This is a genomic window from Actinomadura harenae, from assembly GCF_003696215.1.
GTDB classification, from domain to species: Bacteria; Actinomycetota; Actinomycetes; order Streptosporangiales; family Streptosporangiaceae; genus Spirillospora; species Spirillospora harenae.
The window spans coordinates 1-54,345 of record NZ_RFFG01000024.1; the positions used below are offsets into that span (position 1 = coordinate 1).

The window sequence follows — 54,345 nt, forward strand, 5'->3', positions numbered from 1 at the left end:
ACCGCCGCGCCCGCCGGTCCGGCGGCCGAGCCGCGCCGCACCCTGGCGGGCACGCCGCTGCCGCCCGCCTCGGTGGACGGCCTGTCCGGGCTGGCGGAGATCCTGCTCCAGCACGACGGCCGGCTCGACATCGCCGAGCTGGCCGACGAGCTGGCGCTGGAGATCGACGACCTGCTCCCCCTCGTGGACGCCCTGGACCTGCTCGGGTTCGGCGAGGTGGACGGCGGCGGCATCGCGCTCACGGCGGCGGGACGGCGGTACTCCGGCGCGGACGTCCAGGAGTCCAAGACGCTGTTCGCCGAGGCGGCACTGCGCGTCCCGCTCGTCGCGGCGATCACGACGAGCCTGGCGAAGGCCGCCGACCGCACCCTGCGGGCCGGGTTCTTCCGCGACCTGCTCGCCCACCACTACACGAGCGAGCAGGTCACCGAGCAGATGGAGATCGCCATCGACTGGGGCCGGTACGCCGAGCTGTACGCCTACGACGCCGACCACACCGAGTTCCGGCTCGGCCCGGACGTCCCGGCGGCCGGCTGAGCGGCCGCCGGGACGCCACCGCGGGTCGGCCGCCGGTCAGCCGCCGGTCGCGAGCTGGACGATCCGGACGACGACCAGCAGGCTCGCCGCCACCAGGTAGAGGCGGAGCGTGGCCAGGCCGATCTTGCGTCCGGCGGACACGGCGGGCGCGGGCAGCTCGTCCAGCGGCGGCATCCGCCACGCCATCCGGTCGCCGCCGGAGGCCGTCCCGGCGGACGTCGGCGTGGCCGCGCGCCGCCGGACGGCCCGGACCGTCCAGAACGCGAGGGCCGCCAGCCCCGCCGCGCCGCAGCCCGCCAGGATCGCGCCGATCTGCGCGCCGGTGATGCCGGGGAACAGCACGCCGGCGGTCAGGACGACCGACAGCGCGACGAGCACCGCGACGACGAGCGAGGTGAACGCGTTCTTCAGGCGCCCGTTCACCCACGGGCCGAGGACCGCGCGGTCGTTGCAGAGCAGCAGCAGGAACACCGACGCGGACGGCAGCAGCACCCCGGCGAGCGTCTGCACGCCCTCGGTGAGCAGCCCCAGCGGCGAGCCGGGCGTGATGACGACCACGGCGGACACCGCGATCACCCCGGCGAACACCGCGTAGAAGCCCTTGGCCTCGGACGGGCGCCGGTGCAGCGAGTGGCGCATCCCGAACACGTCCCCGATCGCGTACGCGGTAGCCAGCGACACCGCGCACGCGCCGATGACGGACGCGTCGAGCAGGGTGATCGCGAACAGCGCCCCGGCGGTGCGGCCCGCCTCCGCTTCGAGGCCGCGCGCGACGCCGCCCGCGTCGGTGAACGCGCCGCCGCCGTGCAGCGCGGCGGCGGAGAAGCCGATCATCGCGGCGCCGCCGATGACCACGACGACGATGCCGATCCACAGGTCGGCGCGCTCGTACCGGATGAACCGGGGCGTGATGCGCTTGTCGATGACGTAGGACTGCTGGAAGAACAGCTGCCAGGGCGCGACGGTGGTCCCGACGATCGCGATGATCAGCAGCATGACGTCCGCGAGGTGCCCTCCGGGCAGGCCCGGCACGACGAAGTCGCGCGCCATCCGCCCCGTCGCCGGGTGGACGATGAGGTAGACCGGCACCAGCAGCAGGCTGCCGAGGCAGAGCGCGACGGCGATCCGCTCGAACCGCCGGAAGTCGCCCGTGGACGCCGCGAGGATCACCACGGCCGCCGCGACCAGCACGCCGCCCGCCTTCGGCAGCCCGAGGTAGGACGTGGCGAGCGCGACGCCGATGAACTCGGTGACGAGCGTCAGCGCGTTCAGCAGGAACAGGTCGATGACGCTGAACGCGCCCCAGAACCGTCCGAACCGTTCGAGGATCAGGCGGGCGTGCCCGACGCCGGTGACCGCGCCGAGCCGCAGCACCATCTCCTGGTTCACGTACAGGACGGGGACGAGCAGCAGCAGCGTCCAGAGCAGGCGGGTGCCGTAGTCCTGGCCCGCCTGCGTGTAGGTGCCGAACGCGCCCGCGTCGTTGTCGCCCACCATCACGATCAGGCCGGGGCCGATGATCGCGAGGAGGGTCCGGATCCGGGCGGACAGGCCGGGGCGCGCGGCGAGGTCGCCGCGCCGGATCGAGCCGAACGCGCCGCGGATGTCGCCCACGTGCGCGTCGTCGAGCACGGCGTCGCGCCGTGCGGGGGTGAGGTCGGTGGTCATGTCGCAGACCCCTTTCCGGCCCGGGTCGGGCCGTTTCGGGGCATGCGGAAGCCCGCTCGCGAAGGGCGACCGCGCCGCGGACGCGCGGCACGGGTCGGCGCGCGACCGTGCCGGTCGCGGCGAAGGTGGGGGAACGAGCGGTCTACCGCGTGCCGAGGGAGGTGAACACGCTGGTGAGGGGCCGACTTCGGCCCGGACTACCGCCGGACATCGTCCTCACCTCCGCCCGGTCCGGGACACCGTGGCTCCGCACGGCGCCGCATCCTCGACGGGCCGCCGGTGGACCTGGGCGGCGCGTCCTCGACGAGGCCGTCCCGGAGAGGGGACGGCGCGTCCTCGACGGGGCACGTTCCAAGCGCCCCTGACGCATTTCACACCTATTTTCGCAACTATGCAACTAGCCAAGTATCCGGCCGCGCCGATGGTCAGGGAAGATAGCCGCTTGCGCAGGCGTGCAAGCAGCGAGTTATGGCGGGACCGCCACTTCGCCGGAACGGAACGTCAGCCCCAAGCGGAAGCCGAACCGGGCGAGTCGACTCGGGTGAGTCAGCCCTGGGCGAGGCCGAGGCGCGCGACGGCCTGGCGCCGCCGGTGCAGCGAGACCGTCACCGGGGCGGGCGCGTCGTCGCCGTCGCCGGGGTCCGGCGGGTCGATCACGCCGGTGAGGTGCCCGGCGAGCAGCCCGGCCTCGGCGAGCACCGGGCCGACGTGCGGGCTCGCCGCGCGGTAGAAGATGCGCGTGCCGTCCCGGCGCGAGGCGACCAGGCCCGCACCGCGCAACTTGGCGAGGTGCTGCGACACGGCCGCGACGTGCACGCCGATCAGCTCGGCCAGCTCGCCGACGCCGTGCTCGCGCTGCGACACCGCGTAGAGGATCTGGAAGCGCGTCGGGTCCGCGATCGCCTTCAGCACGTCGACGATCGCCTCGACCCGCACCACCGGCGAGTCACCCTTACCCTGCGCGTCCATGTCCCCAGCCTAAGCCAAGCGGCCGTTCGGCGACCTTGACTCCCGACCTTGACGCCCGGCCCTCTTGACAAGATCCACTACCGGAGTTGACTGTGCGCGAGGGATCATTCACAGGAGAGGAGGCCCGGGGCCCATGACGACCCTGGACGCCGACGACACCGGCCTCACCGCCGTGCTCGCCGAGACCGCGCGGCTCCTCCGGGAGGACGCGCTGCTGTGCGAGGCGATCGCCGACCTGACCGGAGAGGAGGCCGGCCCCTTTCCCCGCTGGACGGGCACGGTGACGCGCCGGGCGCACACCGACCCGTGACGCGCGCCGGAAGGCCGGCGGGGCCGGGCGGGCGGCGGGGCCGGGCGGGGCGGTGGAACCGGGTTCAGTGGAACCGGGTTCAGTGGGGCCGGGTTCAGTGGGGCCGGGTGACGTGGGCGCCGAGCTCGGCGAGTCCCGCGGCGAAGACCTGGTCGCGGAAGAACGGCGTGAGCCAGCCCGTCTCCGTCTCGTCCGCCTCGTAGTCGGCCCACCACTCGACGAACGTCGCGCCGGACGAGGTGACCGGCGCGACCCGGATCGTCGCCCGGTAGTCGCGGACCGGGAACGGGCTCTCCAGGAACTCGTAGGTCTGGGTGCGCGCCGCGTCGTCCAGGGCGGTCAGCCGCTCGACGAAGACGGCGTCGCCCGAGGTCAGGCGGCGCACGGACCCGACGGTGTGGTCGTCGCCCTCCTGGAGGACGCAGGAGTCCAGCGCGGGATGCCACTCGGCGATCCCGCCGAACGCGCGGACCCAGGTCCACACGTCGTCCACCGGGGCGTCGATGACCACGCTCGCGTAGGGCTTCGGCATGGCGCCATCATGGCCCACGCCCCGCCTCCGCCCAAGGACCGCGCCCGCGTTCCGACCCGCGTCCCGAACCGCGCCTCCCGTCGTTGCCCGAGTGGATCACTCTCGGTAGCGTCGGGCGCGTCTAGGGAGGTGGCGAGCCTGGTGGCTGGCGGAAACGGTCGGACGGCCTACGTGGTCGGGACGTTCGACACCAAGGGCGCGGAGCTCAGATACGCGGCGGAACTCGTGGCGGCGACGGGGACCCCGGTCCTCACGGTGGACGTGTCCACCGGCGGGCACGGCGGCACGAACGCGGGTGCGGACACTAGTCCGGGCGCAAGTCCGGGCGCGGACGTGACGGCGGCGGAGGTCGCGGCGTCCCATCCGGACGGCGCGGACGCGGTGTTCACCGGCGACCGCGGCACGTCCGTCTCGGCGATGGCCGTGGCGTTCGAGCGGTTCCTCGCCGGACGCGGCGACGTGGCCGGGGTGCTCGGGCTCGGCGGCAGCGGCGGGACGGCGATCATCGCGCCCGCGCTGCGCGCGCTGCCCGTGGGCGTCCCGAAACTGCTGGTCAGCACGGTCGCGGCCGGGGACGTCGGGCCGTACGTCGGGGTCAGCGACCTGGCGATGATGCACTCGGTGACCGACGTCGCCGGGCTGAACCGGATCTCCCGGAAGGTCATCGGGAACGCCGCGCACGCGCTCGCCGGGATGGTCGCGCACCCGGTCCCGGACGCCGAGGACCGTCCCGCCGTCGCGCTGACCATGTTCGGCGTGACCACGCCGTGCGTGACCGCGGTCGCCGAGCGGCTCGCGGCCGACCACGACCCGCTGGTCTTCCACGCCGTCGGCACGGGCGGCCGGGCCATGGAGGCGCTGACCGGGGACGGCCTGATCAACGCCGTCCTGGACATCACCACGACCGAGATCTGCGACCTGATCGCGGGCGGCGTGTTCAGCGCGGGACCGGACCGGCTCGACGTGTTCGCGCGGGTGGACGTCCCGTACGTCGGGTCGTGCGGCGCGCTCGACATGGTGAACTTCGGCGCGCGCGACACCGTCCCCGAGCGGTACGCCGACCGGCTGTTCTACGAGCACAACGCGCAGGTCACGCTGATGCGCACCACCCCGGGCGAGTGCCGCGAGATCGCGGAGTTCATCGCCGCGAAGCTGAACGCCATGAAGGGCCCGGTGCGGTTCCTGCTGCCCGAGGGCGGCGTGTCCGCACTGGACGCGCCGGGCCTGCCGTTCTGGGACCCGGAGGCCGACCGCGTCCTGTTCGAGACCCTGGAGGCGCGGGTCGAGCAGACCGCGGACCGGCGGCTCGTCCGGTCGCCGCACAACATCAACGATCCCGAGTTCGCCGCCGCGCTCGTCGCGGCCTTCCAGGAGGTGTCCCGATGAGTTTCCCCCGCGCCGAGCTGGTCGAGCGCTTCACCGACATGGCCCGGCGCGGCGAGCCGATCGTCGGCGGCGGCGCCGGGACGGGCCTGTCGGCCAAGTGCGAGGAGGCCGGCGGCATCGACCTCATCGTCATCTACAACTCCGGCCGGTACCGGATGGCCGGGCGCGGCTCGCTCGCCGGGCTGCTCGCCTACGGGAACGCCAACGAGATCGTCCTGGAGATGGCCGCCGAGGTGCTGCCGGTCGTGGAGCGCACGCCGGTGCTCGCCGGGGTGAACGGCACCGACCCGTTCCTGCTGCGCGGCCCGTTCCTGGCGAGGCTGCGCGAGCTGGGGTTCTCCGGCATCCAGAACTTCCCGACGGTCGGCCTCATCGACGGCGTGTTCCGCGCCAACCTCGAGGAGACCGGCATGGGCTACGGCCTGGAGGTCGAGCTGGTCGAGGCCGCGCGCGCCGCCGACCTGCTGACCACGCCGTACGTGTTCTCCGCCGACGACGCGCGCGCGATGACCCGCGCCGGGGCGGACATCGTCGTGTGCCACATGGGCCTGACGACGGGCGGCGCGATCGGCGCGGAGACCGCCAAGACGCTGGACGACTGCGTCGAGCTCATCGACGCGTGGTCCGAGGCGGCGCTGAACGAGCGCGACGACGTCCTCGTCCTGTGCCACGGCGGCCCGATCTCCGAACCCGAGGACGCAGCGTACGTCCTCGAGCACGCCAAGAACTGCCATGGGTTCTACGGGGCGAGCAGCATGGAGCGGCTGCCGACCGAACGCGCCCTGACCGCGCAGACACGCGCGTTCAAGGCGCTGCGGGGCTGATGCGGGCTGACCGGCCCGCTGTCACGGCCGGGCGTCCAGTGGGCGTCCGGCCTTGACCGGGGAGGGTTCAGGGTTCGTCTTCAGCGATTCCTGACAATGGACATCCACCGGTGGCGGGGTTAGTTTTCCACCAGTGATCACGCAAGCCCACTGTCCTCCTTGACCTGGGAGCCGCGTGGACAACGACCCGGCCGCTCTCCTCCCCGCCCCCGTCCCCCCGCCTTCCGCCCCCGTCCCCCCGCCTTCCGTTCCCTTCCCCCCGCCTTCCGATTCGGTCCCCCCGCCTTCCGGTTCGGTCCCCCCGCCTTCGGGACCCGCCGTCCTGCCGTCCGATCCCGTCCGGGCGCTGGCCGGGCGGGCGGCGCTGGCGGACCCGCACCCGGTCTTCGACGGGCTCCGCGCGCACGACCCGGTCGCCTGGCACGAGGGCCTCGGCACCTGGCTGCTGACGCGGCACGCCGACTGCGCCAGGGTGCTGCGCGACGGCGCGCACTTCGGCGCCGACCCGCGCCGCGCGGGCGTCGACATGCCCCCGCAGGCCGTCAGCGTCCAGACGCTCGACCCGCCCGGGCACACCGCCGCGCGCCGCCCGCTCGTGGACGCGCTGCGCGAGCTGGACCGCGCCGAGGTCGCGCCGATGGTCGCCGGGCGCGCCCGCGCGCTCCTCGACGAGCTCGGCGGCCGGGACTCCTTCGACGTCGTGACCGAGTTCTGCGAGCCGCTCGCGGTGTCCACGATCTGCCGGTACCTGCGCGTCCCCGAACCGGACCCGGTGTGGTTCGCGCAGGTCGCCGAGACCGTCGCGGCCGGGATGGACGCCGGGGTGTTCCCGGACCGGCGCGAGCCGGCGATGGCGGCGCGGGCGGAACTGTCCGCGCTGACCGGCGCCTGGCTCGCCGACCCGCCGCCGGACGGGATCGTCCGGGCCGTCGCCGACGCGGTCCGGACGGGCGCCCTGGACGGCGCGGTCGCCGCGAACACCCTGCGGGTGCTGCTGCACGCCGGGTACACCTCGGCGAGCAAACTGCTGGCGCTCGCGACGGTGACGCTGCTGGAACGGCCCGGCGCGCTCGCCGCGTTCGCCGCCGACCCGTCCCCGCACGCCGTGGACGAGCTGGTGCGGTTCTGCTCGCCCGTCCAGGCGCTGGGCCGGGTGTGCGTCGCGCCCACCGAGCTCGGCGGCAGGCGGATCGAGCCGGGGCAGGACGTGACGCTCTTCCTCGGCGCGGCCAACCGCGACCCGGAGCGGTTCGACGACCCCCACGACCTGCGCTTCGACCGGCGTCCCAATCCGCATCTGGGGTTCGGCCGGGGCGCGCACTCCTGCCTCGGCGCGCCGTTCGCCGCCGTCCAGACGCGGGTGGCGCTCACCGTCCTCGCGGAGCGTTCCGCGTCCCCGCGCGCCCTCGGCGCGCCCGAGTACCGGGTCGCCCTGACCCTGCGCAGCCCCGCCCGGATGCGTGTCGCGCTGGGCTGAGCAGGGTCGGACGTCCCATCACCCATGAGGGAGTGAGAGAAGGGAGGACCCCATGAAGTACTGGCACTGATGAGCACCACATGAGGTTCGAGGGTTCGCGGCCGTCGTGCGACCGGCGGCCGCGAACGCCCTTCTTCCCACCGTCCAGCCTACGCAATCAGCACATCTCGTAGGGAGAATCGTGTCGAACGGTGCCGCCCCGACCGCCTTCAACGATCCGTACGCCTTCACCCCCGGCTACTACGATCTGTTCCGTGCGAGCGAGGACGCGCTGCCGTCGGTGTCGTTCTTCGCCGGCCTGACTCCCCCGGACGCGGACGCGCTGGAGATCGGGTCCGGCACCGGCCGTCTCGCCCTCGCGGTCGCCGGGCGGGCGCGCACCCTGACCTGCCTGGAACGGTCTCCCACGATGCGGGCCGTCCTCATCTCCAAGCTCGCGCAGCGCCCCGAAATGCGGAGCAAGGTGACGGTGCTCCAGGGCACCGCGCCGGGCTTCGACCTCGGCCGCGCCTTCGACTACGTGTACCTGGGCGGCGTGCTGGAGCACGTCCCGCCCGCCGAGCGGCCGGTGCTGTTCGCCGCGATCGCCGCGCACCTGAGGCCGGGCGGCCTGTGCGCGATGGACATGGTCCTGCGCATGCCCGCTCCGGACCTCGAGGAACGCGTCATGGACGAGCAGGTGCTCGGCGAGTGCCGGTACGTCCTGTCCGCCGAGGCGGAGCGGCTCGGCCCCGACCTGTCGCGGCTGCGGCAGACCTACCGGACGTACCTGCGCGGCGAGCTGATCGCGACCGAGCCGACCGAGCGGCTGCACAACATGCACCGGCCCGGGCCCGTCCTGAAGGACCTGGCCGACGCCGGGCTGCATCCGGCGGAGGGCGACGGGCTCGCGCAGGCGACGCCGCTCCCGGACGACCCGGGCGCCGTGGTGGTGCGGAAGGCCGCGCCATGACCGCCACCACCGTGCCCGGCGGAACGCGGGCGGCGCCGGTCCCGACGGCCGTCCCGCTCGACCGGGCGTACGACGCGGACCGGCTCGCGGCCGAGGTGGAGGCGCTGCGCGCGCTCACCTGGCGGGCGCAGCGCTCCTACGGCCAGGAGGGCCAGCGCGGGACGGCGGAGATCGACTGGCGGATCCTGCCGCTGCGCTCCCCCGGCGGCGACCCCGCGCGCACCGACCCGGGCGGCGCGGGACTCGTCCCGCACGCCGACACCCCGTACCTGGAGCGGACGCCGTACATCGCCGAGCTGCTCGCGGGCGTCCCGGCGCCGCTGCGGGCCGTCCGGCTGATGGCGCTCGGGCCCGGCGTCCGCTGCCACGAGCACCGGGACGGCAAGTGCGGCTACCCGTGGGGCGCGATGCGGCTGCACGTCCCGGTCGTCACCAACCCGGACGCCGTGGTGGTGATCGGCGGCGAGGAGCGGCACTGGGACGCCGGACGGCTCTGGTTCGGCGACTTCGACCGTCCCCACCACGTCCGCAACGGCGGGGACGCGCCGCGCGTCCACCTGGTGATCGACGTCGGGCTCACGCCGGAGCTGCTCGCGCTGTTCCCCGCCGCGTTCCGCGACCGGCTGCCCTGGCGGGACGTCCTGTACACGCGCTCCCCCAAGCCGCTCGGACCCGCCGACCTGACCGCGCTGACCTGCGCGTTCGACATGCCCGCCGCGTTCCCGGACTGGTCGGAGGACGACGACGGGACGCCGCGCCCCGACGTGCCCGGCTCGGTGCGCGCCGTGGACGGGCGGCTCTGCCTGTGCGGCGGGGACGGCGCGCCGCTGTTCGCGCTCGTCCACGTCGGGTCGGGCGAGTTCCGGTTCGAGGGCTGGACGGAGGAGCGCACCCTCCGCCTCGACCTCGACTCCGGCACGCCGTGCGCGCGGTACCGCGTGCGGTGCGGGACGTCGGTGACCGAGGCCGTCCGGCCCGCCCGCCCGCTCCAGGACCACCCCACCGAGAAAGGCGCCAGATGACCGCTGAGACCCCGCACAAGGAGTTCGACCTCCCCCGGGACTTCGCGCAGTGGCTCGACCCGTACTCGCTGCTCGCCGAGATGCGCGCCGAGTCCCCGGTCCACCGCGTGCGGATGCGCGGCAAGGTCGACGCCTGGGCGATCACGGGCTACGACGAGGCCCTGGCCGCGCTCAACGACGCCCGGTTCTCGGCCGACCTGGAGGCCGCGCCGCGCATCACCGCCGGGCTGCCGCCGGAGCGCCGCCGCAACGTCCTGATGGAGAGCCTGCTCGCCAGCGACCCGCCGGACCACAGCCGGATGCGCGGCATCGTCGCGAAGGCGTTCACCGCGCGCCGGGTCGCCGAGCTGGCCCCGCGCGTCCAGGAGACCGTGGACGACCTGCTCGACGCGTTCGCCGCCGACGGCCGCGGCGACCTGGTCGAGGGGCTCGCGCTGCCGCTGCCGATCGCGGTGATCTGCGAGCTGCTGGGCGTGCCGTTCGCGCGCGAGCGGTTCCGGAACTGGTCGGTGGGCCTGGCGATGCCGCCCGCCGACGGCGCGACCCTGGAACGGGCCGACGCCGCGCGCGCCGAGATGTCGGAGTTCTTCCTGGAGCAGATCGCGCTGAAGCGCGCCGCCCCCGGCGGCGACCTGCTCAGCGCCCTGGTCACCGCGCACGCCAACGAGGACGTCTCGGACGACGAGCTGGTCGGCCTGACGATCATGCTGTTCCTGTCCGGGCACGAGACCACGCTGTGCTTCCTCGCCAACGCCGTCGTCGCGCTCCTCACCCACCCCGAGCAGCTCGCGGCGCTCCGCGCCGACCCGGACCTGATCCCGCGCGCGGTGGACGAGCTGCTCCGCTACGACGGCCCGGTCGCGCGCGGCGTCGCCCGGTTCACGCTGGAGGACGTCCCGATCGGCGGCACGGTCATCCCGCGCGGCGAGATGGTGATCGTCGCGATCGGCGCGGCGAACCGCGACCCGGCCCGCTACCCCGACCCGGACGTCCTGGACGTGTTCCGGGAGAACAACCCGCAGCTCGGGTTCGGGCACGGGATCCACCACTGCCTCGGCGCGGCCCTGGCCCGGCTGGAGATCGTCACGGCGCTGGCGACGCTGCTGCGCCGGTTCCCGGACCTTGCGCTGGAGGTCCCGGTGAGCGATCTTCCCCGGCGTCCGGGGATGCTGCGCGGGCTGAAGCACGTCCCGGTCACCTTCACACCGGACCGGGCGCACTAGTCACCTCCGAATACACTCGGCCGGGTGAGCCATAGGAACACCAATGGGCCGCTCGATCTGGCGCAGCTGCGGACGTTCCTCGCCGTCTACCGCGCCGGGTCGCTGACGGCCGCCGCGCGCCTGGTCGGGCTGTCCCAGCCGACCGTGACGACGCAGCTGCGCGCCCTGGAGGAGCGCACCGGGCGGCAGCTGTTCGAGCGGCTGCCGCGCGGGGTGACGCCCACCCCGGCGGCCGACGACCTGGCCGCGCGGCTCGCCGGGCCGATGGACGCGCTGGAGGCCGTCGCCGGGGGCGGCGCCGCGGACGAGCCCGCGCCCGAGCCGCCGGTGCTGCTCGCCGGGCCCGCCGAGTTCCTGTCGGCGGCGGTCGTCCCGAGGCTCGGCCCGCTGACCGACCGGGGCGTCCGGCTGCGGATCGTCACGGGCGTCGCGGAGGACCTGCTCGCCGGGCTGCGCGCCGGACGGTTCGACCTGGTGGTGTCGACGATCCGCCCCCGCGGCCGGGCGCTGCTCGCCGAGCCGTTCGCGGACGAGACGTTCGTGCTGGTCGCCGCGCCGTCCTGGGCCGAGCGGATCGACCGGGAGCGGCTCGCGTCGGAGGGGCCGTCCGCGCTCTCCGGCGTCCCGCTGCTCTCCTACGCCGAGGACCTGCCGATCCTGCGCCGGTACTGGCGGCACGTCTTCGAGACCCGGCTCACCGCGGACCCCGCCGTGGTCGTCCCGGACCTGCGGGCGATCAAGGCCGCGGCCGTCGCGGGCCTCGGCGTGACCGTCCTGCCGCGCTACCTCTGCCACGCCGAGCTGACCGAGGGCACGCTGCTGCCGCTGCTCGACCCGGACGACCCGCCGATCAACACCGCGTTCCTCGTCCGGCGCGCCGGGGCGTTCCCGTCCCCGCACGTCGCGCTGGTCGCCGAGCACCTGCGGGAGATCGCCCACCTGGCCTGCTGACCCATCGGAATCCCAATGGACGGCATAGAACCGTCTATTGGTCGGGCCGAGAACACCCCGGCTACGCTCCGGTCCGGTGACCGAACCCCCGGTTCGGGCCCATCCTGATCCGAGACCATCCCTGGGAGCGCAGCCATGGCCAAGATCCTGTTCGTGATGACCGGCGCCGACCACTGGACCCTCGCGGACGGCACGAAGCACCCGACCGGCTTCTGGGCCGAGGAGGCCGCCGTCCCCTACGAGGCGTTCACCGAAGCGGGGCACACCGTCACCGTGGCCACGCCCGGCGGGGTCGTGCCGACCGTGGACGCGGGCAGCCTCAGCCCCGAGGCCAACGGCGGCCAGGCCGGCGCCGACCGGATCGCCACCGTCCTGAGGCGCGCGGAGTTCCAGAACCCCGTCACGTTGGAGGACGTCGACCTCTCCGGCTTCGACGCCGTCTTCTACCCCGGCGGACACGGCCCGATGGAGGACCTCGCGGTCGACGCCGACTCCGGACGCCTCCTCATCCGCGCCCTCGACGACGGCCTGCCGCTCGGCATCGTCTGCCACGCGCCCGCCGCGATGCTCGCCGCGACCAGGGCGGACGGCTCCAACGCGTTCGCCGGCCGCCGCGTCACCGCGTTCACCAACGCCGAGGAGACCCAGGCCGGGTTCGCCCCGCGCGCCAAGTGGCTCCTCCAGGACCGGCTCGTCGAGGCCGGGGTGGACTTCCGGGAGGGCGAGCCCTGGGCCCCGCACATCGAGACCGACCGCACCCTGGTCACCGGCCAGAACCCCGCCTCGGCGGCGCCTCTCGCCGCCGAGATGCTGAAGCAGCTGTAACTCTTGGAGATGCCCGCCATGCCTTTCACCAGCCGCGAATGGCGGCTCGTCGCCCGTCCGTCGGGCGAGCCGACCCCGTCCGACGTCGCCCTCACCACGGTGACCGTCCCCGATCCCGAAGCGGGGCAGGTCGTCGTCCGGAACGACTTCGTGTCCGTCGACCCGTACATGCGGGGGCGGATGAACGACGTCCCGTCCTACATCCCGCCGTTCGGGCTGGACGAGGCCATGACGGGCGCGGCGGTCGGCACCGTCGTCGCGTCCGGCGCGGCGGACGTCCCCGTCGGCACGTCCGTCACGCACTTCCTCGGCTGGCGCGAGTACGCCCTGCTGCCCGCGAAGGCCGTCCGCGCCGTGGACACCGCCCTCGCCCCGGCCCAGGCCTACCTCGGCGTCCTCGGCTCGACCGGCCTCACGGCCTACGCGGGCCTCACCGAGATCGCGCCGGTCAAGGCGGGCGACACGGTCTTCGTGTCGGGCGCGGCGGGCGCGGTCGGGTCGGTCGCCGGGCAGATCGCCCGGCGCCTCGGCGCGACCCGCGTGATCGGCTCGGCGGGCGGCCCCGAGAAGGTCCGCCACATCACCGGCACCTACAACTTCGACGCCGGAATCGACTACCGCGAGGGCAACCTCCCGGCCCAGCTCGCCGAGGCGGCCCCGGACGGCGTGGACGTCTACTTCGACAACGTCGGCGGCGACCACCTCGAGGCCGCCATCGGCGCGATGAACCCCTTCGGCCGCATCGCGCTGTGCGGCGCGATCTCCGCCTACAACGCCACCGACCTCCCACCGGCCCCGCGCAACCTGCCCCTGGCGATCGGCAAACGCCTCACCCTGCGCGGCCTCATCGTCAGCGACCACCTCAAACTGGCCCCCGAATACACCGCGCGGGCGGCGGGCTGGCTGAAGAACGGCTCGCTCGTCGCCGAGGAGACCGTGGTCGACGGCATCGACAACGCCTTCGAGGCCTTCCAGGCGATGATGCGCGGCGCCAACACCGGCAAGATGCTCGTCCGCCTCGTCCACGGCTGAGCGGCGACCGACGCGGCCGGGCTCTCGTCGAGGCCCAGCCGCTTCGCGGTTCCTACTGCCAGATCTCGGTGATGGGGGTGGCGGTGGCGGCGTTGCCGGCGTGGGTGGTGCCGTTCATGTCCTCCAGGGTGCGGAGGACGTTGTAGTGGGTGTACTTGGTCGCGTAGGCGCCGGGCTTGACGTGGGCGCCGTAGAAGATCGTGGCGATCTGGTTGCCGGATGAGCCGTTGTCCTCGTCGAAGGTGACGAGCAGGACGCTGTTGTGGGTCGTGGCCCACTGCGCGTAGGCGTCCAGGTGGGTCTTCAGCCAGGTGTCGCCTGTGGAGACCGAGCAGTCGTGCATGTCGTCGCACAGGTTCGGAATGACGAACGAGACGTTCGGCAGGGTCGTGTAGTCCGTCGGGAACTGGGCGAACGTGGAGCCGGTCGAGGCCGGGACGTTGGTGAACGAGAACCAGGGGTTGTGCTTGCGCGCGTACTTGCCCGCGCTGTTGGAGCAGGTCGTCGAGCCCTGCGACGGGAGGCCCTCGTTGTAGCTGGCCCAGGTCCGTCCCGCGGCCTGGAGCTCGGAGGCGAGGTTGGCGGTGGAGTAGGGGGAGCCGGGCGGGGGGCAGGTGTCGTCGGTGACGCCCTGCGTGGAGCCGGAGAACAGGTCGAAGTAGTTCGGCTGGCTCGGGTGGGTCAGGGCGTAGGACTGCGTGAGGTTGGCGCCGCCGTTGGCGAGGGACGTGAGGTACGGCGCGCTGGACGTGCCCACGACCTGCGAGTACGCGTGGTTCTCGAAGACCACGACCACGGTGTGGTCGGGCGTCGGAACCGTCCCTGCGTTCACGGGCGCGGCGTTCACGGGCGCGGCGGACAGGCCCGCCGCGCCTGTGAGGGCGAGCGCGCACGCCGCGAGGACGGCGCGGAGACGGCGCGGGACGGCGGCGGTGGGAGCACCTGACATGACGACCTCCGGGGGGAGAGATCCTGCCGGGACCGGGAGGCCCCGGCAGTCGTCATCTTCCCAACACACCCCAAAGCATGAGTCTCTGGCACACTCCGGACTCCGGAACGTCGTGTGAACGCGCGGCGTCAGTCGCCCTGAGGGGGCTGGCCGCCCGGGAAGCCCTGGCCGCCGCCGCCCTGGCCGCGGCGGCCGCCGAAACCGCCGCCCTCGTTGACGCTGGTCGCGGTCATGGAGCCGTCGCCGCCGGACGTCCCGCGGATGACGAGCATGGCGCCGGTCTTGAGGTCCTTGACCGTGCCGGTCTTGGTGACCTGGATCCGGGTCGAGCCGTTGGTCTTGACGGTGATCGTCTTCCCGTCGGCCGTCTTCAGGTAGAGGGTGTCGCCGTCGACCTTGGTGACGGTTCCGGCCGTCATCCCGCCCGCGCCGTTCTGGCCTCCGCCGGAGAAGCCTCCCCCTCCCCCGCCGCCACCGCCGTTGCGGAAGCCGCCGTAGCCGCCGCCGAAGCCGCGTCCGCCCTGGCCCGACGCGCGGGAGTCGGACGACCCGGACTTGCCGTCCGCCATCGCCTTGTGCGTGAAGATCCCGCCGACGAACCCGGCGACGACCAGGACGGCCGCGGCGAGGTAGAGCGTCGGGCCGCTCAGGCCCCGGCCGCTTGAGCCGCGGTCGGCAAGCTCCTTGCCCAGGTCGTCCTTGAACGGGGACGTCTCCAGCACCTCGGGCTGCGGCCGCGTCCCCGGCGCCGGGACCTGGGGCGGGACCTGGGGCGGGAGCGGCGTGGGGTCGGGAGTGTTGTCGGACATCGGACGCCTTTCGTTGGAGTCAGTCATGGCGCAGGGCCTCGATGGGACGGAGCCCCGCGGCGCGGTGGGCGGGGAGGCTGCCGAACAGCAGGCCGACGGCGACCGAGACGCCGAGCGCGAGGACGATCGAGGACGGCACCAGCACCGGTTTCACGCCGACGATGGTGAACCGGCTGCAGATCACGCCCGCGACGACGCCGAGCAGCCCGCCGAGCAGGCTGAGCACGGTCGCCTCGGCGACGAACTGGCCGAGGATCGCGCCGCGCGGCGCGCCGAGCGCCTTGCGGATGCCGATCTCGCGCGTCCGCTCGGTGACGGTGACGAGCATGATGTTGGTGATCCCGATGCCGCCGACGAGCAGGCTGATCGCCGCGACGGCGCCGAGCAGCACGGTGAACGTCCGGTTGGAGTCGGCCACCGCGGACTGGATGCCCGCCTGGCTGGTCACCTGGAAGTCGGCGGCGGCCGTCCCGGTGATGTCGTGCCGCTGGTCCAGCAGGTCGGTCACCTCGGCCTGCGCGCGGTCCACCAGGGACGCGTCGCGCGCCTCGACGAGGATCTGGGACAGCCCGCCGTAGGGCGCGAGCGTCCCGCGGACGGCCGTGATCGGCGCGATCACCACGCTGTCGGCGTCCTGGAACCCGGACGATCCGGACCCGCTCGCCTTCAGCACGCCGACCACCGTGAACTCCACGCCGGAGACGGTGAACCGCTGGCCGACGGGGTTCACCCCGGCGAACAGGTCGCGGGCGACGCTGCTGCCGATGACCGCGACGCGGGCGCCCTGGGCGACGTCGTCGTCGGTGAACGACGCGCCGCTCTGGACGCGCCGGTCGGCGGCCTCCAGGTAGGTCGGGGTCGTCCCGACGAACTGGCCGACGGACGTGCTGGACCCGCCGAACGTGACGGTCGACTGCTGCGCGTTGACGACCGGCGAGGCGCTCTTCACCGAAGGCGCGTTCACCTTGTCGACCAGCGCTTTCGCGTCGTCGGTGGTCAGGTCGCGGGCCTGGATGCGGGGGCCGGAGCCCTGGCCGCCGGAGCCAGCGCCTCCACCGCCTCGGAACCCGCCGCCGCCGAAGCCGCCGCCTCCGCCTCCGCCGAAGCGTCCGCCGCGTCCGGTCGTGGACTTGGTGACGGTGAGGGTGTTCGCGCCGAGCCGCTGGATGCTGTCACGGATCGCCTTGGACGAGCCGTTCCCGACCGCGACCAGGGTGATCACGGCGGCGACGCCGATGAGGATGCCGAGCGTGGTGAGCCCGGTGCGCATCTTGTTCGCGCCGAGCCCGCGCAGGGCGAACCGCAGGACCTCGAGGATCATCGGACGCCCTCCCGCAGTCCGCCGTGGGCGGGCGGCGGCGCGTCCACGGGCGCCCTCCGCAGGTCGCCCGCGACCCTGCCGTCCACGAGCCGGACGACCCGCTTGGCGTGCGCGGCGACCTCCTCCTCGTGCGTGATCACGACGAGCGTCCGGCCGGCCCGGCTGAGCCGGTCGAAGATGGCGAGGACGTCAGCGGTGGACGCGCTGTCCAGGGCGCCGGTCGGCTCGTCCGCGAGGAGCAGGGTCGGCGCGGTGACCAGGGCGCGGGCCACCGCGACCCGCTGCTGCTGCCCGCCGGACAGCTCGTTCGGCTCGTGCCGGACGCGGTCGGCGAGGCCGACCTCGGTGAGCGCGGCGAGGGCGCGGCGGCGGCGCTCGTCCCGGCGCACCCCGCCGTAGGCGAGCGGCAGTTCGACGTTCGCCAGGGCGGACATGCGCGGGATGAGGTTGAACGACTGGAACACGAACCCGATCCGGCGGTTCCGCAGGATCGCCAGGCGTCGCTCGTCGAGGCCGCCGACGTCCAGGCCGTCGAGCCGGTACCGTCCGCCGGACGGGACGTCCAGGCAGCCGATGATGTTCATGAGCGTGGACTTGCCGGACCCGGACGCGCCCATCACCGCGACGTAGTCGCCGCGTTCGACGGTCAGGGTGACGCCGCGCAGGGCGTGCACGGCGGTGGTGGCATCCCCCGTGCCGTACACCTTCGTGACGTCGCGAAGGTCCAGGACGGGCGCCGCCGGGCCGCCCGGCCCGGTGGTCAGCGCGCTGGTGGCGGTCACCGGCGTCCTCCTCCGCCGCTGCCGCCGCCGAAGCCTCCGCCGCCGCCGGGGAAGCCGCCGGGCGCTCCCCCGCCCGGGAAGCCGCCCTGCCTGCCGCCCGTGCCGGACGCGGGGGCCGCCGACACGACGACGACCTGGTCGCCCTCGCGGAGCCCGGACGTGATCACGGTGCCCTGGTTGCCGCGCAGGCCGGTCTTGACCGTCCGGGGGACCTGCCTGCCGTTCTCCATGACGGTGACCGTGCTGACCCCGTTGACCGTCCGGACGGCCGCGCTCGGGACGTACAGCGCGTTGTCGGCGCTGCCGGTGGTGACCTCGACCGTGGAGGTCTGCCCGATGCGCACCCCGGACGGGACGTCGTCGAGGGCGGCCGTCACGGCGAACGTCACGACGTTGTTGCTGGTCGTGGGGGTGGTCGCGATCTGGGCGATCGTCCCGGACGCGGTCTTGCCGGTCAGCGCGTCGAAGCCGACCGTCACGTCCTGGCCGACCTTCAGCTTGGCCGAGTCGGCCTCGGTGAAGTCGGCGACGACCTCCAGCGACCTGGTGTCGATCAGGGTCACGAAACCCGAAGAGGACCCGGACGACCCGCCGGAGCCGCCGCTGCCCGACGACCCGCTCCCCCCGGAACCCCCGGACCCGCCGGAGGAGCCGCCCGAGCCGCCCGAGCCTCCGCCGGACGTCCCTCCCGACGTCCCGCCGGACGAGGACGAGCCGCCGCTCACGGTGTCACCGACGCTGCCGTTGACCTCGGTCACCGTCCCGCTGAAGGGGGCCTTGAGGACGGTGGCGGACAGGCGGTCCTCGGCGGCGCGGTAGCTCTGCTTGGCCTGGACCCAGGCCGAGTACGCCTTGGCGTACTGCGCGCTCGCGGTGTCCGTGGACGCCTTGCTGAGCGTGGTGGCCGCGGCGTTCAGGGTGAGCCGCGCGGCCTGGAGGGTCTCCAGCGCGTCGGTCTGGTCGAGCCGGGCGAGCTCGTCGCCCTTGGCGACCTTGTGCCCGGCCCGCGCGTACAGGTGCCGGACGGTGCCGGACGTGCCGAAGTCCAGCGACTTCTGCTGGGTGCTGGCCACCGAGCCGGACGCGGACACGGTCGCCTCGACGGTGCCGCGGGCGACCGTGGTCAGGCGTTCCCGCGTCTGCGAGGCTCCCGCGCCGTTGTCGGCGAGAGAGAAGTAGGCGATCCCGGCCCCGCCCGCCAGCAGCACCACGAGCGTGCCGTTGACCAGGAGGGTCCGGCGCTTGAGCGACAGATCCATGGGCGGCAAGGCTGGCGGTGCGATCTTGCCGGTCGATGATCCGAACATGAGAATTCAATGAGGACGAGCGCGCTGACCAGCGAGGTCGCCTTCCGGGAAGAAATAGACAGCCCAAACTGTTCATTTGGAGGTGTACAGTCTGGGCTGTCTATTTGGGGAAGGGGGCCCATGGGCGCGCGCGCATCCGCCGCCGGGCGCGACGGCTTCGACCGCAGGCTGATCGCCCCGATGGTCCTGGGTTCGGTGCTGAACCCCGTCAACTCCTCGATGCTGGCCGTCGCGCTGATCCCGATCGGCCGCGCCTTCGACGCCTCGCCCGCCCAGACGGCGTGGCTGGTCACCGGCCTGTACCTGGCGACCGCGATCGGGCAGCCGGTGATCGGGCGGCTCGTCGACGCGTTCGGCGCGCGTCCGCTCTACCTCGCCGGGACGGCCCTGGTCGGCGTCGCCGGGGTCGTCGGCGCGCTCGCGCCCGGCCTCGGCGTCCTCGTCCTGTCACGGGTGCTGCTCGGCTTCGGCACGTCGGCGGCGTTCCCGGCGTCCATGGCTCTGCTGCGCGCCGAATCCGACCGGACGGGACTGACCAGCCCGGCCGGAGTCCTCGCGGCCCTGTCGGCGTCCGCGCAGGTCATCTCGGTCGTCGGGCCGACGCTCGGCGGACTGCTGATCGGCCTCGGCGGCTGGCAGCTGATCTTCACCATCAACGTCCCGCTGTCGGTCGCGTGCCTGGTGCTCGGCATGCTGTGGCTGCCGCGCCCGCCGCGCACCGCGGGCGGCGTCGGCCCGGCGCTCCGAAAGATCGACCTTCCGGGCATCGCGCTGTTCGCGGTGACGCTCACCGCGTTCATGTTCTTCCTCATGCGCCCGCGCGTCGGCAGCTGGTACCTGCTCGCCGTCGCGGCCGTGGTCGGGACGGTGTTCGCGGTGCGCGAGCTGCGTTCCGGCGATCCGTTCATCGACCTGCGCGTGCTGCGCGGGAACGGTCCGCTGCTGGCGACCTACCTCCGGCAGTTCCTCGCGTTCACGACGTCCTACGCCTTCCTGTACGGGTACACACAGTGGCTCGAGGAGGGACGCGGGCTGTCGTCGACGTCCGCCGGACTGCTCCTGCTCCCGCTGTCGCTCGCCGCGATCGGGGTCACCGCCCTCACCGGACGGAACCCCGAGGTGCACCGCAAGCTGCTGGTCGGGTCGGTCGTGCAGGTGGCCGGGGTGTCGGCGCTGCTGTTCGTCCACGTGTCCAGCCCGGTCTGGGTGCTGATCGCGATCGGCGCCGTCATCGGCGTCCCGCAGGGGCTGACGGGCCTCGCCAACCAGAACGCCCTCTACGCGCAGGCCGACCCGGAGCGCATGGGATCGTCCGCCGGGCTGCTGCGCACGTTCATGTACCTCGGCGCGCTGGCCGCGTCGGCGGCGAACGCCGCGGTCTTCCCGCACGGCGCGACGACCACGGGCCTGCACCGCATGGCCTGGCTGCTGGTCGCGACCGCCGTGCTGTTCCTGGTCACCACGCTCGCCGACCGCTCCCTCCCGCACATCGGCCGCGCCGAGGGGAACGCCTCACCCGCGAACAAGGCGTCCGCGGGCAAGACGTCCGGGGGTCGGGCGTCCGAGGAGGATCCGCCCGGCGGGGGCGACGTCACGGCCGGGGAACCGACCCGGCACTGAGCCGGTGCAGGCCCGCGCGGACGCGCTCGGGCGACATGGCGCGGGCGTCCGTCAGGTAGTCGATCACGTCGGCGCGGAGCGCGGTGAACACGGCGTGCGCGAGGTAGTCGGCGTCGTCGCCGGGGTGGACCGCGGCGAGGCGGCGGGCCAGCTCGGCGACCCAGAACCGGCTGGCGTCGTTGGCGTAGTAGGCGTCCGGGCCGAGATGCTCCAGGGCGCGGATGAGGCCCCGGTTGGCCCAGACGAAGTCGAGCAGCGCGTCAAGGTACCGGTGCAGGGACGCGCCCGGCTCGCCGCCGGGGCCGAGCGGCGGCGGGCCGGACTCGACGGCCTCGCGCAGCGCCCGGACGCGCGGCTCCAGGACGGCCTGGACCAGGCCCGTCCGGTCGCCGAAGCGGCGGAACACGGTGCCCTTGCCGACCCCGGCGGCCGCGGCGACGTCGTTGAGCGACACCGAGCCGGCGTCCCGGTGGTCGAACAGCCCGGCCGCGGCCGCGAGGATCGCCTCCCGGTTGCGCGCGGCGTCCGCCCGTTCGGGTCTGCCCACCACTCCCCCTTGCCTATCCGGACCGTGGGTCCGTATCGTACCGGGCCAGTATCCGGACCGCCGGTCCGGTTCATCGTTCCCGGGAGACGTGTCATGGAACAGCAGACGGATCCGCGAGCCGCGGCGGCTCAGGCGATCAGGGACCTCCGGGCCGCGCCGGTCCCGCCGTATGAGGAGGGGAAGCCGGCCGGGCGGGTCGTCGCCGTGCCCGGACGCCGCAGCGGCGAGCCCCGGCCGTTCGGCATCAACGTGACGATGCTCGACGGGCGCCTGTACCTGTGCTCGGCGATCCGCGGGCGCGACTGGGTGCGCAACCTCGACGCCGCCGGAGCGTGCAGCGTCGAGCGCGACGCCCCGGACGGCACGGACGCCCGCTACACCGCCACCCTGGTCGAGGGGCTCGAGGCGGCGCGCGTGCTGGCCGCCTACCTGCCCCAGACCGGGTACGCCGACCCGGAACTGCCGTTCGCGCTGGACGCCACGGTCGAGGAGATCGTTCCGCACACGGCGTCCACGACGGTGTTCCGGCTGGACCCCGTCCCCGCCTGACACCGGCGTCCCGGGCCGCACCCCCAAATCGTGATCTTCCTGCAGCACAATCGCCGGTGAGGCGAGCGAAGGGGCGGCGGGGACGATGATCGAGGCCATCGGGCCGGTGCGGGCGCTGGTCGGCGAGGCACCCGTGTGGGACGGCGGGCGCCTGCTCTGGGTGGACGTCCCGGGCGGGCACGTCCACCGCACCGACCTCGCGAGCGGGGACACCGAGACGACCGCCCTCGGGCCGCCCGTGTCGTTCGTCTGGCCGACGCCCGGCGGAACGCTCGCCGCGCGCGGCCTCGACCTCCTGCTCGACGGCCGGACGGTCGCGACCGTCCCGGCGGGCCCCGGCGAGGACCGCTGCAACGACGGCGTCGTGGACGGCGAGGGCCGCGTCTGGATCGGGACGATGGGCTCCCCCGGCGCGGCCCGCCTCTACCGCCTCGATCCCTCCGGCGGCGGTCCCACGCCGGTCCTGGACGGCCTGACCGTCTCCAACGGCATCCGGTTCAGCCCGGACGGCACGCGCCTCTACCTCGTCGACACCCCGACCGGACGCGTCGACGTCCTCGACGTCGACCCGTCCGGCGGACTCTCCGGACGCCGCGTCTTCGCCGAGATCCCCGGCCCCGGAAAACCGGACGGGATCGCCGTGGACGACGACGGCCGGGTCTGGGTCGCGGTCTGGAACGGCGGCGCCGTCCTCGCCCACACCCCGGACGGCGTCCTCTCCGAACGCGTCGACCTCCCCGTCGCGTACCCGACGAGCTGCGCGTTCGTCGGGAAGCGGCTGCTGGTGACCACCGCGTCGCGCCCGCTCGGCGACCAGGCCGGACCGCTCGACGGCGCGCTGCTGGAGGTCGTCCGGTGACCGACACCGGTGCCCTCCACCCCGTTCAGGACGGGAGCGGCGGCTCTACCATGGGCGGTGGATCCGGCGTGGGCGGTATGGGCGGGGGTTCGGGCATGGGCGGACGGGTGATAGCGGTCCTGCGGGGATCGGACGGCCGGTTCCTGCTCCCCGCCTCGCGCGTGCTGATGGACGCCGGCCTCCGCCTGGAGGTCCAGCTGCCCACGCCCGGCGCGCTCGACGTGATCGAGGCCCTGGACGGCGCGGGCGCGGGCACCGTCATCACCCGCTCCGACGCCGCCGACGCGATCGCCGCCGGGGCGTCCTTCCTGGTCACGCCCGGTGTCATGACCGACGCCATCCGGTACGGCACCGACCACGGCGTCCCGGTCTACGCGGGCGCGCTCACACCGACCGAGGTCTGGGACGCGCATCGCGCCGGGGCGACCTTCGTCAAGGTCTTCCCGGCGGCCAGCGTCGGCCCCGGCTACATCTCGGCGCTGCGCCAGCCGTTCCCGGAGCCGAAGTACGTCGCGGTGGGCGGGATCAAGCTCGCGCAGGCCCCCGAGTACCTGGCCGCCGGAGCCGTCGCCGTCGGCGCGGACGCGCCGCTGGTCGGGGACGTCCTCACCAGCGGCGACCTCGACGGCCTGCGCGACCGCGCGCTCGCCTGGGCCGTCCTCTGACCCTGGGGAGCGCTTCCCGGTTTCGGCAACGAGGATTGCCGTCCCCTGAGCCGCGAGATCAGCCTGGATCGCACGTCGGTCACCGCGATCCAGGAGAACGCCCATGCACTCCCCCAGTTCCGGCCCCGAGGCCGCCGCTTCCCGCGCCGGGGACCGTCCCCCGGCGCGGGCGGCCGCCCCGCGAGCCCTTCCGCCGCCCGTCTACCTGCTGGCGTTCAGCCTGTTCGGCATGGGCAGCGCGGAGTTCCTGGTCGCCGGGGTCCTGCCCGACATCGCGGCCGACCTGCGGATCTCCCTGCCGTCCGCCGGATGGCTCATCTCCACGTTCGCGATCGGCGTCGTCCTCGGCGGGCCGCCCCTCGCCGTCCTGACACTGCGGTGGCCCCGCCGGACGACGCTCGTGGCCACCCAGGTCCTCTTCGCCGCGGGCCTCGCGGCCGGGCTGCTGACCAGCAGTCACCCCCTGCTCCTCGTGACGCGGTTCGTGTGCGGGCTCGCCTACGCCGGGTACTTCGCGGTCGCGACGGTCACCGCGATCGGGCTCGTCCCGCCCGAGCGGACGGCCCGCGCGTCCGGCGTCGTCGTCAGCGGGCTCAGCCTCGCGATGGTCCTCGGCGGACCGGCCGGGGCGCTGCTCGGCCACTTCACCGGCTGGCGCGGAGGGTTCTGGGCCGTCGTCGCCCTCACCTGCGCGGGCGCCGTCCTGACCCTGGCCGCCGTTCCCGAGACCGGGACGGGCGGCGCGCCGAGCGTCCGCCGCGAACTGCGCACGATGCGGCGTCCGCGGCTGTGGCTCGTGTTCGCCGCCACGCTGCTGAGCACCGCCGCCTACATGATCACCTACAACTACCTGGCGGCCCTGCTGAGGGACGTCACCGGACTCGCGGACGTGTGGGTCCCGGCCGTCCTGACGCTGTTCGGGGTGGGCGCCTTCCTCGGGATCTCGTGGGGAGGGCGGATCTCCGACGGACGGCCGCACCGCGCCCTCCTCGCGGGAGCGTTCGGCATCGCGCTGGTCTCCGCCCTGCTCGCGTCGTTCGCCGAACACGCGGCCGTCGCCGTCCCGCTGGTGCTGCTCCTCGGCGTCGCCGGTTTCGTCCTGAACCCGGCCCTCTACGGACGCGTGTTCACCCTCGCGTCGCAGGCGCCGACGCTGGCCGGGGCCACGACCGTCTCCATGTTCCAGCTCGGCATCAGCCTCGTGCCGCCGCTCGCGGGCGCCGCCCTGAACGCGGGCGGCGGCCTCACCTCCCTCCCCTGGATCGGCGCGGCCCTCGCACTGCTCACCGTCCCCGTGGCGCTGCTCGACCGGCCGAAACACCGATCTTCCGGACAGAGCACCGCCGAGTGACTACGCTCGAACGCCCGTTCTAAGCCGGTGTCCTGCCCCGGGAACCGTCCCCCACCAGCGGAAGCGAGCACCCCCGATGTCGCGTGCGAAGGAGTTCCACGGCCTGCCCGTGGCCGGCTTCTACCCGGACCAGGGCGGTGCGGTCGCCGCGGCGGAGTCCGCCTGGTGCCTGAACGCCGACTACTCCGACTCCTCCGGTCTCGCCGAGGTCTTCGCGTCCTTCTTCGACAGGGCCGACAGCACCCAGGTGACCGCCCTGCTCCTCGGCCACATCGGGTACGACGCCCCGACCGCCGCCGAGGTCCTGATGGACGTCGCCGACCGCCTCCCCGCACTGCGGGCCCTCTCCCTCGGCCACGAACAGGACTTCTGCGGGATGGAGGCGTCCGGCGACTTCACGCCCGTCCTCGAACGCTTCCCGCGGCTCGAACGGCTCGACGTCCGAGGACGCCACGACCTGGAGTTCCGGCCCGTCCGGCACGGGACGCTGAAGACCCTGCGGGTGGAGTCGTGCAACCTCCCGGGCGACGTCATGCGCGCGATCGCCGACAGCGACCTGCCCGCCCTGGAACGCCTCGACGTCTGGCTCGGCGTCGACGACCCCGAGGGCGACGTCGCCGACGAGACCGACCTGGGCGCCGTCCTGACGGGTGAACGGCTCCCCTCGCTGCGCGCCCTCGCCCTGGAGAACAGCGGCAGGCAGGACGAGATCGCCGAGGAGGTCGCGACCGCCCCGGTCGTGGCCCGGCTGCGCCGCCTGAGCCTGGCCCGGGGCACCTTCAGCGACCAAGGCGCGGAGGCTCTTCTTTCCGGCCAGCCCCTCACCCACCTCGAACACCTCGATCTCCACCACCACTACCTCTCGGACACCGAGATGGACCGCCTCCAAGCCGCCCTCCCCACCACCGAGGTCGACCTCGGCGGAGGACGCGGCGAATGGCACGGCCCCTTCGACGAGGAGGTCTTCAACCTGGTCGAAGACGGCCGCGACTTCTGACCTGGAGGAGTCAGACGACGCGGAAGCGTTCGGCGACGACGAGGGTGGTGTCGTCGATGACCGGGGTGTGGCCCAGGAACTCGGCCACGCCCTCGCTCTGGAAGAACGCCTCGTGGGCCGTGCGCCACTCGGCGGCGTCGGCGTAGCCGCGGCCCTCGGCGACCGCGAAGTCGTCGTCGATGTCCTTCATGGGGACGGTCCGGACCTCGGTGAGCTCGATGGTCACGGCCGGGAGGCCGTCCGAGTCGAGCACCGCGAACCTCTGGCCGACCTCCGGCACCGGCTCCCCGGCGTGCTCGTAGATCTCCAGGAGTCCGGTCAGCGCGGTCTTCCGTCCCTCTTCGATCGCCGCCACGCCGCTGTCGCGCTCCGGCCCGGGGAAGGCGAGTTCGAGCGTCGGGAGCTCCTCGTTGTCCATCATGGAAGCGTACGAAGCCCCCGGCTCGGAGATCAACTTCGCGGGTGGTGCGGCTAGAGTGCGCGCGTGGCTCTGAAGGTTCTTGCGGTGGGTGTCGAGCAGGTCCGGGCGATGGTGCGGATCGCCGACACGGCGTGGACGGATGACGGGGTCCACGAGGCGCTCGCCGCGTCCGGGTGGCTGCCGGAGGGGCGGAGGATCGACCGGGGGCCCGGCGGCGGCCTCGAGTTCGGGGGCACCCTGGACATCGGGAACGACCGGGAGCTGGAGCTCGGCTCGGCGCCGCCCGGTCCGCGCGCGTTCGTCGCGATGCCGTTCGCGCTGCTCTGGCCCCCGATCAACGCGGACGACACGGACGACACGGACGACACGGACGACGACGGGGACGAGGACGACCTCGACGGGGAGTATCCCGACGTCTGGGAGCGGCGGCCGGACGCCGGGCCCGCCGAGTTCGAGGCCGAGTTCCTGCGGGTCCGGGCGCTGCTCGAAGACCTGGTCGGGCCGCCCTCGCACGTCCACGGGAGCGTCGCCTCAGGGGTGCGCTGGGACGTCTGGGAGCGGGGAGACACCGTCCTGACCCTGTACGCGCAGGATGACATCCCCTCCTACTCGCACTACGACCGCCTCGCGCTCGCCGTCTGGACCGCCGACGGCTGGACCCCACCCGAGTAGGGCTGGGGGTCAGTTCAGGGAGAGGGCGATGCCGCTGCCGATGCCCAGGACGAGGGTCAGTGCGGTGGCCGTGTAGGCGACGAGGGCCGCCGGACGGGACACCGTTGGGGGTTCGTGTTCGGCGCGGCCATAGGCCGGGACGATCCAGCGGAGGTAGTAGAAGACGCTGGCCACCGTGTTGACGGCCGCCACCACGGCCAGCCACGTGTAGTGGCCCTCGACCGCCGCGCCCAGCATGAGGACCTTCCCGACGAACACGGCCGTCGGCGGCGTCCCGATCAGGCCGAGAAGGCAGATGACCAGCGACAACGCCAGCAGGGGCGAGCGGCGCGCGAGGCCCCGGTAGTCGCCGATCCGGTCGCGTCCCACGGCGACGACGACGGCGAAGGCGCCCAGGTTCGTCAGCGCGTAGGCGGCGACGTAGTAGAGCAGGGCGGGCTCGGCGAGGTCGGTGCGTCCGGCCACGGCGACCGGGACGAGCAGGTAGCCCGCCTGGCTGATGGTCGAGTAGGCCAGGAGGCGGCGGACGTTGTCCTGCCCGAAGGCCGCGAGGTTGCCCAGCGTCATGGTCGCGGCCGCGATGAGGGCGATCGTCAGGGCCCACGAGTGCGGCATGACCTCCGCGCCCAGGCGGAAAAGGGCCGCGAAGGCCCCGATCTTCGGGACGGTGGTGACCAGCGTGGCCACGACCGGGGGCGCGCCCTCCGTGACGTCCGGGACCCAGAAGTGGGCCGGGACCGCGCCCGCCTTGAACAGCAGGCCCGCGACCAGCAGGATCACGCCGACCGTGACGGCCGGGCCGGACGGCAGGCCGAGCGCCAGGGTCTCGTAGGACGTGCCGCGCCCGAGGCCGTAGAGCAGGGTCACGCCGGTGAGCATGAACAGGCCGAGCAGCGCGCCCATGAGGTAGTACTTCAGCGCGGACTCGGCGCCCTTGCCGTCCTTCCCGAAACCGGCGAGCGCGTAGGCGGGGATGCTCGCCAGCAGGTACGCCGCGACCAGGACCAGCAGGTCGGACGCCGCGCCCAGGGCGATCGTCCCGAGGGCCGTGAACACCGTCAGCACATGGAACTCGGTCTCGCGGCGGTGCCCGCGCATCGGCGCGAACCCCAGCGCGAGGACCAGCAGCGTGGAACCCAGCACGGTCAGGCGCGTGACGTGCGTGACCGGGTCGAGCATGAACGCGTCGAACGTCATCACCCGCGGCCCCGAGACGGCGAACGCGGCGGCGACCAGCCCGGCGAGGACGCCCGCCGCGCAGACCAGCGCGGCGATCCACTGCCGCCGGCGCGGGACGAACATGCCGGTCAGCAGGCCGAGGACGGCGCCGAACAGCGTGAGGAGCTCCGGCAGCAGGTCGGCCGGGTTCTCGCGCATCATCGGGTTCATCGGCCGACCAGCGCGATCACGGCCGACGACACCGGCTCGACCAGGTCCAGCAGGAACCGCGGCGCGACCCCGATGACCAGCGCGAGCGCCAGCAGCGGGACGATCGCGGCCCGCTCGGCCGCGCCGACGTCGGTGACCCGCGCGGTCAGCGTTCCGGGCGTCCCCAGCAGGACGCGCTGGAGCAGCCGCAGGAACAGCGCCGCCGTGATCAGCACGCCCAGGACCGCGATCCCGCCCGCGATCGCCGCGCCGGTCGTCCCGGCGCCGATGACGCCGGTGAAGATCTGGAACTCGGCGATGAACCCGGACAGTCCGGGCAGGCCGAGGGACCCGAAGGACGCGACGGCGAGCAGCCCGGCGAAGACCGGGGCGACCCGCGCGACACCGCCGTACTCGTCCATGTCGTAGGACGCGGTGCGCTCGTACAGGACGCCGCAGAGCAGGAACAGCGCGCCCGTGAGCAGGCCGTGGCTGACCATCTGCGTGACCGCGCCCGTCACGGCCAGCCGCCGCGCCGCCTCGTCCCCGGCGAGCCCGGCCGCGCCGACCGCGAGGACGATGTAGCCCATGTGGTTGACCGACGTGTAGGCGATCAGCCGCTTGAGGTCGCGCTGGGCGAGGGCGACGAGCGCCCCGTAGACGACGCTCACGACACCGACGATCACGATGACCCACGCGTAGGTCCGCCAGGCCTCCGGGAGCATCGGCATCGCGATCCGGACGAACCCGTACGTGCCCATCTTCAGCAGGACGCCCGCGAGGATCGCCGACCCGGCGGCGGGCGCGTCGGTGTGCGCGGGCGGCAGCCAGGTGTGGAACGGGACGGTCGGGGTCTTCACCGCGAGCCCGACGACGATCGCGAGCAGCACCAGCCCGGCGAGTCCGGGCGAGTCGGCCAGCGGCGGGTTCCGGGTCAGCTCGACCATGTCGAACGTCTTCGGGGACGACCCGAGGTACAGGCCGATGAAGCCCAGCAGCAGCACCAGCGACCCGAAGAAGGTGTACAGGAAGAACCGCAGCGCGGACCGCAGCCGGTCGCCGTGCCCCCAGCCCGCGATGACGAAGTACATCGCGACGATCGACAGGTCGAAGAAGACGAAGAACAGCAGCAGGTCCAGGGCCGCGAACAGCCCGAGGCTGACGGTCTCCAGGAACAGGAACAGGGCCGCGAACGTCCTCGCGCGGCGCGCCTGCCTCAGCGAGTACACCGCGCAGCACAGGAACAGCAGCGTGGTGAGCGCGAGCAGCGGCAGCGACAGGCCGTCCACGCCGAGGTGGTAGCCGGCCCGGACGGACGGGATCCAGCGCGCGTTCGTCTCGTAGCCGATGCCGGGACCGTCGTAACGGGCCCACAGCGCGACGACGATCGCGAGGTCCGCCGCGGACGCGACGATCCACGTCCAGACGGAGGCCCGGTCGCCCAGGCGCAGCAGGTACAGCGCGAGCGCGGCGGCCAGCGGGAGGAAGATCACCAGGGAGAGCACGGTCACCCGACCAGAACGACGACGAGGGTCAACACGAGGAGGAGCACGGCGGCCTGGGCGTAGTAGGTGTGCACCTGGCCGGTCTGCGGACGGCGGGCGAGGACGGCCAGCCGCCGGACGGATCGCCCGAGGCCGTCCACCAGGCCGTCCACGGGGAACTCCACACGCCGGGACGCCAGGGTGGCGGCGGCGCGCCCGCCGGCGGCGACCGCGCGGACGGCGCCGTCCAGCACGCGGTCGTCGAACCGGGCCAGCGCCCCGGCGAGCGCGAGCACCGGCCGCGCCACGAGCCGGTCGGCGGCCTGGCCCAGGTAGAACCAGTTCCGGGCGGCCGCGAACGCGGGGAGGTTCACGCGGCGGGACGCCACGACCCCGGCCACCAGCACGGCGAGCCCGCCGGAGAGCGCGAGTTCGAGCGCGGTCGGGCCGTCCTCACCGGACGCGCCGAGCAGCCGCTGCCACGGCCCGAGGACGCCCGGCAGGGCGACGACCCCGAACCCCGCGCCGACGGCGGCGAGGACGGGCATCGGCAGCTTCTCGGCCAGGCCGACATGCCGGGTGCCGGGCTGCTCGGTGTCGTCCCTGGTCAGGGCATCCCTCGGATGCCAGACCGCCACGATCATCCGCACCGAGTAGGCCGCCGCGAGGACACCGCCCGCCAGCCCGACCGCCTGCAACGGCACCGGCGCGGACGCCAGCACGACGTCCTTCGTCACCCACAGCGACAGCGGCGGAAGCCCGGCGAGCGCGAGCGCGCCCACGCCGAACGTGACGCCGACCAGCCGGAACCGGCGCGCCGCGCCGTGCAGCTCGGCGAGGTCCTTGGTGCCGAGCGCCGTCAGGAACGCCCCCGCCCCCAGGAAGAGCAGGCACTTCACCGCAGCGTGCGCGACGAGCTGCGCCGTCCCGCCCGCGACCGAGCCGACGCCCGCGGCGAGCACCATGAACCCGATCTGCGCGCACGTCGACGCCGCGAGCAACTGCTTCAGGTCACGCTGCGCGACGGCGACCGCGCCCATCACCAGCGCCGTCAGCGCACCGGCCCATGCGACCAGCGTCCCCGCCCACCCGGCCGCCTCCAGCAGCGGATGGACGCGGAGCAGCAGGTACGCCCCGGCCGCGACCATCGTCGCCGAGTGCAGCAGCGCCGACACCGGGCTCGGACCCGCCATCGCCCGCGACAACCAGAACGAGAACGGCAGCTGCGCCGACTTCCCGAGCGCCGCCACGACGATCCCGGCCGCGACCAGGTCCCGCCAGGGGGACGCCGCGCCCGCCAGCGCGTCCAGCGAGAGCGAGTGCGTGCCCGCGACCGCGCAACCCGCCGCGAAGTACAGCCCCAGGTCACCGGCGCGCGTGGTCAGGAACGCGACGTTCGCCGAATCCACGCGCTCGCCGTCCTGCCACCAGAACCCGATCAGGGCGTAGGACATCGCGCCCATGACCTCCCAGGCCATGAGCAGCACCGCGAGATCCTTCGCCGTGACCGTCACGAGCATCGCCGCGGCGAACACCAGCATCAGGCCGAAGAACCGGGCGCGCGCCTCGTCCGGGCCCATGTCCCCGGCCGCGAACACCAGCACGGCGAGGGCCGCGGACGCCACGGTCACCACGAGGACCGCCGACAGGCCGTCCACCGCCATGCCCGCCGGGAGACCGGCGAACAGGGGGAACGACACGTCCGGACGTCCGACGGCCGCGGCCACGGCGAGGCCGAGCGTCCCCACCCCGGCGAGGACGGCCAGCACCGGAGCGACCCGGTCGGCGCGGCGTCCGGCCAGCAGGAGCAGCGCGCCCACCAGCAGCGGCAGCGCGGGCAGGGCCCAGGCGACGGCGCTCATCCCTTGAGTTCCGATGCGTCGTCGGTGACGTCCACGTCACGCGCCCGGAACAACGCCGTCGCGACCGCGAACCCCATCGCCATCTCCAGCGCCATCACCGTCACCGCGACCAGCACCAGCACCTGCCCGTCCGCCGAGCCGGGCGCCACGTAGAACCAGAACGCCCCACCGGCCACGACGAGCCCGTTCACCATGAGCTCGAGCCCCATCATCAGCATCACGATCGACTGCTGTGACAACGCCCCGTACAACCCGACCGAGAACAACCCGGCCGCCAACACCAAGAACGCCTGAAGCGTCACCCCGCACCCCCAGCAAGCCCATGCCCACCATGCGCCCCATGCCCGGCCTCGCCGTGCATGCCATGCCCGGCCTCGCCGTGCGCGTCCCGCGCGGCGGCCTCGTGGGCGGCGTGCCCTCCATGCTCATGCCCGCCGTGGCCATCCATGCCGTGGTCATCCATGCCGTGGTCATCCATGCCGTGGTCATCCGCGCCCTGCGCGGCATGACCATGCGCGGCGTGCGCGGCATGACCATGCGCGGCGTGCGCGGCCTCGTCGTGGACGCCGTGCATGGAGTGGTCGTGCGCGGCGTGTGCGTCGTGGCCGGGCTGGTCGGGTGCGGCGTGACCGGCGTGGTCGTCCGCCGTGTCGTAGCGGCCCCGGTCGGTGGCGAGGACGACGGAGGCGATCATCGTGGCGAGGATGGCGAGGCCGATGACCATCATGACCAGCATCTTCGGGCCCATGATGGCCTGGCCCAGGGCCCGGGTCGGGTCGGACGGCGGCGCGCCCTCGCGGTGCGGCCAGCGGACGGTGAGGACGCCCGCGGTGAGGAGGACGAAGACCCCCGCGGAGATACCGAGGGCGGCACGGTTGTTGTGCACCATCTTCATCGGCATGAGCCCGGCCGGGTTCATCATGTACATGATCATGAAGACGGCCATCACCAGCATCTCCATGATCATCATCAGCACCACCAGGACGCCCAGGTAGTGCAGATCGATGAGCAGCAGCACCGCGCCGACGCACAGGAACGACGCGAGCAGCGCGAAGGTCGCGCGCGCCATCGAGTCGACGACGAAGACCATCACCCCCGTGCCCACGGCGGCGAGGGCCAGGATCCAGAACACCGCGTCCCGCAGCATGTCAGTTCCTCCTCACAGCGCGACCAGCCCGGTGACGAGCAGCTGGAGCAGCGTGGCGGGGATCAGGGCCGTCCACGCGAAGGTCATGAAGCGGTCCATCCGGAGCACCGGCAGGCGGTGCGCCGTCCAGACCAGGACGGCGAGGACGGCGAGCGTCTTCAGCAGCGCCCACAGCCAGGCCGGGAGCAGCGGTCCCGCTCCCCCGCCGAGGAACAGCGGGACGGCGGCGGCCGCGGCGACCGCGAGCATCGCGTGGCGGCCCGCCGAGAACACCAGCCGGTCCGCGCCGCTCAGCTCGGCCGCCGCCCCGCCCGCCAGGTCGGCACCGACCGGGGACGACATCGGACCCCAGAACGCCATCGCCAGCGCGGACAGCAGGTACACGAGGAACGCGACCGGCATCTGGACGGCGAACCAGAGGTCGTGCTGCGCGGTCACGACGTCGGAGAAGCGCAGGGACTCCGCACCGACCGCGACCGTGATCAGCGCGAACATGTGCGGAAGCTCGTAGGCGAGGCCCTGCGCGATCATCCGGTACCCGCCGACCAGCGGATACGCCGAGTTCACGCCCCATCCGGCGAGCCAGACGCCCGCCCAGACCGCGACCTCCATGGCGTTGAACCAGACGATCCCGACGGACATGTCGGACGCCGCGCGGGCGCCGCCGAGCGGCAGGACCGCCGCCGCGAGCACCGCCGCGACCGGCAGGACGAGCACCCCGGCGCGGCGCAGCAGACGGTCGGCGGCGAGGGTGCTCCTCCGCTGCCGGACCAGCAGGCGCGCGGTCTCGCGCAGCGGCGCGTCCCACGCCCGCCAGGCGCCCGGGACCCCGGCCGCGGACGCGCCGAGGACGGCGTCGAACGCCGCCGCCGCGACCGTCAGCACCGCGACGAGCAGCGGCAGGACCAGCAGGGACTCAGACATGTTCCGCCACCGCGCCCTCCGTGTCGGGGTCGAGCGCGGCGACGAGCAGGCGGGCCGCCGCGACGTCCAGGCCGACGAGCAGTTCACCGAGCGGCGGGGTGGCCGCCGAAGTGTCCGGACGCGTCTCGCCGCCGATCTCGGCGAGCCAGCCGGACGCGCGCGTCCAGGCGTTCGTCTCGCCGAGGCCGACGTCCTGGAGCATCCAGCGCAGCGTCCGCGAACGGCGCGTGCGTCGGACGAACTTCTCCAACCGGGCCTTCTCGACCTTCCCGTCGAGCGCCTGGTCGCGGAGGACGCGCGCCTGGGCGGCCTGTCCCGTCCAGCCGGCGACGGCGAGGAGGCGGGCCAGCGCGTCCAGCCGGGCCGCGACGACGTTCGTCCCGTCCCAGAAGCGCCCGGCACCCGCGTCCCCGGCGAGGTGCTCCACCTCGGCGGCCTGCACGACGTCCCCTTGCAGCGTGAACGTCACCTTGAGCCCGGCGGGCCAGTCGGCCAGCACCGGCCCGAACGGCACATGCAGAACGTCCAGCTTGAGCCCGTCCCGGTCCGGCGCGCGATCCGCCATCGCCAGCCCGTGCGGCGCCCCCATCATGTGATGGTCATGACCCCCGCCATGACCACCATGGCCGCCATGGCCCTCGTGGCCCATCGCTTCGTGGCCCATGGACTCGTGGCCCATCGCCTCATGGTCCATGGACTCGTGGCCTTCGTGGCCCATGGCGCCATGGTCCATGTCTCCATGACCCATGGCGCTGTGATCCATGTCCCCGTGATCCATGTCCCCGTGGTCCATGGTGCTGTGGTCCATGGACGTTTCGGGGGTGTAGGAGGCACGTTGGGCGGCGTCCTCGAGTTGGGCGGGTTCGTCGGCCAGGTGGGCGGACGCGGCGTCCAGGGCGGACGGGACGTCGGACGCCGTGGGCGCGTCGGCTCGGGCGCGTGGGCTGGGCATCTGGTCCCAGACGGTGTCGATGGCGCGGGCGAGGTCCGGGCCGGGGCGGCCGCAGACGATGAGGAGGTCGGCCTCGGCGGGGGCGAGGGCGGGGCGCCAGCCGCGGCGGCGCAGGTCGGCCTCGACGGCGAGGCGGACGCCGGTGAAACCGGGGACGGCGACGACGAGCGGGCGCGGGCGCCCGGCGGCGTAGCGGAGCAGGCGTGCTCTCAGGCCCATCGGAACGCGCCCTCCCGCCAGGCGTACAGGACGCCGACCAGCAGCAGGGCCAGGAAGCCGAACATCTCGACGACGGCCTTCGGCCCGACGGACGTCACGACCAGCGCCCACGGGTACATGAAGACCATCTCCATGTCGAAGGCGAGGAAGACCAGGGTGATCACGTACCAGCGGACGTGGTAGCGGGACACGGCGTGCTCGAGGGGGAGGCCGCCGGACAGGTAGGGCGCGGCGGCCGGGGTTCCCGGGAGCGCGGTGTACGCCGACATCGCGTACACGCCGCACGCGAGGGCGGCGGTGAGGCCGAGCAGTGCGAGCGCGGCGACGAACGGCTGCATCGCGCTCCCCCCTTCCGGCGGACCGGACGGACTCATGGCGACACGTCCGGACACGTCGATATGCCTGTACCCGGCACGTGTATGCCCTAGCGGGACGAGTATGTCCTACACGGTGTCGGAGCTACAACCGGTGGTCAGAGGGGTGAAGCACGGAACAAAGCACGCGAAGCCCCCTCGCCCGGGACCTCAAGATCGCCGGGAGCCCTTACGCCGTCGGGGTTTCCGACGATCTTGAGGACTCCGGCGGACGGCGGCCGGAAGGCGGCCGAAAAAGTTCGATTCAGGCGAGCAGACCGCGCCGGTACGCCTCGGCGACGGCGGAGGCGCGGTCACGGACGCCGAGCTTGTCGTAGATGTGCAGCAGGTGCGTCTTGACGGTGGCCTCGCTGACGAACAGCTCGCGCGCCGCGTCGCGGTTGGTGGCACCGCCCGCGACGAGGGCGAGCACCTGCCGTTCGCGGGGGCTGAGGGTCTGGTCGGACGGGCGCCGGACGCTCGCCATCAGCCGTCCGGCGACCGCCGGGGACAGCACGGACTCGCCGCGGTGCGCCGCCCGGACGGCCCGGACGAGCTCCTCGCGCGGGGCGTCCTTCAGGAGGTAGCCGGTCGCGCCCGCCTCGATCGCGGGCAGCACGTCGGAGTCGGAGTCGAACGTGGTGAGGACGAGGACGCGCACGTCGGGCCGGGTCTCGCGCAGTCGCGCGATGGCCTCGACGCCGCCGACGCCGGGCATCCGCAGGTCCATGAGGACGACGTCGGCGCGGTCCGCGAGCTCGACGGCGGCGGCGCCGTCGGCCGCCTCGCCGACGACCTCGAAGTCCGGGACGGCCCCGAACACGCCGCGCAGCCCGTCCCGGACGATCGGATGGTCGTCCACGATCAGCAGCCGGATCACCGGTTCCCCTCCCCCGCCGGGACGGCGGGCACGGTCGCGTTGACCGCCGTGCCCTCCCCCGGCGCGCTCTCCACCGACAGGCCGCCCGCCACGCCCAGCATCCGCTGCCGCATGGACGAGAGCCCGAACCCGTCGCGCCGGGCGCCGCCCAGGGCGAAGCCGACCCCGTCGTCGCGGACGTCCAGCAGCACCACGTCGCCCAGGTAGGACAGGGTGAGGCCGACGCGGGACGCCGAGGCGTGCTTGGCGACGTTCGTCAGCGCCTCCTGCGCGACCCGGAACAGCGCGACCTCCACGTCCGGGTGCAGCGGGCCGGGGTCGCCGGTCGTCTCGACGTTCACCGGGACACCGCTGGCGGCCGTCCAGCGCTCGGCCATCCGCCCGATCGCCTCGGGCAGCACCGCCTGTTCGAGCGATTCGGGACGCAGCGCCTGGACGGACCGGCGGGCCTCGCCGAGGTTCTCGCGGGCCAGCCCCTGCGCCTGGCGGGCGTACCGCTCCCACTGCCCCGGGTTCTGGAGGGCCGCCTCGAGCTGGGCGACGATCCCGGTGAAGCCCTGCGCGAGGGTGTCGTGGATCTCGCGGGCCATGCGCGCGCGCTCGTCCAGCACCCCGGCCTCGCGCGCCTGGGTGAGGAGCTGGGCGTGCAGGCCGGCGTTCTCCTCCAGGGCCGCCTCGAGCCGGGCGTTGGCCTCGGTGAGCTCGGCGACCATGGTCCGCTGGCGGGCGTTCTGCTCGCCGAGTTTGTGGATGAAGAAGATGAACGCGCCGCCGACCGCCGCGCCCACTACGCCGAACACGAGGAAGAGCGGGAGGGTCCGGGCGTCGAGGTGCTGGACGCCGCCGACGTAGGTGCTGGCGACGAGGAACGCGGTGACGGTGGTCCCGACGTACCGGCCGCGGCCGGGCAGCCATCCGGCCTGGACGTAGCCCGTCCAGGCGAACAGGCCGAACAGGGTGGACCGCCAGATCAGCACCCCGAACAGGACGACCAGCCCGGCGTAGTAGATCCACGCGCCGACCGGGCGGGACATGACGTGGGGCCGGAGCGTGAGCAGCGCCAGCATCCAGACGCCCGCGAGGGCGGCGAGACCGACGGTGGTGAGCGCGCCCGACACGCCGGCCGGTTCGGCGAGGAGGGCCAGCAGCGTCGAGGCGGCGAGCACACCGTAGAGAACGACGTGGACCCACCGGCCCTGCCGCCGTTCCCACTCCGTCATCGTGACTCCCACCTGAAGAACCTCACCGCCGCCGCCACGGCGACCACAGCGTACGCGGCCAGCGCCACGAGCTGGGACGGGTGCGGGTCGAGGCCCTGCCAGGAGTCCCGGACGGTCTTGAGGGTGGCGCCGAGCGGGGTGTAGTCGCCGACCGCCCGCATCGCGGCGGCCTCCTTCTCGCGCGGGATGTAGACGCCACCGAAGAGCATGCTCGGGAAGAACAGCGCCATCCCGATCCCCGTCCCGGCCTTGCCGCTCGGCGCGACCGCCGCGACGAGCAGGCCGATGCCGAACAGCGCGCCCATCCCGAGCAGGACCGCGAGGACGAAGGACCCGAGCCGCTCCGGGACCGGCGTGCCGAAGATCATGTCGCCGAGCAGGACGACCATGGCGACGACGAGCAGCGCGGACACGCTGTAGATCAGCAGTTGCGCGGCGAGCAGCAGGGACGGCCGGACCGGCGTGGTGCCGAGCCGCCGCAGCACGCCCTTCTCCCGGTAGTCGGAGATCACGCTCGGCAGGATCGTGAAGCCGAGGACGACCAGGACGATCCCGACGTCGATGGACGCGATGTACTCGGCGGCGCTCTGCCCGGCCAGGTCCTCGCTGGCCTTGGTGCCGCCCGGCATGAACCCGAAGCCGAGCAGCAGCGCGACGGGCAGCGCCACGATGAGCGCGGGGCCGACGACGTCCCGGACGAACAGCCGGAACTCCATCAGGGTGATCTTGGCGAGCACGGTCAGTCCTCCAGGGTGCGGCCGGTCAGGGCCACGAAGGCGTCGTCCAGGCTGGTCTGCTCGACGCGCAGGTCGGCGGCGATGATCTGGTTGCGGGCGAGCACGGAGGTGACCGCGTGCAGCACCTCGGGCGTGCCGGTGACCCGCACCTGCTCGCCGCTCCACTCCACCGACCGCACCTCGGGCAGGTCGCGCAGCAGCGCCTCGGGCAGCGGCGCGGACGGCCGGAACCGGACCCGGATCCGCCCCTCGGGCTCCACGCGGGCGACGAGCCCGGACGGGGTGTCGACGGCGACGACGCGTCCGGCGTCGATCACGGCGAGCCGGTCGCAGAGCCGCTCGGCCTCCTCCATGAAGTGGGTGACCAGCAGGACGGTGACGCCGCGGTCGCGGATCCGCTCGACCATCGCCCAGGTGTCGCGGCGGGCCTGCGGGTCGAGGCCGGTGGTCAGCTCGTCCAGGACGGCGACCTCGGGGTCGCCGATGAGGGCGAGCGCGATCGAGAGCCGCTGCTGCTGCCCGCCGGACAGCTTCGCGAACCCCGTGTCGCGCTGCGCGGTCAGGTCGAGGACGTCCATGAGCTCGCCGGAGTCGGCGGGCTCGGGATAGAAGGACGCGTACAGGTCGAGCGCCTCGCGGACGCGCATCCGGTTCGGCAGGCGGGCCTCCTGGAGCTGCGCGCCGAGCCGGGACCGGACCTCGGCGGCGTCCCGGACCGGGTCGAACCCGAGGACCGACACGGTGCCGCGGTCGGGCCGCCGGAGCCCCTCCACGCACTCGACGGTGGTGGTCTTGCCCGCCCCGTTCGGGCCGAGGATCCCGAAGATCTCGCCGCGCTCGACCGTGAACGACACGTCCTCGACCGCGACCTTCCCGCGGTAGCGCTTGTGCAGGTTCCGCACCTCGATGACCGGCATGTTCCCCCTCGCATCCCATCGTTTCGGCTGGTGACGGGGACGAGCATGCCGCTCGGGCGCGGCCCGGCGGATCCACCGGCCCGCCAGGACCGCGGTGGATCCGGGCATCGACCGATCGGTGGATGCCGGGCCCACCGGGCGGTGCCCCGAAGGGCGCGCGGGTGGCCCGGCGAAACGTCGCGATAAAACCGGATGAAATGCCCCGCCCGCTTGACCTCAAGGCAACAGAAGAATGCCGGGGCCGGATCCGGACAGGCCATCGTGTGGCCTTTTGACAAATTCTGTCACTAAGCTCACTATCGCCAGTCAGCAAACAAGCCGAGAACGATCCATCCTCGGTCGTTCTTGATTCCGAAAGGGGCGCGATGATGCGCTACATGGCTCCCGAGTTGACTCGTCTGGGCAACTTCACCAAGGTCACGCTGGGCCACCCGAGCTGGGGCTTCGAGTGGAACGGCCACTGCGTCTACTTCAACTGCGTGAGCGGCTGAGCCCTGCCGGCTCGCTCCGACCCGGTCCGGGCGGAGTGAGACAAGGACACCGGCCCCGAAATCACGGGGCCGGTGTCCCCGCCCAGAAGAATGGCTCGACTTATCGTCGGGCCAGCCGTCCCCGCCATTTTCGCATGCCCCCGGGAATGACTCGTGCGCTTTATCGTGCTGCCCGACCGTCCGTCCGGGCCCGCCGTCGCCGCCCTCGCGGCGGCCGCCCCGGCCCCCCTGCTCCGCCATCCGTCCGGGCGGCCCTGGATCCTCGGCGACCGGGACCTGGCCCTCGGCGAGATCCGGCACACCGTGCTCGGCGACCGGGCCGCCGTGCTGCTCGGCCCGTCGACCGCGACCGTCCGCGGGCTGTCGCACGTGCTGGCCAGGGCGCACGCGCCCAGGGACGTCGCCGCGGCGGCGCGCGCGTTCGGCGGCTGCTTCCACCTGGTCGTCAGCATGAACCGGCGCACGTGGGTACAGGGGTCGCTGTCGTCCGCGCGGCAGGTCTTCCATGCCCGGGTCGGGGAGGTCGTCGTCGCGTCCGACCGCCCCGACCCGCTGGTGCGGGCGCTGGGCGCGACCGTCCGGGACGAGCTGCTCGCCGCCCGGCTGATCGCGCCCTGGCCGCCGTGGCCGCTCTCCGAGGCGAGCCTGTGGCACGGCGTCGAGTCCCTGCCCACCGGCACCGCCCTGGAGATCGGCCCGGACGGGAGGGGACGGGTCGTCCGCCGGTGGGATCCACCCGAACCGCACCTTCCTCTGCCGGAGGCGGCGGCGCTCGTGCGCGAGGCGCTGTGCGACGGCGTCCGCGCGCGCGTACGAGGCGCGGGCGTCGTCAGCGCCGACCTGTCCGGCGGCATGGACTCCACCAGCCTGTGCTTCCTCGCCGCCGAGCACGCCGACCGGCTCGTCACGTCCCGGATGGAGGCCCACGACCCGGCCGACGAGGACCGCGTCTGGGCCGAACGCGCCGCCGGGATGCTGCCCGGCGAGCACCTGGTGTTCCGGCGCGGGACGACCCCGACCTGGTTCTCCGGTCTGCTCGACCACGTCGACGACCTGGAGGAGCCGTTCGCGTGGATCCGGACGCGGGCCGCCCTGCGCGCGACCACGCGGCAGATCGCCGAGTGCGGTTCACGCGTCCACCTGACCGGGCACGGCGGGGACGAGCTGTTCCTGTCGAAACCCGTCCACCTGCACGAACTGGCCCGGCGGAGGCCGCTGGCGGCCGTCCGGCACCTGCGGGCGCACCGGGCCCTGTACCGCTGGCGGACGGGCCCCCTGCTGCGCGGCCTGCGGGAGAACGCCTCGTTCGCGGACTGGCTCGCCGCGTCCGCCGACCGGCTGACCACGCAGGCGCACACGCTGGCGGCCGCCCCCGCGTTCACCTGGGGCCTCGGCGGGCTGATGCCGCCCTGGGCGACCCGCGACGCGGTCGAGGCGGCCCGCACGACGCTGCGCGAGGCCGCCGGACGCGCGGTGCCGCTGTCCCCCGGACGCTCCCAGCACTCGCTCATCCAGGAGGTCCGCGAGTGCGGCGCGGCCATGCGGCACACGTCGCGCGTCACCGGCATGGCCTGGGAGGCCCCCTACGTGGACGACCGCGTCGTGGAGGCCGTCCTGTCCCTGCGCCACCGGGACCGCGTGGACCTGACCCGGTACAAGCCCGTCCTGTCGGAGGCGCTGCGCGGGCTGGTGCCCGCGCCGTTCCTCGGCCGGACGACCAAGTCGGAGTACAGCGCGGAGGCGTACCGGGCGCTGCGCAGGAACCGCGCCGACCTGCTGTCGCTGTTCGAGGACTCCCGGCTCGCCCGGCGCGGGCTGGTGGACCTCGACGCGCTGCGCCGCGCCCTGACCGTCCCGCCGCCGACGGCGCTGGCGTTCGTGCCCCTGGTGAGCACGGTCGCGTGCGAGGTCTGGGCGCGGTCGATCCAGGTCCCCGCGGGCGGCGTCCGAACCCGAGGAGGAGAGCACGCATGACGATGCCCATGACGTTGGAGACCGCCGAGCGGGTGCCGTGGCGGCGCAGGCTGGCGGCGCGGATCGCGGTCGCGGTCGCGCGTCCGGTGGCGGCGCTGCCGCCCGCCCGCCTCGGCCGGGTGCTGACACTGGCGAGCCGCCGCGCGCGTCCGGCGAGCGCGGCCCGGACGGACGAGGCGCGGCGGGCGGTGGTCGCGGTCAGCGTCCGCTGCGCGGGCCAGGTGTGCCTCCAGCGGGCGGTGGCGACCGCGCTGCTCTGCCGGTTCGGCGGGACGTGGCCGGACTGGTGCACCGGGGTGCGGCTGGAGCCGTTCAAGGCGCACGCGTGGGTGGAGGCCGAGGGGCGTCCGATCGGCGAGAACGCCGAGGTCGGCGCGTTCGCGAAGGTCCTGGTGGTCTCGGCGGGCCGGCGATGACGGCGGGCCTGGTCCTGGCGTTCACGCAGGGCGCGGTCGTGTTCGTGTTCGGGTACGCGGGCTACACCAAGCTGCACAACGGCGAGGGATTCGGGAACTTCGTCCGGACGGTCCGGATGCTGACCAAGCGGGACGGACGCTCGGTCACGGCCCTCGCGGCGGCGTTCGCGGCGACGGAGGCGGTCGCCGCCGTCCTCACCGCGCTGCCGGCGACCGCGTTCGCCGGGTTCGCGCTGGCCACGGCGCTGCTGACGCTGTTCATCGGGGTCGTCCTGCGAGCCGTGCGCGGGCGGGTGTTCGCCGAGTGCGGCTGCTTCGGCGGGCACAGCGCGGCGATGAGCTACCCGCTGATCCTGCGGAACGTCCTGCTGCTGGGGTTCGCGGTGCCGGGGCTGCTGCTGTCGGCCGCCCGGGTCCCCGGGGTGTCGGCGCCCGCCGGGATCGCGGCAGCGGCCGGGCTCGGCACCGCGTTCGCACTGGTCAGGTACTACGACACGGTCGTCCGGCTGGTGCTGCTCCGGCTGTTCCCTGAGGTCCGCGCGTCCCGTCCGGAGGCGTCATGACGGTCGCGTCCGCAGCGGCCCGGACTCCGGCGTCCGCGATCGAGACGGCGGCGCTCGGCAAGCGGTTCGGGGAGGTCACCGCGCTGGACGGCGTCGACCTGACCGTCCCGCACGGCACGGTCCTCGGCCTGCTCGGGCACAACGGCGCGGGCAAGAGCACCCTCGCCGGGATCCTGACCACCCTCGCCCGGCCGACGTCCGGCACCGCCCGGGTCGCCGGGTTCGACGTGGTCGCCGACGCGCACCGGGTGCGGCGCAGGATCGGCGTGGCCGGGCAGTTCGCCGCGCTGGACGACCGGATGACGCCGCGCGCGACGCTCGTCCTGCTCGCCCGCCTGCACGGCCTCGGCCACCGCGCCGCCCGCGCCCGCGCGGACGGGCTGCTCGAGCTGTTCGGCCTGACCGAGGTCGCCGGGCGGACGCTGCGCGCCTGCTCCGGCGGCACCCGCCGCCGCCTCGACCTCGCCGCCGGGCTCACCGGACGGCCCGAGGTGGTCGTCCTGGACGAGCCGACCGCCGGGCTCGACCCGGTGTCCCGGCTAACGCTGTGGGAGGTCGTCCGGGGCCTCGCCCGGGACGGCGCCGCCGTGCTGCTGACCACCCAGGACCTCGCCGAGGCCGACCGGCTCGCCGACGTCGTCGCCGTCCTGCGGCGCGGACGGCTCGTCGCGTCCGGCACGCCGGGCGAGCTGAAGGCCCGCGTGGGGAGCCGCTCGGTGACCGTGCGCCCAGCCGACGCGGCCGACACCGCCCACGCCGACCGGGCCCTGCGCGCGAACGGCATCGTCGCGGCGCTCGACCCCGCGCGCGGCACGCTGACCGTCGCCGCCGCCTCGTCCCGGCAGGTCACCGACGTCCTGCGCGCCCTGGACACCGCCGGAATCGACCCAGGCGACCTCACCTTCAGCGAACCGGGCCTGGACGAGGTCTACCTCGCCCTCGCCACCGGCCACGGTCCGGACGCGGCACTGGATGCAGCACCCGACACGGCACCCGGCACGGCACCGGACGCGGCGCCGGGCGGACCGGTCCGGGGCGCGGCATGACGGCCGTCGCGGAGCGCGCCGCGGAACGCCGGGAACAGGCCCCCGGCGACGGCGCGAGCGTCCCCGCGCAGATCGGCGTCCTCACCGCGCACACCGTCCAGGCGATGCTGTCCGACCGCCGCCTGCTGCTGCTCACACTGGTCGAGCCGCTGCCGATGCTCCTGGTCTTCGGGCAGGCGCTGTCGGGCCTCGCGCGCGTGCCGGGGTTTCCCCGGGGCGTCCCGTACATCGACTTCCTCGTCCCGGCGCTCATGGTGACGACGGCCCTCCAGTCGGGCCTCCAGTCCGCGACGCGGCTGACCGACGACCTCGGCGGCGGCCTCATCTCCCGGTTCCGGACGCTGCCGCTGTGGCTCGGATCGGTGCTGGTCGCGCAGAGCGCCGCCGGGCTGGTGCGCGGATTGATCCGGCTGGTCACACTGGTCGTGCTCGCCTGGGCGCTGTTCGGGTTCCGGAGCCGGGGCGGGCCGCTCGCCCTCGTCCTCGCCGTCGCGGTCTCGCTGGCCGTCGCATGGGGGCTCGGCTGGCTGTTCATGTTGCTCGCCTGCTGGTTCCGGCGCGGCGAGACGCTCCAGGCGGCGGCCGGGCTCGCGATGTTCCCGCTGATGTTCGCCTCGAACGCGTTCCTGCCCGTCGCGTCCCTGCCGCCATGGCTGCGCGCCGTGGCCGAGGCGAACCCGCTCACCCACGGCGTCACGGCCGTCCGGGCGCTGGTCCTCGGACGTCCCGCGCTGCCCGCCGTCGCCGCGACCTTCGCTCTCGCGCTGCTGGTCACGGCCGTCACGGCGCCGATCGCCGTCCGCCGCGTCCGCCGCACGGAGTGACCGTCCCCGCGCTCTGTCCGCCTGAGGAGGCCCGTATGACCGTCCGCCTGCCCGAGCACGTCACGCTCGTCCCCGTCCCCGGCTCCGAGGAGGGGGACCGTCCGGCCGCCGTCCTCCTCGACGGCCGGACGGGCGACTACTGGCAGCTCAACGCGACCGCGCACCTCGTCCTGTCCGCCCTGCTGGACGGCGCGTCCAGCGGCGAGGCGGCCCGCGCGCTCGTCGACGCCCACCCCGAGGCCGCGGGCCGCGCCCAGGCCGACGTCGACGAGATCGTCGCCGGCCTGACCACCGCCGGACTCATCGAGTAGCGCCTACTCCTGCGGCTCGCGTCTCCTACTGCGTCGATCCGAGTTTCCTACTGCATCGGCTCGTTAGGGCCTTGGTCCAGCCGGAACGGCGGGTAGGTGTCGGTGAGCAGGAGGGCGTACGCCGACACGCGCAGGGTCCAGCGGCTCAGGCCCATCAGCAGGTGGAACAGGCCGCGCGGGTACTTCGCCGTGAACAGCAGCGCGATCGCGACGATCAGCACCAGGACGCCGATCAGGCCGGGCGCGCGCCAGACCATGCCCATGTGGGCGGTGTACATGCCCGCGCCGGTGAACGCGCCCAGGATCAGGTAGTGCGGGATGGCCAGCAGCCACCACTTGACCAGAACGAGGCCACGCGACAGTTGCTCGGGGTAGGCGATGTCCAGGCGGGCCGGGTAGTCGGGCGCCTCGCCCAGGGTGAACGGCGGGTACCGGTCCGTCGCGAGCACCCCGTACCCGTAGTAGCTCACGCGCCAGTACCAGCGCAGGACGCCGACCGTGTAGTCGAACAGCGCCCGCGGGTAGCGGCCGGTGATGAGGATCGCGAAGAACGCGATGACCGACACCACCAGGACCCCGATCCACAGCACGAAGAGCACGATGTAGTGCGGGATGAGCAGCAGCCACTTCACGATCCACAGGGCTCGTGAGGGCGTCGGCTCCGGTGTCCCCTCGACGCGGAGGGGTGACGATGACACGGCCGGGGGTGGTGTTGTCGGGACGTTCATGAGAGGGCCTCCCTCGTGCTAGGCGCCCTGCTTCCGTGCTTGGAGCGTGCGCCCGAGAAGACCGTCTGGGAAGCCCTAATGTCCTGGTCCGGCCATGTTTTACCCTTGACGGCGCGGATCTTGCCGGTTCCTTGGGCCGGCGGCCGTCCTCACCTGTCAGGGCGCGTGATCGGTCAGCAGTCCCGCCTCGTGGGCGAGGATCGCCGCCTGCACCCGGTTCTCCAGGCCGAGGCGGACCAGGATCCGGTTCACGCGGCTCTTCACGTTCGCCTGCGTGAGGCCGAGTTCGGTGGCGATCCGCTGGTTGGAGTGGCCGCGCGCGACCAGGAGCAGGACGTCCAGTTCGCGGTCGGTGAGCAGGTCGAGGCGGCCGCGGCCGGAGGGCCGCCCGGCTCCGGCGTCGGCGCCCGCGGGCAGGGCGGTGAACACGCCGATCAGCCGCCGGGTCACGCTCGGCGCGAGCATCGCCTCGCCCGCCGCCACGACCCGGACGGCCTGCGCGAACTCCTCGGCCGGGCTGTTCTTCAGCAGGAACCCCGAGGCCCCGGCGCGCAGCGCGGCGTGCACGTACTCGTCCAGGTCGAAGGTGGTGAGGACGAGCACGCGCGGCGCCGGTCCCGCGTCGCCCGGCCAGTCCGCGAGGATGCGGCGGGTGGCCTCGACGCCGTTCACTCCGGGCATCCGGACGTCCATGACCACCACGTCCGGGCGGAGCCGGGCCGCCGCCTCGACCGCCCGCTCGCCGTCGGCGGCCTCGCCCACGACGGTCAGGTCCTCGCGGCGGTCGAGGACGGCGCGGAGCGCGGCCCGCACCATGTCCTGGTCGTCCACGAGCAGCACGCGGATCGTCATCGCAGGCCCTCCAGGGGGATCGTGGCGGCGACGCGCCAGCCGCCGTCGGGCGCCGGGCCGGTCTCCAGGGTTCCGCCGAACGCGGCGACGCGCTCGCGCATGCCGACCAGCCCGCGTCCCGAGCCCGGCACGGGCCGGTGGTCCGCGCCGGGCGGCCCGTTGACGACCTCGACCCGCAGCGCGGACGCGTCGCACCCGACGGCGACACGGACCCCGACCGGACCCGCGTGCTTCAGCACGTTCGTGATCGCCTCGCGGACGACCCGGTACGCGGACGCCTGCAACGCCGCCGCGAGGGCGAGTGCCGAACCGTCCACGGAAGCGGTGACCCGGCACCCCGCGGCCTCGGCCGCCTGGACGAGCCGGTCGAGGTGCGCGAGGGACGGCTCGGCCGCCTCGCCCTCGCCGCCCACCGACAGCAGCCCGAGGATCCGGCGCATCTCGACCAGCGCGGTGTCGGCCGTCTCGGCGATGCGCGTGACGCCCTCCAGCGCGATGTCCCCGGTGTCCTGGGCGGCGGGGCCCGGGGCGGTGACGAGGACGTCCTCGGTCGAGCGGGCCTGGACGGCGATCGCGCTGACGTGGTGGGCGACGACGTCGTGCAGCTCGCCCGCGATGCGGGCCCGTTCGGCGACGACGGCCTGCCGCGCGTTGGTCTCCCGCTCGGCGCGCAGCCGCTCGTTCAGGTCGCGCAGGCTGCGGGCGTCGTCCTCGATGCGGCGGCGTCCGCAGCCGAGCAGGAACGCGGCGGCGAAGTAGGCGGCGAACGCCGTGACCGAGTCCGGGTTGAGCGAGTCGGGACGCGGCGGCTCGGCCCGTCCGGTGGCGAGTTCGACGGCGGTGGCGGCGGCGAGCGCCAGGACCGTCGCGGTCGCGCCGTCCCGTACCGGGCGGTACCGGGCGACCGCGTACACGCCGAAGATCAGGAAGTACGGGCCGGGCGTCTTGCCGGGCACCGGGTCCAGGATCTCGAACAGCGTGAACAGGCCGGTCATCGCGGCGAGGACGGCCCGCGGCCACCGCCGACGCCACAGCAGCGGGACCGTCTGCGCGGCCCACAGCAGCAGGCCCGCCGGGCTCGGCGCGGAGTGCCGGCCGGCGAGCAGCGTCAGCGCGTCGAGCACGCTGAGCCCGCCGCCGAGCGCCGCGTCGGTCAGCCAGGGGCGACCGGCGAGCCGGAGTCGTGTGCCGCGCAGGACGGCCAGGGCATCTGTGCTCATATCGCCGCCAACCCTAGGTCGCGCGGGTGCGGCCGCGCATCGTCCGCGCGGCGCATCGAAGGTTGCGCGGGGCCTCCGCGGGTTCGCCATCGCGGAGGACGCGCCGTGAGGGGCCGCCTACCTAGCGTTGAGGGCATGCAAAGAACCGCTCTCCTCCTCTCCGGAACCGCGCTGCTGCTGCTCGCGGTCGGCGGCCGCTGGGACATCGCCCTCGCCGCCTGGATCTTCCCCCTCCTCCTGCTCCGCTTCTCCCGGACGGGCCGCGCCTGGACGGCCGTCCCCGGGATCTGGGCCGCGAACATCGCCGGCGCCCTGTTCTGGGCGTGGGAGTCCAAACTGGGGACCGGCCCGGTGATCCTCCTCGCCGGGGTCGCGATCGGCGCGCTGCGGACGATCCCGTACGTCCTGGACCGATGGCTGGCGCGCAGGCTGCCGACATGGGCGGCGCTGCTGGTCTTCCCCACGGCCGTCGCGGCGTCCGAGTTCCTGTTGACGCTGGTCACGCCGTTCGGAACGGCGTTCGGCGTCCTCGGCGTCACCCAGTTCGGCGAGCTGCCGCTGCTCCAGGTCGTCTCGGTCACCGGCGTGTACGGGATCGGGTTCCTGATCTCCTGGGCCGCGTCGGTCGGGAACCTCGCCTGGGCCGACCGGACGCGCCGGGCCGTCCGTCCGGTCGGGGTGTTCGCGGCCGTGCTGCTCGCCGTCGTCGCGGTCGGCGGCGCGCGGCTGGCGTTCTTCTCCGACGCGAAGCACACCGTGCGGATCGCGGGGGTCGGGCCGGGTCCTGAGGTGCGGGCCGCCCAGAAGGCCGCGATCCGCGCGGTCGGCGGTGAACGCCGTGACGTCGCCAACGCGCCCGACGCGACCTTCCGGCCCGCGATGCTCGCCGCGCAGAACGAACTGCTCACCGGCACCCGGCGTGAGGCCACGGCGGGCGCGAAGATCGTCGTGTGGCCGGAGAACGCCCTGTCCGTCCGGGAGTCCGACGAGCGCGCCGCGATCGACGCCGCCCGCGCCGAGGCCCGCCGCGACGGCGTCTACCTGGACATCGGCCTGAACGTGTTCGGCGCGACCGCGCCGCACTTCGGGAAGGACGAGACCCTGCTCCTCGGCCCGGACGGCGCGGTCCTGTGGACCTACCAGAAGGCGCACCCGATCCCCGGCTCGGAGACCTTCAAGCCCGGCGACGGGCACGTCCCGGTCGTGGACACGCCGTACGGGCGGCTCGCGAACGTCATCTGCTACGACGCCGACTACCCCGCGATGATGCGGGTCCGCGCCGACATCGTCCTCGTCCCGTCGCACGACTGGCGCGAGTACGGCGAGGTGCACACCAGCAAGGCGGCGCTGCGCGCCGTCGAGGGCGGGTACGCGCTGTTCCGCCAGGACGGCCAGGGCGCGAGCGGCGTCTTCGACCGCCAGGGACGGACGCTGGCGTCCGCCGACACCTTCGCCGCCGGGGCGGAGACGACCGTCGCCTACGTCCCGACCCGCGGCGGGACGACCGTCTACGACGTCGTCGGCGACACGTTCGCCTGGCTGTGCGTCGCCGGGGTCGTGGCCCTCGCCGCCTTCGGCGCGGTCCGCCCCCGCCGCCGCGAGACGCCTCCCGCCGAGGTCACTCCGGCGGACGTCCTGGCAGCGTGACGCGGAAGACGGTCCGTCCCGGGGCGGAGTCGAGGTCGGCGCGGCCGCCGTGCGCGGCGGCCACGCCGGCGACGATGGCCAGCCCCAGCCCGGTGGACCCGGACGCGCGGGACCGCCCCTTGTCCCCCCGGACGAACCGGTCGAACACCTCGCTCCGCAGGTCGGCGGGCACGCCCGGCCCGTCGTCCTGGACCTCCAGCACCGCACCCGAGCCCTCGCCCGCGCCCGCGCCCGCCCGGGGCCGCTCCAGCCGGACGGTCACCCGCGTCCCGGCCGGGGTGTGGGTGCGGGCGTTGGCCAGCAGGTTCGCGAGCATCTGGTGCAGCCGGTGCTCGTCCCCGCGGACCGTCACCGGCTCCTCGGGCAGCTCCATCGCCCAGCGGTGGTCCGGGCCCGCCGCACGGGCGTCGGCGACGGCGTCCAGGACCATCCGGGTCAGGTCGACCGGCTCGGCGGCCAGCGGGCGGCCCGTGTCGAGCCGGGCGAGGAGCAGCAGGTCCTCCACCAGGTCGCCCATCCGGACCGACTCGGCCTGGATCCGGCCGAGGGCGTGCCGCACGTCGCCGGGGACGCGGTCGGTGTCGCCGTCCCGGCGGCGCAGCGCGAGCTCGGCGTGGCCGCGGATCGTCGCGACGGGGGTGCGCAGCTCGTGGCTGGCGTCGGCGGCGAAGCTGCGCAGCCGCTCCTCGCTGGCGTGCCGGCGGGCGAGCGCGTCCGCGACGTGCCCGAGCATCCGGTTGAACGCCGCGCCGACCCGTCCGACCTCGGTGCGGGGGTCGGCGTCCGGGACCCGCTCGGGCAGCGCGACCTCGCCGCTGGCCAGCGGCAGCTCGGCGACCCGCGAGGCGGTCGCGGCGACCCGGCGGAGTGGACGCAGCGTCAGCCACACCCAGCCCGCCGCGGCCGCCGCCGCGAGCGCCAGGACGATCCCGAACACCGCCGCCTCCACCAGGACCAGCCGCCGCGTCGTCTCCTCCACCGGCCGCAGCGGCAGCCCGGTGACCAGCACGTCGTGGTCGTCGCCGGTGTAGGCCGCCACCCGGTAGCCGTGCAGCGCCGACAGGTGGACGGTGCGGGGCTCGCGGTCCGGGGGCAGCGCGGCGAGCGCGCGGGAGTCGGCCTCGCTGATCGGGACGCCCTCGACGGTCCGGTCGTGGACGACCCCGGCGGCGGTCACCTTCCCGCCGAACAGCCGCGCGGCGAACGTGTTCGGCGGCACCCCGCGGGTGTCGGGGATGCGGTTGTCGGCGTCCGGCCGCCGCTCGTGCTCCAGCCCGGCGGCCAGGCGCGGGCCGAGGGCGGTGATCTGCTCGTCGACGCGTCCGACGAGGAAGCCGTGCAGCGCGGTGACGGTCGCGACCCCGACGGCCAGGCAGCAGAAGGCCAGCAGCGCGACCAGGCCGAGCGTGAGGCGGGCCCGCAGCGTCCGCGGGAGCAGCGCCCTGAGGACCCGCTCCGCCCGACCCGCCACCTGCTGCCGCGCCCGGCCCGCCGCCGGCGGCTTCGCCGGACCCGTCACCGGGGCTCCGGCTTGAGCACGTACCCGACCCCGCGGACGGTGTGGATCATCGGGGTCCGGCCCGCGTCGATCTTCTTGCGCAGGTAGCTCACGTACAGCTCGACGACGTGCGCGCGGCCCCCGAAGTCATAGCTCCACACCCGGTCGAGGATCTGCTCCTTGCTCAGGACCCGGCGCGGGTTGCGCATCAGGAACCGCAGCAGCTCGAACTCGGTCGGGGTCAGCTCCACCAGGGCGCCGTCCCGGGTGACCTCGCGGGCGTCCTCGTCCATGCTGAGCCCGCCCACGGTGAGCAGCGCGGACGCGGCGGCGCGGCGGGTCAGCCCGGCCCGGCGCAGCAGCCCGCGCAGCCGGGCGAGGACCTCCTCCAGGCTGAACGGCTTGGTGACGTAGTCGTCGCCGCCCGCGGTGATCCCGGCCACCCGGTCCTCCACGGCGTCCCGGGCCGTGAGGAACAGCACGCAGACCTCGGGCGCGGCGGCCCGCAGCTCCCGCAGGACGCTCAGCCCGTCGATGTCGGGGAGCATGATGTCCAGGACCACCGCGTCCGGCCGGAACTCGCGCGCGGCCGCGATCGCCCCGGCCCCGTCGGCGGCCGTCCGCACCTGCCAGCCCTCCTGGGCCAGGACGCGCCCCAGCACGTCGGTCAGGTCCGGCTCGTCGTCCACCACGAGCACGCGGACGGGCGACCCGTCGGCGTGGCTCAGTCCTCGATCATGGTCCATGGTGCCCTCAGTTTCGCTCCCCTTCCTGTGCGTTCCCTCTGAACCGGCTCAGAATCAGGCGATACGACGCTGGTTCTGAGGGTTCTCAGAGATTCGGCTGGCACTGTGACGGGACGCCGATCGAAAGGGGGGCTCTTCATGACCGCGGTCCGTTCCGGGCACGCCGTGCCGAGCACGCGCCGCACGAACGCGGGGCCGCGTCGGCGGGGCCTGCGGGCCGGATGGGTGCTCGGCGCGATCTACGCCGGCGCCCTCGCGGTGCTGGCCCTGTGGTGGCACGGCACGGACTCGGTGGTGGGGGCCGCCGGGTGGCTGACCGACGGGGCCCGGATCACCGGGCTCCTCGCGGCCTACGGCTGCGCGGTGCTGCTCGCCCTCATGGCCCGCGTCCCGGCGCTGGAGAGCGGCGTCGGCACCGACCGGCTCGCGCGCTGGCACGCCGCGGGCGGCCGCTACACCGTCTGCCTGGCCGCCGCGCACATCGTCCTGGTCATCTGGGGGTACGCCCTGACGGACCGGAAGAACGTGATCGCGCAGACCGGCGACCTCGTCTTCCACTACCCGGAGATGCTCAAGGCGACCCTGGGCACGCTGCTGATGTTCGCGGTCGGGATCACCTCGGCGCGGGTGGCCCGGCGCCGCCTGCGGTACGAGGTCTGGCACCTGCTCCACCTCGGCACCTACCTGTCGATCTTCCTGGTGTTCTTCCACCAGCTCGCCAACGGGGCCCAGTTCGTCGACCAGCCGGTGGCGCGGTACTTCTGGTACACGCTGTTCATCGGCGTCTCGCTGGTGCTGGCCTGGTACCGGTTCGCCGTCCCGACCACGCGGAACCTGCGGCACCGGATGCGGGTGTCGGAGGTGCGGTTCGAGTCGCCGGGCGTCGTGTCGGTGTACATCACCGGGCACCGCCTGGACGACCTCGCGGCCCGTCCCGGGCAGTTCTTCCGGTGGCGGTTCCTCGCGCCGGGCATGTGGTGGGCCGCGAACCCGTACTCGCTGTCGGCCCCGGCCCGGGACGGCCAGCTCCGGATCACCGTCAAGGCCGCCGGGGACCACAGCCGCGGGCTCGTCCGGCTCCGTCCGGGCACGCGGGTGTGGGCGGAGGGCCCGTACGGCGCGTTCACCGACACCAAGCAGACGCGGCGGCGGGTGCTGCTGCTCGCGGGCGGCGTCGGGATCACCCCGCTGCGCGCGCTGTTCGAGACCCTGCGCGGCGACGTCACCCTGATCTACCTGGCCCGCCGCCCCGAGGATCTGGCGCTCCGGGACGAACTGGAGGCGATCGCCGCCCGCCGCGACCGCCGGGTGCTGTGCTTCGTGGACGACCCCGCCGAGTACTCGCTCCCGCTCACCGGGGACTCCCTCCGGTCGGTCGTGCCCGACGTGGCCGAACGGGACGTGTACCTGTGCGGCCCGCCCGGCATGGCGCACGCCGCGCACCGGGCGCTGCGGGAGGCGGGCGTCCCGTCCCGGCACGTCCACCACGAGTCCTTCGAGTTCTGAGTCGTTCGAGTTCTGACCAGGAGCGGTGACCATCGTTTCCGACCACGAGTTCCGATCACGGGCCCCTGGCGGGCTCGGGGAGGAGAGCGCATGATGCGCCGAGCCGTCCTCGCCACCAGCGCGACGGTCGCCGGTGTCAGCCTGCTGCTGGCCCTGAAGCCGCACCACAACGGCATCGCAGCCGCGTCCGGCCAGGGCGCGTCCGGCGGGGGCGGGGCCGTGACCGTGGCGCCGCCCGTGGCGCCGGGTTCCGCCGGTTCCGGTGGTTCCGGTGGTTCCACCGGGTCCTCCGGTTCGTCCGCGCCGCCGAAGCAGGGGGCGAAGTCCGGCGCGAGCGGCACCTACACCGGAAGCGTCATCGACACCCGGTACGGGCCCGTCCAGGTCGCGGTGACCGTGGCGCGCGGGAAGCTGACCGGGGTGAAGGTGCTCCAGACCCCGTCGGAGAACGGACGCGACCGGCGGCTGGCCGCGATGGCCGTCCCGCAGCTCACGCAGGAGGCGCTCGCGGCCGGGAACGCGCGGATCGACACCGTCTCCGGGGCGACGTACACCAGCGAGGGCTACATCAACTCGCTCCAGAGCGCGCTGGACAAGGCCCGTGCGTGAGCGCGGCGGCCCGGGGGCCGCGACCGGGGCGGCGCGCGAGGTCCGTGTCGTCCACGTGATGGGCACGGTGTTCTCGTTCGACGTCCGGACCCCGATGACGCCCGCGATCGACCGGGCCCTGGACGCCGCGGAGGAGCACCTGCGCCACGTGGACGCGGTCTTCTCCACCTACCGTCCGGACAGCCAGATCAGCCGCCTGGCCGCCGGGACGCTCACCCTCGACGCCTGCCCGCCCGAGGTCGGCGAGGTCCTCGCGCTGTGCGCGGAGATCGCCGAGGAGAGCGGCGGCCGGTTCACCTGGACGCCGGACGGGCGGCTCGACCCGTCCGGGATGGTGAAGGGCTGGGCCGCCGAGGCCGCCTCGGACCTGCTGTTCGAGGCGGGCGCGGCCGACCACTGCGTGAACGCGGGCGGCGACGTCCAGGCGCGCGGCTCCGCCGGGCCCGGCCGCCCGTGGCGGATCGGCCTGGCGCACCCGCACCGCCGCGGCGACCTCATGGCCGTCGTCACCGGCCACGACATCGCGGTCGCGACGTCCGGGACGTCCGAACGCGGCGACCACATCGTCGACCCGCGCACCGGCCGTCCCGCGACCGGCCTGACCTCGCTGACGCTGGTCGGCCGCCATCTGACCCACGTGGACGCCCTGGCCACCGCGGGCTTCGCCATGGGCGGGGAGGCCCGCGCGTGGGTCGCCGGCCTGCCCGGCATCGAGGCGTTCGCCGTCACCTCCGACGGCCACGCCTGGCAGACCCCGGGCCTGCCCCTCTGGACGGCCGGCTGAGAGGTCCCGCGCGCCGGGACCTCTCAGCCGGTCCCTATCAGTGAGTCCTCATCAGTGGGTCTTGGCGAGGAGGTCCAGGATCTCGGCGGTGGTGCCGGTCTCGCCGAGCTGCGGGAAGATCTTCTCGACGCTGTGCTCGTGGGACGCCCCCGAGCGGTCGGCCATGGCGTCGGTCGCGAGCGTGACGTGGTAGCCGTGCTCGTGGGCGGCGCGGGCGGTGGACTCGACGCCGATGCTGGTCGCGATGCCGGTCAGCACGATCTGCGTGACGCCCCGGCGGCGGAGCTGGATGTCGAGGTCGGTGCCGTGGAAGGCGCCCCAGTTGCGCTTGGTGACCCGGATGTCGGACGGCTGCGGGTCGAGCTCGTCGAGGATGAGGTCCCAGCCCTCGGGAAGGTCGCCGCCGGGACGGACGGCCTCGACGCGTCCGGGCGGGAAGTCCGAGCCGTCCGGGGCGAAGGTCACGTTGACCAGGACGACCGGTAGCCCGCGCGCGCGGAACGCGGCGGC

General features: G+C 74.0%; 57 protein-coding genes (1 of these 57 only partly in view). 29 read left to right on the top strand and 28 right to left on the bottom strand.

Features of this window, described 5'->3' with window-relative positions; genetic code table 11:
- On the top strand, positions 1 to 537 hold a 537-nt coding region (locus EBO15_RS15375), incomplete at its 5' end, for an AAA-associated domain-containing protein (RefSeq protein ID WP_199744550.1).
- A 36-nt stretch (positions 538 to 573) separates the two neighbouring features.
- Here the strand turns inward: EBO15_RS15375 and EBO15_RS15380 are convergent.
- Positions 574 to 2,205, bottom strand: a complete 1,632-nt coding sequence (locus EBO15_RS15380; protein WP_122195081.1) for an NRAMP family divalent metal transporter — start codon at positions 2,203 to 2,205, stop codon at positions 574 to 576.
- 546 nt (positions 2,206 to 2,751) lie between these two features.
- Positions 2,752 to 3,174: an ArsR/SmtB family transcription factor gene (locus EBO15_RS15385; protein ID WP_122195082.1), complete on the bottom strand. Its 423-nt coding sequence runs from the start codon at positions 3,172 to 3,174 to the stop codon at positions 2,752 to 2,754.
- A gap of 133 nt (positions 3,175 to 3,307) precedes the next feature.
- Here EBO15_RS15385 and EBO15_RS44185 point away from each other — a divergent pair, with 133 nt between their 5' ends.
- Positions 3,308 to 3,484 (top strand): hypothetical protein, encoded by a 177-nt coding sequence (locus tag EBO15_RS44185; RefSeq protein ID WP_158628241.1) that lies wholly within the window; start codon positions 3,308 to 3,310, stop codon positions 3,482 to 3,484.
- 94 nt (positions 3,485 to 3,578) lie between these two features.
- Here EBO15_RS44185 and EBO15_RS15390 read toward each other — a convergent pair whose 3' ends face one another.
- The gene (locus EBO15_RS15390; protein WP_122195083.1) at positions 3,579 to 4,016 is read right to left on the bottom strand and encodes an SRPBCC family protein; all 438 of its coding nucleotides are present in this window, start codon (positions 4,014 to 4,016) and stop codon (positions 3,579 to 3,581) included.
- Between the two features lie 141 nt (positions 4,017 to 4,157).
- On the opposite strand from EBO15_RS15390, the gene EBO15_RS15395 reads away from it, so the two are divergent.
- The 9 genes from EBO15_RS15395 to EBO15_RS15440 all read left to right on the top strand — a co-directional run bounded on the left by EBO15_RS15395 (position 4,158) and on the right by EBO15_RS15440 (position 13,708).
- Positions 4,158 to 5,402, top strand: a complete 1,245-nt coding sequence (locus tag EBO15_RS15395) for a Tm-1-like ATP-binding domain-containing protein (RefSeq protein ID WP_233616207.1) — start codon at positions 4,158 to 4,160, stop codon at positions 5,400 to 5,402.
- Positions 5,399 to 6,226, top strand: a complete 828-nt coding sequence (locus EBO15_RS15400) for a phosphoenolpyruvate hydrolase family protein (RefSeq protein ID WP_122195085.1) — start codon at positions 5,399 to 5,401, stop codon at positions 6,224 to 6,226. The genes EBO15_RS15395 and EBO15_RS15400 overlap by 4 nt, the downstream gene beginning before the upstream one ends.
- 175 nt (positions 6,227 to 6,401) lie before the next feature.
- Entirely contained in the window at positions 6,402 to 7,703 is a 1,302-nt protein-coding gene (locus tag EBO15_RS15410; RefSeq protein WP_158628242.1) for a cytochrome P450, read from the top strand.
- 181 nt (positions 7,704 to 7,884) lie between these two features.
- Positions 7,885 to 8,655: an SAM-dependent methyltransferase gene (locus EBO15_RS15415; protein ID WP_158628243.1), complete on the top strand. Its 771-nt coding sequence runs from the start codon at positions 7,885 to 7,887 to the stop codon at positions 8,653 to 8,655.
- Entirely contained in the window at positions 8,652 to 9,677 is a 1,026-nt protein-coding gene (locus EBO15_RS15420) for an aspartyl/asparaginyl beta-hydroxylase domain-containing protein (protein WP_122195089.1), read from the top strand. Before EBO15_RS15415 ends, EBO15_RS15420 begins: the two co-directional genes overlap by 4 nt.
- A complete protein-coding gene (locus EBO15_RS15425; RefSeq protein ID WP_122195090.1) occupies positions 9,674 to 10,900 on the top strand; it encodes a cytochrome P450 family protein in 1,227 nt (408 codons plus the stop codon). The genes EBO15_RS15420 and EBO15_RS15425 overlap by 4 nt, the downstream gene beginning before the upstream one ends.
- Positions 10,901 to 10,924: 24 nt before the next feature.
- A complete protein-coding gene (locus EBO15_RS15430) occupies positions 10,925 to 11,851 on the top strand; it encodes a LysR family transcriptional regulator (protein WP_122195091.1) in 927 nt (308 codons plus the stop codon).
- A gap of 135 nt (positions 11,852 to 11,986) precedes the next feature.
- The gene (locus tag EBO15_RS15435) at positions 11,987 to 12,676 is read left to right on the top strand and encodes a type 1 glutamine amidotransferase domain-containing protein (RefSeq protein ID WP_122195092.1); all 690 of its coding nucleotides are present in this window, start codon (positions 11,987 to 11,989) and stop codon (positions 12,674 to 12,676) included.
- Between the two features lie 18 nt (positions 12,677 to 12,694).
- Positions 12,695 to 13,708, top strand: a complete 1,014-nt coding sequence (locus tag EBO15_RS15440) for an NADP-dependent oxidoreductase (protein ID WP_122195093.1) — start codon at positions 12,695 to 12,697, stop codon at positions 13,706 to 13,708.
- A gap of 52 nt (positions 13,709 to 13,760) precedes the next feature.
- On the opposite strand, the gene EBO15_RS15445 is transcribed toward EBO15_RS15440, so the two are convergent.
- The 5 genes from EBO15_RS15445 to EBO15_RS15465 form a co-directional block, all read right to left on the bottom strand.
- Positions 13,761 to 14,657, bottom strand: coding sequence for an alkaline phosphatase family protein (locus tag EBO15_RS15445; protein ID WP_122195094.1), 897 nt, complete (start codon positions 14,655 to 14,657; stop codon positions 13,761 to 13,763).
- Between the two features lie 128 nt (positions 14,658 to 14,785).
- On the bottom strand, positions 14,786 to 15,466 hold the full coding sequence (locus EBO15_RS44190) for a single stranded DNA-binding domain-containing protein (RefSeq protein WP_158628244.1): 681 nt from the start codon (positions 15,464 to 15,466) through the stop codon (positions 14,786 to 14,788).
- 19 nt (positions 15,467 to 15,485) lie between these two features.
- The gene (locus EBO15_RS15455) at positions 15,486 to 16,787 is read right to left on the bottom strand and encodes an ABC transporter permease (protein ID WP_122195096.1); all 1,302 of its coding nucleotides are present in this window, start codon (positions 16,785 to 16,787) and stop codon (positions 15,486 to 15,488) included.
- Complete coding sequence (locus tag EBO15_RS15460) at positions 16,784 to 17,569, bottom strand: ABC transporter ATP-binding protein (RefSeq protein WP_233616208.1); 786 nt, start codon at positions 17,567 to 17,569, stop codon at positions 16,784 to 16,786. Before EBO15_RS15460 ends, EBO15_RS15455 begins: the two co-directional genes overlap by 4 nt.
- A complete protein-coding gene (locus EBO15_RS15465; RefSeq protein WP_122195097.1) occupies positions 17,566 to 18,828 on the bottom strand; it encodes an efflux RND transporter periplasmic adaptor subunit in 1,263 nt (420 codons plus the stop codon). Before EBO15_RS15465 ends, EBO15_RS15460 begins: the two co-directional genes overlap by 4 nt.
- Before the next feature lie 168 nt (positions 18,829 to 18,996).
- Between EBO15_RS15465 and EBO15_RS15470 the strand changes: the two genes are divergently transcribed.
- Entirely contained in the window at positions 18,997 to 20,496 is a 1,500-nt protein-coding gene (locus EBO15_RS15470; protein ID WP_199744551.1) for an MFS transporter, read from the top strand.
- Here EBO15_RS15470 and EBO15_RS46030 read toward each other — a convergent pair.
- Positions 20,468 to 21,043, bottom strand: coding sequence for a TetR/AcrR family transcriptional regulator (locus tag EBO15_RS46030; RefSeq protein WP_122195098.1), 576 nt, complete (start codon positions 21,041 to 21,043; stop codon positions 20,468 to 20,470). The two genes, EBO15_RS15470 and EBO15_RS46030, sit on opposite strands and share 29 nt — an antisense overlap.
- A gap of 93 nt (positions 21,044 to 21,136) precedes the next feature.
- On the opposite strand from EBO15_RS46030, the gene EBO15_RS46035 reads away from it, so the two are divergent.
- The 5 genes from EBO15_RS46035 (at position 21,137) to EBO15_RS15500 (ending at position 25,464) form a co-directional block, all read left to right on the top strand.
- On the top strand, positions 21,137 to 21,592 hold the full coding sequence (locus EBO15_RS46035; RefSeq protein ID WP_122195099.1) for a PNPOx family protein: 456 nt from the start codon (positions 21,137 to 21,139) through the stop codon (positions 21,590 to 21,592).
- A gap of 85 nt (positions 21,593 to 21,677) precedes the next feature.
- Positions 21,678 to 22,451 (top strand): SMP-30/gluconolactonase/LRE family protein, encoded by a 774-nt coding sequence (locus EBO15_RS15485; protein ID WP_122195100.1) that lies wholly within the window; start codon positions 21,678 to 21,680, stop codon positions 22,449 to 22,451.
- 95 nt (positions 22,452 to 22,546) lie between these two features.
- A complete protein-coding gene (locus EBO15_RS15490; protein ID WP_199744553.1) occupies positions 22,547 to 23,116 on the top strand; it encodes a bifunctional 4-hydroxy-2-oxoglutarate aldolase/2-dehydro-3-deoxy-phosphogluconate aldolase in 570 nt (189 codons plus the stop codon).
- Positions 23,117 to 23,219: 103 nt separating this feature from the next.
- A complete protein-coding gene (locus EBO15_RS15495) occupies positions 23,220 to 24,467 on the top strand; it encodes an MFS transporter (protein ID WP_122195102.1) in 1,248 nt (415 codons plus the stop codon).
- Positions 24,468 to 24,543: 76 nt separating this feature from the next.
- Positions 24,544 to 25,464: a leucine-rich repeat domain-containing protein gene (locus EBO15_RS15500; RefSeq protein ID WP_199744554.1), complete on the top strand. Its 921-nt coding sequence runs from the start codon at positions 24,544 to 24,546 to the stop codon at positions 25,462 to 25,464.
- Between the two features lie 10 nt (positions 25,465 to 25,474).
- Here EBO15_RS15500 and EBO15_RS15505 read toward each other — a convergent pair whose 3' ends face one another.
- Positions 25,475 to 25,882: an ASCH domain-containing protein gene (locus tag EBO15_RS15505; protein WP_122195166.1), complete on the bottom strand. Its 408-nt coding sequence runs from the start codon at positions 25,880 to 25,882 to the stop codon at positions 25,475 to 25,477.
- A 66-nt stretch (positions 25,883 to 25,948) separates the two neighbouring features.
- On the opposite strand from EBO15_RS15505, the gene EBO15_RS15510 reads away from it, so the two are divergent.
- Entirely contained in the window at positions 25,949 to 26,557 is a 609-nt protein-coding gene (locus tag EBO15_RS15510; protein WP_147481511.1) for a hypothetical protein, read from the top strand.
- A 9-nt stretch (positions 26,558 to 26,566) separates the two neighbouring features.
- On the opposite strand, the gene EBO15_RS15515 is transcribed toward EBO15_RS15510, so the two are convergent.
- The 12 genes from EBO15_RS15515 to EBO15_RS15565 form a co-directional block, all read right to left on the bottom strand.
- Positions 26,567 to 27,946 carry an NADH-quinone oxidoreductase subunit N gene (locus EBO15_RS15515; RefSeq protein WP_233616209.1) on the bottom strand — a complete coding sequence of 460 codons (1,380 nt, stop codon included), beginning with the start codon at positions 27,944 to 27,946 and terminating at the stop codon, positions 26,567 to 26,569.
- Positions 27,943 to 29,436: a complex I subunit 4 family protein gene (locus tag EBO15_RS15520; protein WP_233616210.1), complete on the bottom strand. Its 1,494-nt coding sequence runs from the start codon at positions 29,434 to 29,436 to the stop codon at positions 27,943 to 27,945. Before EBO15_RS15520 ends, EBO15_RS15515 begins: the two co-directional genes overlap by 4 nt.
- The gene (locus EBO15_RS15525) at positions 29,433 to 31,271 is read right to left on the bottom strand and encodes an NADH-quinone oxidoreductase subunit 5 family protein (RefSeq protein WP_122195104.1); all 1,839 of its coding nucleotides are present in this window, start codon (positions 31,269 to 31,271) and stop codon (positions 29,433 to 29,435) included. Before EBO15_RS15525 ends, EBO15_RS15520 begins: the two co-directional genes overlap by 4 nt.
- Positions 31,268 to 31,510 carry an NADH-quinone oxidoreductase subunit NuoK gene (locus EBO15_RS15530; RefSeq protein WP_233616219.1) on the bottom strand — a complete coding sequence of 81 codons (243 nt, stop codon included), beginning with the start codon at positions 31,508 to 31,510 and terminating at the stop codon, positions 31,268 to 31,270. The genes EBO15_RS15525 and EBO15_RS15530 overlap by 4 nt, the downstream gene beginning before the upstream one ends.
- A gap of 59 nt (positions 31,511 to 31,569) precedes the next feature.
- Entirely contained in the window at positions 31,570 to 32,418 is an 849-nt protein-coding gene (locus EBO15_RS46040; protein ID WP_122195106.1) for an NADH-quinone oxidoreductase subunit J family protein, read from the bottom strand.
- Between the two features lie 12 nt (positions 32,419 to 32,430).
- Entirely contained in the window at positions 32,431 to 33,342 is a 912-nt protein-coding gene (locus EBO15_RS15540) for an NADH-quinone oxidoreductase subunit H (RefSeq protein ID WP_122195107.1), read from the bottom strand.
- The gene (locus EBO15_RS15545; protein WP_122195108.1) at positions 33,335 to 34,513 is read right to left on the bottom strand and encodes a hypothetical protein; all 1,179 of its coding nucleotides are present in this window, start codon (positions 34,511 to 34,513) and stop codon (positions 33,335 to 33,337) included. Before EBO15_RS15545 ends, EBO15_RS15540 begins: the two co-directional genes overlap by 8 nt.
- Positions 34,504 to 34,851: an NADH-quinone oxidoreductase subunit A gene (locus EBO15_RS15550; RefSeq protein WP_122195109.1), complete on the bottom strand. Its 348-nt coding sequence runs from the start codon at positions 34,849 to 34,851 to the stop codon at positions 34,504 to 34,506. Before EBO15_RS15550 ends, EBO15_RS15545 begins: the two co-directional genes overlap by 10 nt.
- A 280-nt stretch (positions 34,852 to 35,131) precedes the next feature.
- Positions 35,132 to 35,746 (bottom strand): response regulator, encoded by a 615-nt coding sequence (locus EBO15_RS45275; protein ID WP_199744556.1) that lies wholly within the window; start codon positions 35,744 to 35,746, stop codon positions 35,132 to 35,134.
- Positions 35,743 to 36,966 carry a sensor histidine kinase gene (locus tag EBO15_RS45280; RefSeq protein ID WP_199744557.1) on the bottom strand — a complete coding sequence of 408 codons (1,224 nt, stop codon included), beginning with the start codon at positions 36,964 to 36,966 and terminating at the stop codon, positions 35,743 to 35,745. Before EBO15_RS45280 ends, EBO15_RS45275 begins: the two co-directional genes overlap by 4 nt.
- The gene (locus EBO15_RS15560) at positions 36,963 to 37,703 is read right to left on the bottom strand and encodes an ABC transporter permease (RefSeq protein WP_122195110.1); all 741 of its coding nucleotides are present in this window, start codon (positions 37,701 to 37,703) and stop codon (positions 36,963 to 36,965) included. The genes EBO15_RS45280 and EBO15_RS15560 overlap by 4 nt, the downstream gene beginning before the upstream one ends.
- Positions 37,704 to 37,705: 2 nt before the next feature.
- Positions 37,706 to 38,620 (bottom strand): ABC transporter ATP-binding protein, encoded by a 915-nt coding sequence (locus EBO15_RS15565; RefSeq protein WP_122195111.1) that lies wholly within the window; start codon positions 38,618 to 38,620, stop codon positions 37,706 to 37,708.
- Between the two features lie 368 nt (positions 38,621 to 38,988).
- On the opposite strand from EBO15_RS15565, the gene EBO15_RS15570 reads away from it, so the two are divergent.
- From EBO15_RS15570 to EBO15_RS15600, 7 genes are all read left to right on the top strand, one after another.
- A complete protein-coding gene (locus EBO15_RS15570) occupies positions 38,989 to 39,111 on the top strand; it encodes a lasso RiPP family leader peptide-containing protein (protein WP_267898408.1) in 123 nt (40 codons plus the stop codon).
- A 153-nt stretch (positions 39,112 to 39,264) separates the two neighbouring features.
- Positions 39,265 to 41,085 (top strand): asparagine synthase-related protein, encoded by a 1,821-nt coding sequence (locus EBO15_RS15575; RefSeq protein ID WP_147481512.1) that lies wholly within the window; start codon positions 39,265 to 39,267, stop codon positions 41,083 to 41,085.
- Positions 41,082 to 41,501 (top strand): lasso peptide biosynthesis B2 protein, encoded by a 420-nt coding sequence (locus EBO15_RS15580; protein ID WP_122195114.1) that lies wholly within the window; start codon positions 41,082 to 41,084, stop codon positions 41,499 to 41,501. The genes EBO15_RS15575 and EBO15_RS15580 overlap by 4 nt, the downstream gene beginning before the upstream one ends.
- Positions 41,498 to 42,064 (top strand): MauE/DoxX family redox-associated membrane protein, encoded by a 567-nt coding sequence (locus EBO15_RS15585; protein WP_122195115.1) that lies wholly within the window; start codon positions 41,498 to 41,500, stop codon positions 42,062 to 42,064. Before EBO15_RS15580 ends, EBO15_RS15585 begins: the two co-directional genes overlap by 4 nt.
- On the top strand, positions 42,061 to 43,110 hold the full coding sequence (locus EBO15_RS15590; RefSeq protein ID WP_122195116.1) for an ABC transporter ATP-binding protein: 1,050 nt from the start codon (positions 42,061 to 42,063) through the stop codon (positions 43,108 to 43,110). The genes EBO15_RS15585 and EBO15_RS15590 overlap by 4 nt, the downstream gene beginning before the upstream one ends.
- On the top strand, positions 43,107 to 43,934 hold the full coding sequence (locus EBO15_RS15595; RefSeq protein WP_122195117.1) for an ABC transporter permease: 828 nt from the start codon (positions 43,107 to 43,109) through the stop codon (positions 43,932 to 43,934). Before EBO15_RS15590 ends, EBO15_RS15595 begins: the two co-directional genes overlap by 4 nt.
- A 35-nt stretch (positions 43,935 to 43,969) precedes the next feature.
- The gene (locus tag EBO15_RS15600) at positions 43,970 to 44,245 is read left to right on the top strand and encodes a lasso peptide biosynthesis PqqD family chaperone (RefSeq protein WP_122195118.1); all 276 of its coding nucleotides are present in this window, start codon (positions 43,970 to 43,972) and stop codon (positions 44,243 to 44,245) included.
- A 47-nt stretch (positions 44,246 to 44,292) separates the two neighbouring features.
- Here the strand turns inward: EBO15_RS15600 and EBO15_RS15605 are convergent, their stop codons facing one another.
- The 3 genes from EBO15_RS15605 to EBO15_RS15615 form a co-directional block, all read right to left on the bottom strand.
- A complete protein-coding gene (locus EBO15_RS15605; RefSeq protein ID WP_233616212.1) occupies positions 44,293 to 44,943 on the bottom strand; it encodes a DUF4389 domain-containing protein in 651 nt (216 codons plus the stop codon).
- Between the two features lie 186 nt (positions 44,944 to 45,129).
- Positions 45,130 to 45,825 (bottom strand): response regulator, encoded by a 696-nt coding sequence (locus tag EBO15_RS15610; protein WP_122195120.1) that lies wholly within the window; start codon positions 45,823 to 45,825, stop codon positions 45,130 to 45,132.
- Positions 45,822 to 47,045, bottom strand: a complete 1,224-nt coding sequence (locus EBO15_RS15615; RefSeq protein ID WP_122195121.1) for a sensor histidine kinase — start codon at positions 47,043 to 47,045, stop codon at positions 45,822 to 45,824. Before EBO15_RS15615 ends, EBO15_RS15610 begins: the two co-directional genes overlap by 4 nt.
- Positions 47,046 to 47,180: 135 nt before the next feature.
- Here EBO15_RS15615 and EBO15_RS15620 point away from each other — a divergent pair, with 135 nt between their 5' ends.
- The gene (locus EBO15_RS15620) at positions 47,181 to 48,692 is read left to right on the top strand and encodes a nitrilase-related carbon-nitrogen hydrolase (RefSeq protein ID WP_122195122.1); all 1,512 of its coding nucleotides are present in this window, start codon (positions 47,181 to 47,183) and stop codon (positions 48,690 to 48,692) included.
- Here the strand turns inward: EBO15_RS15620 and EBO15_RS15625 are convergent.
- Positions 48,664 to 50,211, bottom strand: a complete 1,548-nt coding sequence (locus EBO15_RS15625) for a sensor histidine kinase (protein WP_122195123.1) — start codon at positions 50,209 to 50,211, stop codon at positions 48,664 to 48,666. The genes EBO15_RS15620 and EBO15_RS15625 overlap by 29 nt on opposite strands.
- The gene (locus EBO15_RS15630; RefSeq protein WP_122195124.1) at positions 50,208 to 50,936 is read right to left on the bottom strand and encodes a response regulator transcription factor; all 729 of its coding nucleotides are present in this window, start codon (positions 50,934 to 50,936) and stop codon (positions 50,208 to 50,210) included. The genes EBO15_RS15625 and EBO15_RS15630 overlap by 4 nt, the downstream gene beginning before the upstream one ends.
- A gap of 138 nt (positions 50,937 to 51,074) precedes the next feature.
- Here EBO15_RS15630 and EBO15_RS15635 point away from each other — a divergent pair, with 138 nt between their 5' ends.
- From EBO15_RS15635 to EBO15_RS15645, 3 genes are all read left to right on the top strand, one after another.
- Entirely contained in the window at positions 51,075 to 52,442 is a 1,368-nt protein-coding gene (locus tag EBO15_RS15635) for a ferredoxin reductase family protein (RefSeq protein ID WP_122195125.1), read from the top strand.
- Positions 52,443 to 52,532: 90 nt separating this feature from the next.
- A complete protein-coding gene (locus EBO15_RS15640) occupies positions 52,533 to 53,051 on the top strand; it encodes an FMN-binding protein (protein ID WP_233616213.1) in 519 nt (172 codons plus the stop codon).
- On the top strand, positions 53,044 to 53,835 hold the full coding sequence (locus EBO15_RS15645; protein WP_233616214.1) for an FAD:protein FMN transferase: 792 nt from the start codon (positions 53,044 to 53,046) through the stop codon (positions 53,833 to 53,835). Before EBO15_RS15640 ends, EBO15_RS15645 begins: the two co-directional genes overlap by 8 nt.
- Positions 53,836 to 53,886: 51 nt before the next feature.
- On the opposite strand, the gene EBO15_RS15650 is transcribed toward EBO15_RS15645, so the two are convergent.
- On the bottom strand, positions 53,887 to 54,345 hold the 3' portion of the coding sequence (locus EBO15_RS15650) for a hydrolase (protein WP_122195126.1). 123 nt of this gene lie beyond the right edge of the window; the window shows 459 of its 582 coding nt (coding positions 124-582); the start codon falls outside the window, past its right edge — the gene reads right to left on this strand; it ends in the stop codon at positions 53,887 to 53,889.

Excerpts from the sequence above, each read along its gene's own strand:
- EBO15_RS15380 (WP_122195081.1), bottom strand. The coding sequence starts at position 2,205 with ATGACCACCGACCTCACCCCCGCACGGCGCGACGCCGTGCTCGACGAC.
- EBO15_RS15385 (WP_122195082.1), bottom strand. The coding sequence starts at position 3,174 with ATGGACGCGCAGGGTAAGGGTGACTCGCCGGTGGTGCGGGTCGAGGCG.
- EBO15_RS44185 (WP_158628241.1), top strand. The coding sequence starts at position 3,308 with ATGACGACCCTGGACGCCGACGACACCGGCCTCACCGCCGTGCTCGCC.
- EBO15_RS15390 (WP_122195083.1), bottom strand. The coding sequence starts at position 4,016 with ATGCCGAAGCCCTACGCGAGCGTGGTCATCGACGCCCCGGTGGACGAC.
- EBO15_RS15400 (WP_122195085.1), top strand. The coding sequence starts at position 5,399 with ATGAGTTTCCCCCGCGCCGAGCTGGTCGAGCGCTTCACCGACATGGCC.
- EBO15_RS15420 (WP_122195089.1), top strand. The coding sequence starts at position 8,652 with ATGACCGCCACCACCGTGCCCGGCGGAACGCGGGCGGCGCCGGTCCCG.
- EBO15_RS15425 (WP_122195090.1), top strand. The coding sequence starts at position 9,674 with ATGACCGCTGAGACCCCGCACAAGGAGTTCGACCTCCCCCGGGACTTC.
- EBO15_RS15435 (WP_122195092.1), top strand. The coding sequence starts at position 11,987 with ATGGCCAAGATCCTGTTCGTGATGACCGGCGCCGACCACTGGACCCTC.
- EBO15_RS15440 (WP_122195093.1), top strand. The coding sequence starts at position 12,695 with ATGCCTTTCACCAGCCGCGAATGGCGGCTCGTCGCCCGTCCGTCGGGC.
- EBO15_RS15445 (WP_122195094.1), bottom strand. The coding sequence starts at position 14,657 with ATGTCAGGTGCTCCCACCGCCGCCGTCCCGCGCCGTCTCCGCGCCGTC.
- EBO15_RS44190 (WP_158628244.1), bottom strand. The coding sequence starts at position 15,466 with ATGTCCGACAACACTCCCGACCCCACGCCGCTCCCGCCCCAGGTCCCG.
- EBO15_RS15455 (WP_122195096.1), bottom strand. The coding sequence starts at position 16,787 with ATGATCCTCGAGGTCCTGCGGTTCGCCCTGCGCGGGCTCGGCGCGAAC.
- EBO15_RS15465 (WP_122195097.1), bottom strand. The coding sequence starts at position 18,828 with ATGGATCTGTCGCTCAAGCGCCGGACCCTCCTGGTCAACGGCACGCTC.
- EBO15_RS15470 (WP_199744551.1), top strand. The coding sequence starts at position 18,997 with ATGGGCGCGCGCGCATCCGCCGCCGGGCGCGACGGCTTCGACCGCAGG.
- EBO15_RS46035 (WP_122195099.1), top strand. The coding sequence starts at position 21,137 with ATGGAACAGCAGACGGATCCGCGAGCCGCGGCGGCTCAGGCGATCAGG.
- EBO15_RS15485 (WP_122195100.1), top strand. The coding sequence starts at position 21,678 with ATGATCGAGGCCATCGGGCCGGTGCGGGCGCTGGTCGGCGAGGCACCC.
- EBO15_RS15490 (WP_199744553.1), top strand. The coding sequence starts at position 22,547 with ATGGGCGGACGGGTGATAGCGGTCCTGCGGGGATCGGACGGCCGGTTC.
- EBO15_RS15495 (WP_122195102.1), top strand. The coding sequence starts at position 23,220 with ATGCACTCCCCCAGTTCCGGCCCCGAGGCCGCCGCTTCCCGCGCCGGG.
- EBO15_RS15500 (WP_199744554.1), top strand. The coding sequence starts at position 24,544 with ATGTCGCGTGCGAAGGAGTTCCACGGCCTGCCCGTGGCCGGCTTCTAC.
- EBO15_RS15505 (WP_122195166.1), bottom strand. The coding sequence starts at position 25,882 with ATGGACAACGAGGAGCTCCCGACGCTCGAACTCGCCTTCCCCGGGCCG.
- EBO15_RS15515 (WP_233616209.1), bottom strand. The coding sequence starts at position 27,946 with ATGAACCCGATGATGCGCGAGAACCCGGCCGACCTGCTGCCGGAGCTC.
- EBO15_RS15525 (WP_122195104.1), bottom strand. The coding sequence starts at position 31,271 with ATGAGCGCCGTCGCCTGGGCCCTGCCCGCGCTGCCGCTGCTGGTGGGC.
- EBO15_RS46040 (WP_122195106.1), bottom strand. The coding sequence starts at position 32,418 with ATGCTGCGGGACGCGGTGTTCTGGATCCTGGCCCTCGCCGCCGTGGGC.
- EBO15_RS15540 (WP_122195107.1), bottom strand. The coding sequence starts at position 33,342 with ATGTCTGAGTCCCTGCTGGTCCTGCCGCTGCTCGTCGCGGTGCTGACG.
- EBO15_RS15545 (WP_122195108.1), bottom strand. The coding sequence starts at position 34,513 with ATGGGCCTGAGAGCACGCCTGCTCCGCTACGCCGCCGGGCGCCCGCGC.
- EBO15_RS15550 (WP_122195109.1), bottom strand. The coding sequence starts at position 34,851 with ATGCAGCCGTTCGTCGCCGCGCTCGCACTGCTCGGCCTCACCGCCGCC.
- EBO15_RS45280 (WP_199744557.1), bottom strand. The coding sequence starts at position 36,966 with ATGACGGAGTGGGAACGGCGGCAGGGCCGGTGGGTCCACGTCGTTCTC.
- EBO15_RS15565 (WP_122195111.1), bottom strand. The coding sequence starts at position 38,620 with ATGCCGGTCATCGAGGTGCGGAACCTGCACAAGCGCTACCGCGGGAAG.
- EBO15_RS15570 (WP_267898408.1), top strand. The coding sequence starts at position 38,989 with ATGCGCTACATGGCTCCCGAGTTGACTCGTCTGGGCAACTTCACCAAG.
- EBO15_RS15580 (WP_122195114.1), top strand. The coding sequence starts at position 41,082 with ATGACGATGCCCATGACGTTGGAGACCGCCGAGCGGGTGCCGTGGCGG.
- EBO15_RS15585 (WP_122195115.1), top strand. The coding sequence starts at position 41,498 with ATGACGGCGGGCCTGGTCCTGGCGTTCACGCAGGGCGCGGTCGTGTTC.
- EBO15_RS15590 (WP_122195116.1), top strand. The coding sequence starts at position 42,061 with ATGACGGTCGCGTCCGCAGCGGCCCGGACTCCGGCGTCCGCGATCGAG.
- EBO15_RS15595 (WP_122195117.1), top strand. The coding sequence starts at position 43,107 with ATGACGGCCGTCGCGGAGCGCGCCGCGGAACGCCGGGAACAGGCCCCC.
- EBO15_RS15600 (WP_122195118.1), top strand. The coding sequence starts at position 43,970 with ATGACCGTCCGCCTGCCCGAGCACGTCACGCTCGTCCCCGTCCCCGGC.
- EBO15_RS15610 (WP_122195120.1), bottom strand. The coding sequence starts at position 45,825 with ATGACGATCCGCGTGCTGCTCGTGGACGACCAGGACATGGTGCGGGCC.
- EBO15_RS15615 (WP_122195121.1), bottom strand. The coding sequence starts at position 47,045 with ATGAGCACAGATGCCCTGGCCGTCCTGCGCGGCACACGACTCCGGCTC.
- EBO15_RS15620 (WP_122195122.1), top strand. The coding sequence starts at position 47,181 with ATGCAAAGAACCGCTCTCCTCCTCTCCGGAACCGCGCTGCTGCTGCTC.
- EBO15_RS15630 (WP_122195124.1), bottom strand. The coding sequence starts at position 50,936 with ATGGACCATGATCGAGGACTGAGCCACGCCGACGGGTCGCCCGTCCGC.
- EBO15_RS15635 (WP_122195125.1), top strand. The coding sequence starts at position 51,075 with ATGACCGCGGTCCGTTCCGGGCACGCCGTGCCGAGCACGCGCCGCACG.
- EBO15_RS15640 (WP_233616213.1), top strand. The coding sequence starts at position 52,533 with ATGATGCGCCGAGCCGTCCTCGCCACCAGCGCGACGGTCGCCGGTGTC.